Origin of the sequence: Dokdonella sp. (genome assembly GCF_019634815.1) — a bacterium.
Taxonomy (GTDB): domain Bacteria; phylum Pseudomonadota; class Gammaproteobacteria; order Xanthomonadales; family Rhodanobacteraceae; genus Dokdonella_A.
In genome coordinates this window covers 1-57,013 of the sequence record NZ_JAHCAP010000009.1, presented here as the reverse complement: position 1 = coordinate 57,013, position 57,013 = coordinate 1, and the positions used below count along the sequence as shown (strand labels likewise).

54 protein-coding genes and 3 tRNA genes (1 of these 57 cut by a window edge) are annotated in these 57,013 nt (G+C 63.8%); 14 read left to right on the top strand and 43 right to left on the bottom strand.

Annotation, left to right across the window (positions count from 1 at the left end; all coding sequences use genetic code 11):
• The 4 genes in view from KF759_RS06590 to KF759_RS06575 are tightly spaced (at most 31 nt apart) and all read left to right on the top strand, a layout consistent with a single transcriptional unit that may run on beyond the window.
• Positions 1-1,070 carry the 3' portion of a cbb3-type cytochrome c oxidase subunit I gene (locus KF759_RS06590; RefSeq protein ID WP_291223795.1) on the top strand. It extends 325 nt beyond the left edge of the window, so only the last 1,070 of its 1,395 coding nucleotides appear in the window; its start codon lies beyond the left edge, outside the window; the stop codon is at positions 1,068-1,070.
• Positions 1,067-1,363, top strand: a complete 297-nt coding sequence (locus tag KF759_RS06585; protein WP_291223793.1) for a hypothetical protein — start codon at positions 1,067-1,069, stop codon at positions 1,361-1,363. Before KF759_RS06590 ends, KF759_RS06585 begins: the two co-directional genes overlap by 4 nt.
• The gene (locus KF759_RS06580; RefSeq protein WP_291223791.1) at positions 1,360-1,701 is read left to right on the top strand and encodes a hypothetical protein; all 342 of its coding nucleotides are present in this window, start codon (positions 1,360-1,362) and stop codon (positions 1,699-1,701) included. Before KF759_RS06585 ends, KF759_RS06580 begins: the two co-directional genes overlap by 4 nt.
• Positions 1,702-1,732: 31 nt before the next feature.
• Positions 1,733-2,059, top strand: a complete 327-nt coding sequence (locus KF759_RS06575; protein ID WP_291223789.1) for a c-type cytochrome — start codon at positions 1,733-1,735, stop codon at positions 2,057-2,059.
• Positions 2,060-2,170: 111 nt separating this feature from the next.
• Here KF759_RS06575 and KF759_RS06570 read toward each other — a convergent pair whose 3' ends face one another.
• The 13 genes from KF759_RS06570 to prmB form a co-directional block, all read right to left on the bottom strand.
• Positions 2,171-2,734 (bottom strand): hypothetical protein, encoded by a 564-nt coding sequence (locus tag KF759_RS06570; protein ID WP_291223788.1) that lies wholly within the window; start codon positions 2,732-2,734, stop codon positions 2,171-2,173.
• Positions 2,735-2,766: 32 nt separating this feature from the next.
• Positions 2,767-3,384, bottom strand: coding sequence for an SCO family protein (locus KF759_RS06565; RefSeq protein ID WP_291223787.1), 618 nt, complete (start codon positions 3,382-3,384; stop codon positions 2,767-2,769).
• Positions 3,356-4,843 (bottom strand): cbb3-type cytochrome c oxidase subunit I, encoded by a 1,488-nt coding sequence (locus tag KF759_RS06560; protein ID WP_291223786.1) that lies wholly within the window; start codon positions 4,841-4,843, stop codon positions 3,356-3,358. Before KF759_RS06560 ends, KF759_RS06565 begins: the two co-directional genes overlap by 29 nt.
• 1 nt (position 4,844) lies before the next feature.
• Positions 4,845-5,414, bottom strand: coding sequence for a cytochrome oxidase (locus KF759_RS06555; protein WP_291223785.1), 570 nt, complete (start codon positions 5,412-5,414; stop codon positions 4,845-4,847).
• Between the two features lie 154 nt (positions 5,415-5,568).
• Entirely contained in the window at positions 5,569-6,432 is an 864-nt protein-coding gene (gene accD / locus KF759_RS06550) for an acetyl-CoA carboxylase, carboxyltransferase subunit beta (RefSeq protein WP_291223784.1), read from the bottom strand.
• A gap of 162 nt (positions 6,433-6,594) precedes the next feature.
• The gene (gene trpA / locus KF759_RS06545; protein WP_291223782.1) at positions 6,595-7,410 is read right to left on the bottom strand and encodes a tryptophan synthase subunit alpha; all 816 of its coding nucleotides are present in this window, start codon (positions 7,408-7,410) and stop codon (positions 6,595-6,597) included.
• On the bottom strand, positions 7,407-8,645 hold the full coding sequence (gene trpB, locus KF759_RS06540; RefSeq protein WP_291223780.1) for a tryptophan synthase subunit beta: 1,239 nt from the start codon (positions 8,643-8,645) through the stop codon (positions 7,407-7,409). Before trpB ends, trpA begins: the two co-directional genes overlap by 4 nt.
• A gap of 245 nt (positions 8,646-8,890) precedes the next feature.
• Positions 8,891-9,517: a phosphoribosylanthranilate isomerase gene (locus KF759_RS06535; RefSeq protein ID WP_291223778.1), complete on the bottom strand. Its 627-nt coding sequence runs from the start codon at positions 9,515-9,517 to the stop codon at positions 8,891-8,893.
• The gene (gene truA / locus KF759_RS06530; RefSeq protein WP_291223776.1) at positions 9,514-10,281 is read right to left on the bottom strand and encodes a tRNA pseudouridine(38-40) synthase TruA; all 768 of its coding nucleotides are present in this window, start codon (positions 10,279-10,281) and stop codon (positions 9,514-9,516) included. The genes KF759_RS06535 and truA overlap by 4 nt, the downstream gene beginning before the upstream one ends.
• A 139-nt stretch (positions 10,282-10,420) precedes the next feature.
• A complete protein-coding gene (locus KF759_RS06525; protein WP_291223774.1) occupies positions 10,421-13,039 on the bottom strand; it encodes a FimV/HubP family polar landmark protein in 2,619 nt (872 codons plus the stop codon).
• Positions 13,040-13,151: 112 nt separating this feature from the next.
• A complete protein-coding gene (locus KF759_RS06520) occupies positions 13,152-14,180 on the bottom strand; it encodes an aspartate-semialdehyde dehydrogenase (RefSeq protein WP_291223772.1) in 1,029 nt (342 codons plus the stop codon).
• A 106-nt stretch (positions 14,181-14,286) separates the two neighbouring features.
• A complete protein-coding gene (gene aroC, locus KF759_RS06515) occupies positions 14,287-15,372 on the bottom strand; it encodes a chorismate synthase (RefSeq protein ID WP_291223770.1) in 1,086 nt (361 codons plus the stop codon).
• A 57-nt stretch (positions 15,373-15,429) separates the two neighbouring features.
• The gene (gene prmB, locus KF759_RS06510; protein WP_291223768.1) at positions 15,430-16,350 is read right to left on the bottom strand and encodes a 50S ribosomal protein L3 N(5)-glutamine methyltransferase; all 921 of its coding nucleotides are present in this window, start codon (positions 16,348-16,350) and stop codon (positions 15,430-15,432) included.
• Between the two features lie 112 nt (positions 16,351-16,462).
• Here prmB and KF759_RS06505 point away from each other — a divergent pair, with 112 nt between their 5' ends.
• The 7 genes from KF759_RS06505 to KF759_RS06475 all read left to right on the top strand — a co-directional run bounded on the left by KF759_RS06505 (position 16,463) and on the right by KF759_RS06475 (position 22,064).
• A complete protein-coding gene (locus KF759_RS06505; RefSeq protein WP_291223766.1) occupies positions 16,463-17,110 on the top strand; it encodes an SCO family protein in 648 nt (215 codons plus the stop codon).
• On the top strand, positions 17,110-17,949 hold the full coding sequence (gene asd, locus KF759_RS06500) for an archaetidylserine decarboxylase (RefSeq protein ID WP_291223764.1): 840 nt from the start codon (positions 17,110-17,112) through the stop codon (positions 17,947-17,949). Before KF759_RS06505 ends, asd begins: the two co-directional genes overlap by 1 nt.
• A gap of 147 nt (positions 17,950-18,096) precedes the next feature.
• Entirely contained in the window at positions 18,097-18,537 is a 441-nt protein-coding gene (locus tag KF759_RS06495) for a hypothetical protein (RefSeq protein WP_291223762.1), read from the top strand.
• A gap of 202 nt (positions 18,538-18,739) precedes the next feature.
• Complete coding sequence (locus KF759_RS06490) at positions 18,740-19,459, top strand: peptidylprolyl isomerase (protein WP_345777426.1); 720 nt, start codon at positions 18,740-18,742, stop codon at positions 19,457-19,459.
• A 67-nt stretch (positions 19,460-19,526) separates the two neighbouring features.
• Complete coding sequence (locus tag KF759_RS06485) at positions 19,527-20,276, top strand: UDP-2,3-diacylglucosamine diphosphatase (RefSeq protein WP_291223759.1); 750 nt, start codon at positions 19,527-19,529, stop codon at positions 20,274-20,276.
• A 179-nt stretch (positions 20,277-20,455) separates the two neighbouring features.
• On the top strand, positions 20,456-21,406 hold the full coding sequence (locus tag KF759_RS06480; RefSeq protein WP_291223757.1) for a cysteine synthase family protein: 951 nt from the start codon (positions 20,456-20,458) through the stop codon (positions 21,404-21,406).
• Between the two features lie 7 nt (positions 21,407-21,413).
• Positions 21,414-22,064 (top strand): glutathione S-transferase family protein, encoded by a 651-nt coding sequence (locus KF759_RS06475; RefSeq protein ID WP_291223755.1) that lies wholly within the window; start codon positions 21,414-21,416, stop codon positions 22,062-22,064.
• Positions 22,065-22,079: 15 nt separating this feature from the next.
• Here the strand turns inward: KF759_RS06475 and KF759_RS06470 are convergent, their stop codons facing one another.
• The 15 genes from KF759_RS06470 to uvrB all read right to left on the bottom strand — a co-directional run bounded on the left by KF759_RS06470 (position 22,080) and on the right by uvrB (position 37,454).
• Positions 22,080-22,865: an amidohydrolase gene (locus KF759_RS06470; protein WP_291223753.1), complete on the bottom strand. Its 786-nt coding sequence runs from the start codon at positions 22,863-22,865 to the stop codon at positions 22,080-22,082.
• Positions 22,853-23,998, bottom strand: a complete 1,146-nt coding sequence (locus tag KF759_RS06465; protein ID WP_291223751.1) for a pyridoxal phosphate-dependent aminotransferase — start codon at positions 23,996-23,998, stop codon at positions 22,853-22,855. The genes KF759_RS06470 and KF759_RS06465 overlap by 13 nt, the downstream gene beginning before the upstream one ends.
• A 103-nt stretch (positions 23,999-24,101) precedes the next feature.
• Positions 24,102-25,973 carry a molecular chaperone HtpG gene (htpG, locus tag KF759_RS06460; RefSeq protein WP_291223749.1) on the bottom strand — a complete coding sequence of 624 codons (1,872 nt, stop codon included), beginning with the start codon at positions 25,971-25,973 and terminating at the stop codon, positions 24,102-24,104.
• 127 nt (positions 25,974-26,100) lie between these two features.
• On the bottom strand, positions 26,101-27,054 hold the full coding sequence (gene pip / locus KF759_RS06455) for a prolyl aminopeptidase (RefSeq protein WP_291223746.1): 954 nt from the start codon (positions 27,052-27,054) through the stop codon (positions 26,101-26,103).
• Between the two features lie 193 nt (positions 27,055-27,247).
• Positions 27,248-27,324, bottom strand: a tRNA-Pro gene (locus tag KF759_RS06450).
• A gap of 108 nt (positions 27,325-27,432) precedes the next feature.
• Positions 27,433-27,789, bottom strand: coding sequence for a MerR family transcriptional regulator (locus KF759_RS06445; protein ID WP_291223744.1), 357 nt, complete (start codon positions 27,787-27,789; stop codon positions 27,433-27,435).
• A complete protein-coding gene (ihfA, locus tag KF759_RS06440; RefSeq protein WP_291223742.1) occupies positions 27,770-28,069 on the bottom strand; it encodes an integration host factor subunit alpha in 300 nt (99 codons plus the stop codon). The genes KF759_RS06445 and ihfA overlap by 20 nt, the downstream gene beginning before the upstream one ends.
• Before the next feature lie 2 nt (positions 28,070-28,071).
• Entirely contained in the window at positions 28,072-30,444 is a 2,373-nt protein-coding gene (pheT, locus tag KF759_RS06435; protein WP_291223740.1) for a phenylalanine--tRNA ligase subunit beta, read from the bottom strand.
• 76 nt (positions 30,445-30,520) lie between these two features.
• Positions 30,521-31,516 carry a phenylalanine--tRNA ligase subunit alpha gene (gene pheS / locus KF759_RS06430; RefSeq protein ID WP_291223737.1) on the bottom strand — a complete coding sequence of 332 codons (996 nt, stop codon included), beginning with the start codon at positions 31,514-31,516 and terminating at the stop codon, positions 30,521-30,523.
• A gap of 137 nt (positions 31,517-31,653) precedes the next feature.
• Positions 31,654-32,025 (bottom strand): 50S ribosomal protein L20, encoded by a 372-nt coding sequence (gene rplT / locus KF759_RS06425; RefSeq protein ID WP_291223735.1) that lies wholly within the window; start codon positions 32,023-32,025, stop codon positions 31,654-31,656.
• Between the two features lie 11 nt (positions 32,026-32,036).
• Positions 32,037-32,234, bottom strand: coding sequence for a 50S ribosomal protein L35 (rpmI, locus tag KF759_RS06420; protein WP_291188642.1), 198 nt, complete (start codon positions 32,232-32,234; stop codon positions 32,037-32,039).
• Positions 32,235-32,444: 210 nt separating this feature from the next.
• A complete protein-coding gene (infC, locus tag KF759_RS06415) occupies positions 32,445-32,969 on the bottom strand; it encodes a translation initiation factor IF-3 (protein WP_345777427.1) in 525 nt (174 codons plus the stop codon).
• A gap of 43 nt (positions 32,970-33,012) precedes the next feature.
• On the bottom strand, positions 33,013-34,917 hold the full coding sequence (gene thrS, locus KF759_RS06410) for a threonine--tRNA ligase (RefSeq protein ID WP_291223733.1): 1,905 nt from the start codon (positions 34,915-34,917) through the stop codon (positions 33,013-33,015).
• A 324-nt stretch (positions 34,918-35,241) separates the two neighbouring features.
• Positions 35,242-35,316: transfer RNA gene (locus tag KF759_RS06405), tRNA-Val, on the bottom strand.
• A gap of 113 nt (positions 35,317-35,429) precedes the next feature.
• Complete coding sequence (gene uvrB / locus KF759_RS06400) at positions 35,430-37,454, bottom strand: excinuclease ABC subunit UvrB (protein WP_291223731.1); 2,025 nt, start codon at positions 37,452-37,454, stop codon at positions 35,430-35,432.
• Positions 37,455-37,620: 166 nt separating this feature from the next.
• On the opposite strand from uvrB, the gene KF759_RS06395 reads away from it, so the two are divergent.
• Positions 37,621-38,178, top strand: a complete 558-nt coding sequence (locus tag KF759_RS06395) for a GspH/FimT family pseudopilin (protein ID WP_291223729.1) — start codon at positions 37,621-37,623, stop codon at positions 38,176-38,178.
• Between the two features lie 44 nt (positions 38,179-38,222).
• Positions 38,223-38,299: transfer RNA gene (locus KF759_RS06390), tRNA-Asn, on the top strand.
• A 54-nt stretch (positions 38,300-38,353) separates the two neighbouring features.
• Here KF759_RS06390 and ppnN read toward each other — a convergent pair.
• The 9 genes from ppnN to ffh all read right to left on the bottom strand — a co-directional run bounded on the left by ppnN (position 38,354) and on the right by ffh (position 47,521).
• The gene (gene ppnN, locus KF759_RS06385; RefSeq protein ID WP_291223727.1) at positions 38,354-39,742 is read right to left on the bottom strand and encodes a nucleotide 5'-monophosphate nucleosidase PpnN; all 1,389 of its coding nucleotides are present in this window, start codon (positions 39,740-39,742) and stop codon (positions 38,354-38,356) included.
• Positions 39,743-40,037: 295 nt separating this feature from the next.
• Positions 40,038-40,406, bottom strand: a complete 369-nt coding sequence (gene rplS / locus KF759_RS06380) for a 50S ribosomal protein L19 (RefSeq protein ID WP_291223888.1) — start codon at positions 40,404-40,406, stop codon at positions 40,038-40,040.
• Between the two features lie 16 nt (positions 40,407-40,422).
• Positions 40,423-41,193, bottom strand: coding sequence for a tRNA (guanosine(37)-N1)-methyltransferase TrmD (gene trmD, locus KF759_RS06375; protein ID WP_291223725.1), 771 nt, complete (start codon positions 41,191-41,193; stop codon positions 40,423-40,425).
• A gap of 70 nt (positions 41,194-41,263) precedes the next feature.
• A complete protein-coding gene (gene rimM, locus KF759_RS06370; protein ID WP_291223723.1) occupies positions 41,264-41,776 on the bottom strand; it encodes a ribosome maturation factor RimM in 513 nt (170 codons plus the stop codon).
• A gap of 4 nt (positions 41,777-41,780) precedes the next feature.
• Positions 41,781-42,032 (bottom strand): 30S ribosomal protein S16, encoded by a 252-nt coding sequence (rpsP, locus tag KF759_RS06365; RefSeq protein WP_291223722.1) that lies wholly within the window; start codon positions 42,030-42,032, stop codon positions 41,781-41,783.
• Positions 42,033-42,207: 175 nt separating this feature from the next.
• Positions 42,208-42,747, bottom strand: coding sequence for a hypothetical protein (locus KF759_RS06360; protein ID WP_291223720.1), 540 nt, complete (start codon positions 42,745-42,747; stop codon positions 42,208-42,210).
• Positions 42,734-44,212 carry a DUF1501 domain-containing protein gene (locus KF759_RS06355; protein WP_291223718.1) on the bottom strand — a complete coding sequence of 493 codons (1,479 nt, stop codon included), beginning with the start codon at positions 44,210-44,212 and terminating at the stop codon, positions 42,734-42,736. The genes KF759_RS06360 and KF759_RS06355 overlap by 14 nt, the downstream gene beginning before the upstream one ends.
• 11 nt (positions 44,213-44,223) lie before the next feature.
• Positions 44,224-45,972, bottom strand: a complete 1,749-nt coding sequence (locus tag KF759_RS06350) for a DUF1800 domain-containing protein (RefSeq protein WP_291223716.1) — start codon at positions 45,970-45,972, stop codon at positions 44,224-44,226.
• Positions 45,973-46,135: 163 nt separating this feature from the next.
• Complete coding sequence (gene ffh, locus KF759_RS06345) at positions 46,136-47,521, bottom strand: signal recognition particle protein (protein WP_291223714.1); 1,386 nt, start codon at positions 47,519-47,521, stop codon at positions 46,136-46,138.
• 112 nt (positions 47,522-47,633) lie between these two features.
• Between ffh and ccsA the strand changes: the two genes are divergently transcribed.
• On the top strand, positions 47,634-48,431 hold the full coding sequence (gene ccsA, locus KF759_RS06340) for a cytochrome c biogenesis protein CcsA (RefSeq protein ID WP_291223712.1): 798 nt from the start codon (positions 47,634-47,636) through the stop codon (positions 48,429-48,431).
• An 18-nt stretch (positions 48,432-48,449) separates the two neighbouring features.
• On the opposite strand, the gene prpF is transcribed toward ccsA, so the two are convergent.
• From prpF to KF759_RS06310, 6 genes are all read right to left on the bottom strand, one after another.
• The gene (prpF, locus tag KF759_RS06335; protein WP_291223710.1) at positions 48,450-49,646 is read right to left on the bottom strand and encodes a 2-methylaconitate cis-trans isomerase PrpF; all 1,197 of its coding nucleotides are present in this window, start codon (positions 49,644-49,646) and stop codon (positions 48,450-48,452) included.
• 1 nt (position 49,647) lies between these two features.
• Positions 49,648-52,257 (bottom strand): Fe/S-dependent 2-methylisocitrate dehydratase AcnD, encoded by a 2,610-nt coding sequence (gene acnD / locus KF759_RS06330; protein WP_291223886.1) that lies wholly within the window; start codon positions 52,255-52,257, stop codon positions 49,648-49,650.
• A gap of 295 nt (positions 52,258-52,552) precedes the next feature.
• Complete coding sequence (locus KF759_RS06325) at positions 52,553-53,419, bottom strand: IS3 family transposase (RefSeq protein ID WP_291223709.1); 867 nt, start codon at positions 53,417-53,419, stop codon at positions 52,553-52,555.
• Entirely contained in the window at positions 53,416-53,709 is a 294-nt protein-coding gene (locus KF759_RS06320) for a transposase (protein ID WP_291223708.1), read from the bottom strand. Before KF759_RS06320 ends, KF759_RS06325 begins: the two co-directional genes overlap by 4 nt.
• A gap of 299 nt (positions 53,710-54,008) precedes the next feature.
• Positions 54,009-55,574 carry a right-handed parallel beta-helix repeat-containing protein gene (locus KF759_RS06315; protein WP_291223706.1) on the bottom strand — a complete coding sequence of 522 codons (1,566 nt, stop codon included), beginning with the start codon at positions 55,572-55,574 and terminating at the stop codon, positions 54,009-54,011.
• Positions 55,571-56,932, bottom strand: a complete 1,362-nt coding sequence (locus KF759_RS06310) for a choice-of-anchor D domain-containing protein (RefSeq protein WP_291223704.1) — start codon at positions 56,930-56,932, stop codon at positions 55,571-55,573. Before KF759_RS06310 ends, KF759_RS06315 begins: the two co-directional genes overlap by 4 nt.
• Between the last annotated feature and the right edge of the window lie 81 nt (positions 56,933-57,013).

Here is a 57,013-nt window from a genome sequence, read left to right as displayed (position 1 = left end):
ACGGATCGAGCGACGAATCCGGCATGTGGCTGGTAAACCAGGGTCGCAAGTACGTGGAAGCGCCACGCTGGGCCGCGATCGGCATCGTCGCGGTGTTCTTCACGCTCGCCTACAACATCTTTGCCAGTGTCGCCAAGGCGCGCAAGGTGACCGGCATCATGGGCGTGCTGATGACGACGATGGTTCCGCTGATCGCCGTCTACCTGATTGCGTTCCCGGCACCGACCAACATGTCGGTCGATCTGTACTGGTGGTGGTGGCTGGTCCACATGTGGGTCGAGGCAACCTGGGAACTGATCATCGGCTGCATCCTCGCGCTCGCCCTGATGAAGCTGCTGGGCACCTCGCGCAAGGTGGTCGAGATCTGGCTGTATCTGGAGGTTGCGCTCGTGCTCGGCACCGGCATCCTGGGCCTTGGCCACCACTATTTCTGGATCGGCACGCCACAGTACTGGTTGAGCATCGGCGGCATATTCTCGGCACTCGAGCCGCTGCCCCTGCTCGGCATGGTCGTGCACGCGATCTACGACGCTGGCAAGCACCAGATGAAGACGCACAACAAGCCGGCGTTCCTGTGGTTGATCGCCGAGGCCTTCGGCAATTTCATCGGCGCCGGAATCTGGGGCTTCATGATGACCCTGCCGCAGATCAATCTGTATTCGCACGGTACCCAGTGGACCGTCTCGCATGGCCACTTCGCGTTTTACGGCGCCTACATCACCGGGATCATCGCGGTCGCCTACATGGTGGCGCAGGAATCACGTGGCATCCGCGAAGTCCGGGGCAATGCCTGGAAATGGGCCTTTGCCGGCCTCAACATCGGCATGGTCGGCATGGTCGGTGCCCTGCTGGTTTCGGGCATGTCCGAGGCTTTCATCGGCCGCGCACTTGGCGGATCCACCCTCGATGGTTTCATGGCCTCGCAGTCCAACAGCTGGTTCATGCAGGGCATGATCGCGCGCACCGGCTTTGGCGTAATCATCGTCGCCAGCTACTTCATCCTGGCTTGGGATCTGGCCACCTTGGGCCGGCGCCGCGAAAAGCCGAGTCCTGCGCTGGCCACGTCATGAACCCGTCCTGGCTCCTTCCCACTGCGGCACTGCTGGGCATCTATGTGCTTTGCGCTGGCTGCTACGGCATGGTCTATGCCTTGGGAAGGCTGCGTGAAAGCCGCAGGCTGATGCACGCGGCGCATGCGTTTTACGCAGTGCAGGGACTGACCACTCTCCTGCTGGTGGCGCTGACGCCACTGGCATGGGGGTGGAAGGCGTTCCTGCTGGCCAGCTTCCTCGTCTATGCCGTCATTCCGCCGCTCACCTGGCGGCAACTCGAACGCACACACGCCCTGGAGCACGAATCATGATTCCCGGCATCCTCAATACACTGCTCTCGTTCGCACTCGTCTACCTCTCGATCCTCGATCTGCCGATGCTCAAGCAGAATCCCTGGACCATCGTGGTGGCCGGCGTCCTCATCATCGCGCTTGCGATTTGGTCGCGTGCCGGCGATCTGCTCAAATGGTTTACCACGGTCACCATCCTGCTCGGCGCGATGCTGGTCGCGTTTGGCATCTGGAACCTGACCTCTCCGTTCGCGGACCTGTTCGTGTTCTGGTTCGTGTTCTGGACTGGCATCCTGGTGGGAGTGCTGGCATTGTGGAGCGCGTTGTATCGACCGCGCCCACGGACGGCAAGCGCCTGATTCTTTTCATCCATCGCAACAGGAGTCGCAAATGAAACTTCCGGTCACGCTGTCGGCGGCGCTCTTGCTTGGTGCCATCGCCCTGCCGCTCGCCGCATCGGCAGCCGACAGCGCTGAAACCCTGATCAAGTCCAACGGCTGCACCGCCTGCCATTCGACGGACACCAAGCTGGTTGGACCTTCCTACAAGGACGTCGCCGCCAAGTACAAGGGCGACAAGGAAGCCGAAACCAAGATGATCGCCAAGGTCAAGGCCGGCGGCTCGGGCGTCTGGGGACCGGTGCCGATGCCGCCCCACCCCACGATCAGCGATGCGGACCTCAAGACGATGGTCGACTGGGTGCTCGCGCTCAAGTAAACCACTTGCCAGACCCGCAATCGCCCGCGGCGCACCAGACGCCGCGGGCGATCCACGAGACTCGCCCCGCCTGGTGATCGTGGCACCACGAGCAGCGCCCGCTACCCGCAATCAGCGCTCGCCGCCTTGCATCTGCGCATCCGGCCCGGGATCGAAACGTCCTGCGAGCAGTTTGCCCATCAGCAGCACAAACAGTGCGGCACCGATGACGAGCAACCAATAGCCGAGCCGCTGCTGGTCATTGAGCAGATAGTTGCTGCACAGCCGCTGCGGCGAAACCTGATACAGCCAGCCAAGCCGGAAACAGGTGGCGATCGTCTCGGCAAGAAACACGCCGCGCAGGACCAAGCTCGCGCGCCGCCACGACAAGGCCAGCGGCATGCCGATCAGCAAGGGGATCGTGGCGAATTTCGCCCCCGCAATCCAGGCATCATCGACGGCGGCATCGAGTGCGCGCGGCAGCATCCACACCAGCGAAGTCATCGATGCGAGCAGCAGGCCGTTGATGCCCCAGCGATCGCGGCGCGCAAACCATTCACCTGCCGACGCCGGCAGCGCCGACGCCATCCACGCGCCGACGGCCGCAAGCAATGGAAGCTGCACCAGCATCTGCGCGGTCATCGAGCTTTCGAGCCAGGCGCGTGCCGGCGGACTGACCAGCACCAGAACAGCCATCACGCAAGCAGCAATCGTGGGCAGGCGCAGCCTCATTGCGCAAGCATTTCCTGCAGCGCGGCCGCCACCACATCGGGGCGACCCGAGTCGAATATCCGCACGAGACGTCCCTGCGGGTCGACCAGTGCAATCGACGCATTGTGGATATAGCCCCCCGTGCCGTCGGCAATCACGCGAATGCCGAATACGCGGGTCGCCAGGTTCAAGCTCGCGCCATCCAAAGGTCGTGCAGCGATCCATCCGTGACCACGATCCCCGAATCGATGCTGATAGGCAGCCAGTTGCGCGGGGTCGTCATTCACGGGGTCAAAGCTGATGCTCAGCAGCCGCAATCGATCCTGCGCGATCGGCGCAGCCAGAAGATCCTGCAGTTGCGCGAATTCGCCACCGAGCACCGAACACCAGGCCTGGCAGCGCGTGTAAACGAAATCCACGAGCAGCCAGTGGCCGCGCAGATCCTGCAGCGTGAAATGCCCGCCACTGGCAGACTGCAGGGGAAAGTCGGGTACCGGCACGGCATGTTCGCGCACAGCGAGCCGCCTTGCCGATTCGGTGGTGAAAGCACGAAATCCGTCGGTCGCGGCAGCCAGGGTCGCGCCACCTGCAATCACGATCAGCAGGCTAAGCAGCAGCGTGCGCAGCGTGTCCACTGTCCGGCCCCCGCAGCAGGCCGATCGTGATCCGCGTCGCGAAATAGATCATCGCCAGCAGCACCAGAATCGCGCCAACCGCGCCCACCTGATCGGTGAAAATCCATTCGGGCAGGTGCGAAGACATGCGCCGGGCGACACTGAGGTGGCCTGCTGCAAGGAACGCCAGCGTGAAGATCAGTCCGCCGAGCAGATAGATCGGCAGGCCGAGCCGGTCTGCAGCCGAGTTCGATACCTGATTCCGCCTGCTGCCGATCACGTGATACATCAGCGCGAGCGCCATCGGCAGCACGCCCAGCAGCAGATAGAAATGGAAATGCCCCGGCACCCATTGGGTGTTGTGCATCACCCGGTTGATGCTGATGGTGCCGTCGAGGATTGCCGGCACAATGCCCGCCGCCCAGCCGAACAACGACAAGATCATCAGGCGCGAGGGCATGCTCCAGCGCATGCCCGACCGATGGATATTGGCCAACGCGCCCCATACGGTGACGAGAAACACCGGGAAGCCCGCACTGTAGGAGATGATCTGCCCGGTGATCGACACCCAGCGCGGCTGCGCATAGTCCATCAACAGGTGGTGCGGGAACACGATGATCACGAACAGCGTGCTCGCCGCCCACGACCACAGGAACGGACGCGAAATCGCGTAAGGCCTTCCGGAGTAGCGCGCAAGCAGTTCGTAAACCGCGATCACGCCCATGTAGATCGTGGCATTGATGTACATGTGACCGAACCAGTAGGTGAGGTTCTTCGCCACCAGCGGGTCGAGCTTGAATTCCGGATAGACGATGCCGACCAGGTACATCACCAGGATGACCGCTCCGGCAATGATGCCCAGCGAATTGGCGATGATCACCATCGTGCTGGCGACCACTGCCTTCGGGTGCTCGGGGTCGATGCGGCCGCCGAACAGCCATTGCAGGCCAAGGCTGCGGCCGAGGTTGCCGTATTTGCGAACCAGGCCGGCCGTTGCGTCGAGATAGAACAACAACATGCCGACGCCAATCAGCAAATAGCCGATCATGAACCACGCAGCCGAGGCATCGGGCCACATGCCCATCGAATGAGTCGGCAAGGGATAGAGAAAGGTCCACAAGCCGCCATAACGACCGACGAAGATCGCAGCGATGATGCACAACGCACCGAGCAGGAACAACACGTAGTTGGCCACAAAGGCCCACAGGTGCAAGGTCACGTACTTGCGCAGGAAAAACCACATGACCGCCGTGGTGACCATGCCCATCGTGCCGACCATGCCCGCGCCATGCATTGACAGCAAGCGATAGAAAAGATCAGGCGCCACTTCGAGCCACGTACCTTGCGCCATGCGCATGATCACGCCGAGCAGCATCATCAACACGAACAGCACGACGGCGCTGATCATGTAGAGGTTGAAGGCGACGCGTTCGCCAGCAGAAAGTCGCTCGGACTCCGGATACATCGTCAGCGCAGCCATCTCAACCTCCCGCTGCCTTGGCAACCTCGAACGAGGTCACCATCGGCGCATGCCCCAGACCGCAATATTCAAGGCACATCACCTTGTAGGTGCCCGGCTTGGTGAAGGTGTAGAGGATCTTGTTGGTGTAATCGGGCATCGCCTGGGTCTGGATCACGATGCGGCCGTCAGGATCGTAAATCGCGAATCCGTGGTTCACGTCGGCACTGGTGACGCGAAACTCGACCGGCGAGCCGGAGGCAAGCTGCAGCGTACTTCCTGACTGCTGACCTTGCATGCTCATCTGCCACGACCACTGCCGGCCCAGCACATCGACCACCTGCGAGGCTTGCAGGCTGGTGTCCTGACGCGGGATCGGAAAGCGATGCAGGGTCGCCCAACTGGCGCCCACGAAGATCAGCAGCAACAGCCCGAACAGGCCCTTGCGCAAACTCGCGATTCGCGCCTGTGTGCGGGACCCCGCCGCAGGATCCACAGCCTTGCCGGCGTTGACGATGACGTAAACAAAAACCAGGGCAACAAGCCCCATCCCCGTCATCGCGATTGCCCAAATGATGTCCTGGAAAGGCATGGCGCCTCCCTGATCAAGTCGAGCTGGATGCGTTCTTCTACTCTCGTCGCGCGCGCAGTGTCAATCTGCGCTGCCACGCAGCCGCGCGAACTCCTGCGTGATGGGAATTGTTCCGCCCGACATCACGGTGCTGAAGAACGGCCCCCTGCCCGGCCTATGCTGCCCTGGATTTCTGCATCAGGATCGCCAGCATGGCCGCGAGTGTGTCGCGCATTTCACGGCGATCGACGATGACATCGACCGCACCGTGGTCAAGCAGGAATTCGGACCGCTGGAAGCCTTCCGGCAAGGTCTCGCGCACGGTCTGCTCGATCACGCGCGGTCCGGCAAATCCGATCAAGGCCCTGGGCTCGGCCACATTGAGATCACCGAGCATGCCCAGACTCGCCGACACGCCACCCGTGGTTGGATGGGTGAGGACCGAGATGAACGGCACGCCTGCATCACGCATGCGCGCGAGGGCCGCCGAGGTCTTGGCCATCTGCATCAGGGAAAACAGCCCTTCCTGCATGCGTGCACCGCCCGTAGCCGAAAAACAGACCAGCGGCATGCGCTCGGCCAGCGCAAGTTCCGCACAGCGCGTGAACTTTTCACCAACCACCGAACCCATCGAGCCGCCCATGAACGAGAATTCGAATGCGCAGGCCACGCTCGACAGGCTTTTCAGCGTGCCGCGCATCGATACCAAGGCATCTTTCTCGCCGGTCTGCTTCTGTGCCGCGACAAGACGATCCTTGTACTTTTTCGAATCGCGGAACTTGAGCGGATCAGTGGCTTCGAGCCCGGCGAAGAGCTCCTTGCCACTGTCCGGATCGAACAACGCCTGCAGCCTCGCGCGCGCATGAATCGCATGGTGATGGCCGCATTTCGGACAGACCATCAATGCTGCTTCGAGTTCGGGTTTGTACAGTACGGCGCCGCAGCCATCGCACTTTTCCCACAGTCCCTCGGGAACCTTGCCCTTGTTCGAGGCGGTACTGCGTGAACGTGGACCGACGAGCTTCTGCAACCAATTCATGTCTGATTCGCACCTGTGGCAATTTGAGCACGCGCCTTGCACATCCATCCGGACCTGCCGGACAACGCCGGAGCCGGAATACGCGAATCGATCACCTGCGGGACCGACTCGCCAGCGAACGGTTCTGGCCGAAAGACAGGGCCGTCCAATACCTCGCGCGTCCTACCGCGACGCGCCGCGGGCCGCATCCAGCGCCGCACGAATCGGCGCGAGAAACGCTTGCGCCTCCGCGCAGAGCTCCGCCTCATCCCTGGCACTGGACAGCCGCTCGACCAGCGCACTGCCGATCACGACCGCATCGGCAAAATTTCCGATCACCTGCGCCTGGGCTGCGTCGCGGATGCCGAAGCCGACCGCAACAGGCAGTTTCGCCTGCTGCCGCGCCTGCGCCACGCCGGCCTCGACCGACTCCAGACTGATCCGGTCCGCGCCGGTGATGCCGGCAAAGGACACGTAGTATAGAAAACCCGCGGCCGCGCTGCAGACTTGCGCCATGCGCTGCGCAGTGGTCGTGGGCGCGGCAAGCAGGATCTGCTGCAAGCCCGCGCTGCGCAGCGGTGCCGACGCCGCCGCCTCCTCGATCGGACAATCGACCAGCAGCACCCCATCGACGCCGGCTTCGACCGCCAGCTCGGCGAAACGTGCCGCGCCCATGATCTCGACTGGGTTCATGTAGCCCATGAGCACGATCGGTGTAACCACGTCGTGCTGACGGAACTCATGTACCCAACCGAGGATTCTGGTGAGGCCCACACCCCGGGCCAGTGCGCGCTCGCTGGCGTGCTGGATCACCGGACCGTCTGCCATCGGATCGGAAAACGGCACGCCCAGCTCGATGAGGTCTGCGCCAGCCACAACCAGCGCATGCATCAAAGCCACGGTCGAATCCGGCAAGGGATCGCCCGCAGTGATGAACGGAATCAACCCGGTACGATCGCTGGCCGCGAGTTCGGCAAAACGCTGGTCGATGCGGCTCACAGCGTGATCCTCTCGCGCGCGGCAATCGTGTGCACATCCTTGTCGCCACGGCCTGACAGATTGCACAACACCAAACGGTCCCTGGGCAGTTCCTGCGCGAGCTTGATCGCCTGCGCCACCGCGTGGCTGGATTCGAGTGCAGCGAGGATGCCTTCGGACCGTGCAAGTCGATGGAACGCGGCAAGTGCTTCCTCGTCTGTGACGCCGACGTAGCTCGCGCGACCGGCATCCTTGAGAAATGCATGCTCCGGGCCGACGCCCGGATAGTCGAGCCCTGCCGAGACCGAATGCGTCTCGGTGATTTGCCCGTCGTCGTCGCACAGCACATAGGTGCGATTGCCGTGCAACACACCCGGCCGACCTGCCGAGAGCGATGCGGCGTGACGACCCGTGGCGATGCCATCCCCTGCCGCCTCGGCACCGACGATTCGCACCTGCGCATCGTTGAGAAAGGCATGAAACAAGCCGATCGCATTCGAGCCGCCGCCCACGCAGGCGGTGATCACGTCGGGCAAGCGTCCGTAGTGTTCGAGCATCTGCGCACGCGCCTCACGCCCGACCACTGCATTGAAATCGCGCACCATGCGCGGATACGGGCTGGGCCCGGCGACTGTGCCGATGATGTAGAAGGTGTCGGCAATGTTGGTCACCCAGTCGCGCATCGCTTCATTGAGCGCATCCTTGAGCGTTTGCGAACCCGAGGTGACCGGCACGACCTGGGCGCCAAGCAACTTCATGCGATAGACATTGATTTTCTGTCGCTCGATGTCGGTCGCCCCCATGTACACCACGCAATCGAGACCAAAGCGCGCGCACACCGTGGCCGTGGCCACGCCATGCTGACCCGCGCCGGTCTCGGCGATGATGCGGCGCTTGCCCATCGCCCGCGCGACCAGCGCCTGGCCGATCGTGTTGTTGATCTTGTGCGCACCGGTGTGGTTGAGATCCTCGCGCTTGAGCAGGATTTGAGCGCCTCCCACCTCATGGGACAGCCGCTGCGCGTGATAGATCGGCGAGGGCCGGCCGACATAGAACTTGAGATCGCGCTCGTACTCGGCGATGAACTCCGGATCCACGCGCAGTCGATCGTAGGCCGCCGTGAGCTCGGCCAGCGGCACCGCCAGGGTTTCCGCGACGAAGGAACCGCCGTAGGCGCCGAAGTGCCCGTTGGCGTCTGGGAACGCGGCAAAATCCACCGCCTCGCCCGGAATCTTGAAACTGATGGAAGGTGACATCGCAAACTCCCCGAACTTCATCGACGCGCCCGCATGTGACAGGCGGAAAAGCCCGTCTGACCGGCACGACCGCACCGTCAGCAGGCATACGACGACAGAGCAGCGAAACTATCGAACCGCAGCAGCGGGGACACGCCGCCAGCGACGCAGAGAGCGGCCGAAGGGTGCAGGCGGAATGTGGCGGGTGCGGTGATTCATCCGGTGAACTATAGCGCAGCCGGGCCACACCCTGCGCAGCGCGGACATCATGATCCCGCGGCGCGCACCGCAGCGACGAAGGCGCGCATGCGCTGGGGATCCTTGATGCCCGGTTCCGATTCGATGCCGCTGGAGACATCGACGGCATACGGTTGCGCCTGCGTGATCGCGGCAGCGACATTGCCTGCATCGAGCCCGCCGGCCAGCACGAGCGGGCGATCCAGGTTGCGTGGCACGCGCGTCCAGTCGAAGGCGGCACCGGTGCCGCCCACCGCTCCGACCGCGTGACTGTCGAGCAGGAAGCCGGCGGCGCGCGGGTGCGCGCGCGCATATGCGGGCACATCATCGACCGAGGCCATCGGAACCGCCTTGAGGTAGGGGTAATCGAGGCGCTCGGCGAACGCGGCATCCTCGCTGCCATGGAATTGCAGGAGATCCGGCCGCACCACCTGGATCACCTGCTCGACCCATTCCGGATCATCATCCATCAGCAGCGCCACCGCGCTCACGAAGGGCGGCAACAGCGCGCGCAGCACGCGCGCGCTGGACGGCTCGACGAATCGCCGGCTCTTGCGCGTGAGCACCAGCCCAATTGCATCGACACCGAGTTCGAGCGCGCACCGCACATCCTCGCCGCGGGTAATGCCGCAGAACTTGATCCGGGTACGGCTCATCCGCTCACCTGCCCCGGAAGCTTCCAGTTTGCGGGATAGCGCGGTCCGACAAAGCTCAAACCGGACGCGGGCGCAGTCGGCCCGGCACGATCGCGGTCGCGGCCCAGGAGCAGCTCGGCCATCCAATCCACCGGTCGTTCACCACGCCCGATCATCAGCAGCGATCCAACCAGATTGCGCACCATGTGATGCAGAAAGGCATTTGCCTCGACTTCGATGACGACTTCGTCACCGCTGCGGCAGACATGGATGCGATGGACATTGCGCATCGGAGTGCGGGACTGGCATTGCGAGGTGCGAAACGCGCTGAAGTCATTTTCACCGAGCACGGCCTGAGCCGCCTCGTGCATGCGTGCGGCGTCCAGAGGCAGCCGCTCCCAGGCCACGAAGCGGGCGTCGAGCGCGGCGCGGATCGGCCGATTGAGCAGCACGTAGCGATAGCGACGGGCCGTGGCGCAAAAGCGTGCATGGAAAGATTGATCGACCGCGCGCGCCCACAGCACGGCAACATCAGGCGGCAAGCGCGAGGTCGCGCCGAGCGCCCAGGATCGTTCGCTGCGCGCCGCATCACTGTCGAAGTGCACGACCTGGCAGCGTGCATGTACGCCGGCATCGGTACGCCCGGCACAGGTCACCTCGACGGGATGGTCAGCGACGAATGCCAGCGCTGCCTCGATTTCTCCCTGCACGGTTCGCCCATGCGTGAGGCGCTGCCAACCGAGGAAGCCAGTGCCTTCGTATTCGATGCCCAGGGCAATGCGCATTGCAGGCGGAATCCGGGTTCGGAATCGGCAATCGTAGGACAAGGACGCGTGTTGCGAACAAGCGCGACGAGGGCCGGAAACGAAACGGGAACCGCGAGGCGTTGCAGCCGCGCGATTCCCGCATGTAGGACTGGCCCGCTCAGCGCAGGTCAGCGATCAAGCGCTGGGCCTCGCCCCGCTGCGCGTCGTTGCCCTCGGCGAGCACTTCCTCGAGCATCGATCGCGCGCCATCGGGATCGCCCATGTCCATGTAGGCCTTGGCCAGATCCAGCTTGGTACCGACCGCATCTTCATTGGAAAAGAAGTCATCCGCAGGTACGGGCGCGGGTTCGGACACATGCGCCATTGCCGGCTGCTCGGGTTCAGGGTGGCTAGCCACGGGGATGTCCTCCAGCGGGGGAATCGCGTCGAAACCGAAGCCATGATCAGCCAGATCCCGCGGCGCCGCTGCCTCGGGGGCGTGCGCGGGTGGCATGCCGAAACCGAAATCAGGGCGTCCCGCGTCGGGAACAAAACTGTCGTCGCGCGACGCCGGTGCATCCTGGTCGACAAACGATGCATCGTCGTACGCGAAATGCTGGGCATTTCCAGCCTGGTCATCGTGCGCTGAACTTGCGTCAGGCGCAGACGACGCCCACAGCGGATGATGGGGCGCAAGTTCCTCTCCCATCGCCTGCACTTCCTGCCATTCGCTCTGCTGCGGATCGGCGACGTATTCGTGCATCCGCTCGGCGCCCTCCTCGAAGCGTTCGACGTTGCGTTCGGCGTAGTAGATGCTCAGGAGTTCGAGGTGCGCGCCGAGATTGCCTGGATCGGCAGCGATCTGGCCTTGCAGATGCGCAATCTCCGATTCCATCACGTTGCCGCTGCCGCCGTGGGCATACGAATCGCCGAAGGAATCGGCGATCGACGGCGCCGCCGCAGCCGAGGTCTTCTTCGCCGCAGGCTTGCGCTTGCGCAGGCCGAGGAAACCCAGCAGCAACACCAGCACGCCACCGCCGATTGCCGCCGGCATGACCCAGTCTGCCTCATACCAAGCGTGTTGCGTGGCCGCCTTGGGCGCCGATGCTGCGGGCTTGGCCGGCGCCGGTGTCGCGGGCTTGGGCGTTGTCGTTGCCGCGGGCTTGGCCGTCGTCGGCGCGGCAGCGGGTGTCGTTGCCGTCGCTGCGGCCGGCGCTGTCGTGGTGGACGTCGTTCCGGTATCCGCGAGCGGGCTTGTGGTGGCCTTGCCGGGCACGACATCGCCGGGTGCAGGCGCAGCCGGCATGGTCGATGCGGTGGCCGCCTTGCCATCTGCGGGCGCGGCGGGCGCAGTCGGCTTGTTGGCGTCGACAATGGCCGGCGCAGGTGGCGTGGCCGCAGACGACTTGGCATCGACAACCGGAGTCGCCGGATGGCTTTCAGCTGTCGCCTTGGGGGCGCTGTCGGCATTCGCCTTGGCGGAATCGCCCCAGATGTCCTTCTTGTCGATCGGAGCGCTCGCCGGTGCCGCTTCCGCCACGGGCTTGGCTGCGCCGGGCGTCGGCTTTGCCGCCTGCAGTTCCTTGAGCTTCTTCTGCAGGTCGGCGATTTCGGAATCCTTGAGCGAAATCAGACGATCGTTCTTGGCCTTGAGATCCTCGAGGTCCTTGACGCGTGACTTGAGGTCACTCGCCGCCTGTTCGCTGGTTGCCAGCGCCTCCTTGGTGCGCGCAAGCTCGCGGGCCGACTCGGCGCTTGCGGCATTCCTGCCACTGCCGTTGCTGCTGCCGCTGGCAGGCGAGCCAGCCACGGCGCCGCTGTCCTTTCCGGTGCCGGCCTTCGGCGGAACCAGCTCAAGCTGGTCGCGCGGGCCTGACGATGCCGCGGGCTTGGGACTTGCGGATGCGACCGGCTTGGAAGCCTTGGGCGCCGGCGCCGTCGCAGCGGTGTCGGCGGCGACGCGCGGCGTGGATGCCGTCATGCCGCGCCAATCCTCGATCTGGGCATGCACTTGGCGTGCAGCCTCGCTGGCCGCACCGATCGCCTTGATTTCGTCTTCGCTCGGCGCGCGCAGGATCACGCCGCGTTTGAGGGCGTTGATGTTGTCGCGATAGAAGGCATCCGGATTGTGCTTGAGCAGGGCCAACATCATCTGGTTGAGGTCAGCGTCGCCACCGCGCATCTTGGCGGCAACCGACGACAGTGTTTCACCCGCCTGGGTGGGACCGTAGTCACCCGCGGCCATCGCGCGCGCAGGTGCAGGCGCAGCGGCAGCCGGCCGGTGAGGCGCAGCCACTGGCGCCGCAGCGGCGGGTTTGCTGCTCGATGTGCTCGGTTTGGCTGGCTTCGGCATTGCCGGCGCAGCGGCAACGGCCTTGGGCGTCGGCGCGGCGACGGGCGCCGTCATCGGCGGATCCAGCAGAACCGTGTACTCGCGCAGCATGCGACCTTTCGGCCAGTTTGCCTCGACGAGGAAGTCGAGGTAGGTCGAGCGCACGGGCTCGGTGCTCGTCACGCGGATCACGACCTGACCCTTGGCGTCCTTGGCGACCGAAAACTCGAGCGGAACGCCCAGATGGCTGCGGCTTATGCCCAGGCGCTCAAAATCTTCCTGATCGGCAAGGCTGACGAGCAAGCCTTCGGCCTCGCCCGCGCTCCCCTGTATCACCGGGATTTCCGCCTGCAGCGGTTGATTGAGCTTGGACATGACCCGCACCGGGCCAAGCCCGAGCGCAATCGCGTTGGTTCCGGCCAGCGCAAGCGTGATCGCCAGCGACAGTTGCAACGGTCGTTTCATCTGAACGTGCTCCCCACAGCGTGGATGACCCGTTTGGTCGGGTTTCTCGAAACGGGCTTATAACACATTCGTAACTATCCGTCACAGATGCCTTTTTGCAAAGTGTACGGCGTCACAAATGGTCTCGGATCAGCAACTCCGCGATCTGCACGGCATTGAGCGCGGCCCCTTTGCGAATGTTGTCAGACACGATCCACAGGTCAAGTCCGCGCGGGTGGGAGATGTCTTCACGGATGCGGCCGACGAAAACCTCGTCCTTGCCGGCAGCGTGTGATACCGGCGTCGGATAGCCGCCGGCCTTGCGCTCGTCGACCACGATCACGCCTGGAGCGTTCTGGAGCAGGCTGCGCGCAGTTTCGGCCGTGAGCTTGTCGCGGGTCTCGATGTGCACGGCCTCGGAATGGCCGTAGAACACCGGCACGCGCACCGCCGTCGGATTGACCTGGATCGATTCGTCTTCGAGGATCTTGCGCGTCTCCCACACCATCTTCATTTCTTCCTTGGTGTAGCCATTGTCCTGGAACTCGTCGATCTGCGGAATCAGGTTGAAAGCGATCTGGGCCTGGAATTTGGAGGGTTCGGCCTCCTGAAAGTTGAGCAGCGCCGCGGTCTGCCGTCCCAGTTCATCGGCGCCCGAGCGCCCTGCCCCCGACACCGACTGATAGGTCGCCACGTTGATGCGCTCGATACCAACCGCGCGATGGATCGGTGCCAGCGCGACCAGCATCTGCATCGTCGAACAGTTCGGATTGGCAATGATGCCGTGATCGACGTAGCGCGCGATCGCATGCGGATTGACTTCGCTCACGACCAGCGGAATCTCGTCGCGGTAGCGGAATTCGGAGGTGTTGTCGATCACCACGGCGCCTGCCGCCGCTGCGCGTGGCACGTGTTCACGCGAAACACTGCCACCGGCTGAGAAAAACGCGATGTCGATGCCGTTGAAGTCGAAGTCGGCGAGGTTCTTCACCACTACTTCGCGGCCAGCGAAGCTCACCGTGCCACCGGCCGAACGCGCGCTCGCCAAGGGCACCAGCTCGCCAACCGGAAAGCCGCGCTGCTCCAGAATGGACAGCAGGGTCTCACCGACCGCCCCGGTCGCCCCGGCCATTGCCACGTTGTACTTCTTGTGCGCGTTCATCGCTTCGCTCTCTTTGTGTTTTGCGTGGGACGCGGGAGGATGAAGCAGCCCGCGCTCGCCGTGCCAATAACCAATCGGCATTGCCGCTCATGACGGCGACTGATTCTCAAACGATCCGCGGCGACACCGCACCGACATCGGCGCACTGGCCGCGGTGGCGCAGCGCGTGATCCATGAGCACGAGCGCAACCATCGCTTCGGCGATCGGGGTCGCGCGGATGCCCACGCAGGGATCGTGGCGGCCCTTGGTCACGACTTCGACCGGCTCACCCGCCAGATTCACGCTGCGCCCGGGAATGAGAATGCTCGAGGTCGGCTTGAGCGCAATGGATGCAACCACGGTCTGCCCACTGGAAATGCCGCCAAGGATTCCGCCGGCATGGTTGGAGGCGAATCCCTGTGGCGTGAGCTCGTCACGATGCTCGCTGCCCTTCTGTGCCACCGCCGCGAAACCGTCACCGATCTCCACGCCCTTGACCGCATTGATCGACATCAGCGCTGCCGCAAGATCGCCATCGAGCTTGCCGTAGATCGGCTCACCCCACCCCGGCGGCACGCCTTCTGCCACCACGTTCACGCGTGCGCCCACCGAATCACCCGACTTGCGCAAGGCATTCACATACTGCTCAAGCTCCTGGATCATCCCGGCATCGGGCCAGAAGAAGGGATTGCCCTCGACCGCATCCCAGTCGAATTCACGTGGCACCAGGCCGCCGATCTGCGCGAGATGGCCGCGCACGCGAATGCCGAAATGCAGCGCCAGCCACTTCCTGGCGATCACCGCCGCCGCGACCCGCATTGTCGTTTCGCGCGCCGATGAACGTCCCCCGCCACGCGGATCGCGGATTCCGTATTTCTGCCAGTAGGTGTAATCGGCGTGACCGGGACGGAACGTGCTGGTGATGTCCGAATAGTCCTTCGAACGCTGATCGACATTGCGGATCAGCAGCGCGATCGGGGTGCCGGTGGTGCGCCCTTCGTATACGCCTGAAAGGATCTCGACTTCATCGGTTTCATGACGCTGCGAGGTGTAGCGACTCTTGCCGGTGGCGCGCCGATCGAGATCGACGCGGAACTCGCCCGAGTCGATCGCCAGTCCGGGCGGACAACCATCGATCACGCAACCGATCGCCGGACCATGGCTTTCGCCGAAGGTCGTAACCGCAAACAACTTTCCGAAAGTATTGCTCATGGGCGCTGCTTGGCGTGGCTCAACGGCAGGTTTGTCCGGATCGACATCTCGCCTTGCTCAAGACCGGCCCTGCGCGGCCGCGCGGATCGCCGGGGCGTGCGCGAGCAGGTCGCGGCGATCCAGCAGAAAGACGCCCATCTGGCCGACATTGAATTCGATCCAGTTGAACGGCACCTGCGGCAGACACTCGATCAGCGCGCGCTCGCTTTCGCCGACCTCGACGATGAGGACGCCGCCCTCGTTCAGGTGCTCGGGCGCCTGGGCAAGGATGCGCAGCGCGAAATCCAGCCCGTCGGCGCCGGCGGCAAGGCCGAGCCGGGGCTCGTGGCTGTATTCGGGCGGCAAGGCCGCGAATTCCTGTTCGGTCACGTAGGGCGGATTGCTCACGATGAGGTCGTACCGCTCGCCGGCAAGACTGGCAAACAAGTCCGAGCGGATCACGCGCACACGCTCGCCGACGTCCTGGAACGCGACATTCTCGCGCGCGAGCGCCAGCGCCTCTTCGCTGATGTCGACCAAATCGACCAACCAGTCGGGATTGTGCGCAGACATGGCGATGCCGATGCAGCCCGAACCTGTGCACAGGTCGAGCGCGCGTGCCACCGGCCGTTCGTCGAGCCAGGGCGTGAAACCGCTCTGGATCAGTTCGGCAATCGGCGAGCGTGGCACCAGCGCACGCGCGTCGGATTTGAACTTGAGCCCGGCAAACCACGCTTCGCCGGTGAGATAGGCGACCGGCTTGTGCTCGGCGACACGGCGCTCGATCAGATCAAGCACGACCAGTCGCTCGCTCTCGACCAGATGCGCTGTGCCATAGGCCGGCGACAGGTCGTGCGGCAGGTGCAGTGCATGCAGCACCAGATGCGTGGCCTCGTCGATCGCATTGTCGTAGCTGTGGCCGAAGGTCAGGCCCGCCGCACCGAACCGGCTTGCGCCGTAGCGAATGAAATCGATGATCGTGGCAAGTTCCCGGGTCATCACGCAATCCAGCAGAAGGTGCAAGCGCGAAAGTATACGGGATGGCCACCCCGGTTCTGCCGCGAAGCCACGGCCACGCAGTCAGCTGCGTGGTGCCCCGTATAATCGGCGGATGAAAATCCCGCCCGTTCACGGCCGCATCACGGCCAACTGGACCATCCTCATTGCCGCAGCCGCCGCGGCGCTCGGCCTGTGGTTGGGCGCGCGCTGGTTTTCGACGGCGCCGATACCGCAACTTCCGCCGCTGCAATCAGGCATGCTGTTTCCACATCCGCGCAACGTGCCGGCCTTCGAGCTCACGCGCAGCGATGGCGGCAAACTCGGCGACGCCGACTGGCGCGGGCGCTGGACCTTGGTCTTCTTCGGCTATACGCACTGCCCGGACATCTGTCCGACCACGCTCGCCGTCTTCGCTCAGGCATGGAAAAAACTCGACCCGGCGCTGCGTGCGCGTCTGAACTTCGTTTTCATCTCGGTCGATCCGGCGCGCGACACGCCCGAACAACTGGCGCGCTACGTCGGTTATTTCGACAAGGCGTTCATCGCCGCAACCGGTCCGGACGAGGTGTTGACGCCGCTCACGCGCGCGCTCGGCCTGGTATATGCGCGCGGCGAGTCCACGGATGCCAACTATCCGGTCGATCACAGCGCCTCGGTGGTGATGATCGACCCGCTCGGACGCGAAGTCGGCCTGCTGCGCCCACCGTTCGAGCCAGCCAAACTGCTGGCCGATCTGCAGGCGCTGGCGCGGAGTCGCTGATGCGAGCCTCGGTCCTGCTGCAGTCCCTGTTGCCGCATCGCCTGCTGTCCCGTCTGGTGCTTTACGCCACGCGCTGCCGGTGGCGCCCATGGAAGGACTTCCTGATCCGCCGCATCGTGCGCGCCTACGCCATCGACCTGAGTCAGGCCGAGCAGCCCGATCCATCCGCCTACGCACATTTCAACGCCTTTTTCACGCGCGAACTCAAGCGGGGCGCGCGTCCCGCTCCTGTCGATCCAAAGGCCATCGCCTGTCCTGCCGACGGTCGCATCAGCCAGGCCGGACTGATCACCGGCGGCCGCATCGTCCAGGCCAAGGGCCAGGACTTCAGCGTTGCCGAACTGCTCGCTGACGAAACCGCCGCCGCGCCCTACGCGAACGGGCGATTCGTCACCGTCTATCTCTCACCGCGCGACTATCACCGCGTGCACATGCCGCTCGCGGGTGAACTCGTCGAGACCCTGCATATTCCAGGTCGGCTGTTCAGCGTGGCTCCGTTCGCCGTCGACGCCGTGCCGAGGCTGTTTGCACGAAACGAACGGCTCGTCTGCCACTTCAAGGGCGAGACCGGCCCGTTCGTCGTGGTGCTGGTCGGCGCAATGCTCGTCTCGGGCATCGAAACCGTCTGGGGTGGCGTCGAAGTCCCGCCTTATGCTTCAAGGCCGCAGCGACGCGATTGGCGCAGCATGAACCTGCATCTCGGACGCGGCGATGAAATGGGCCGGTTCAACATGGGTTCGACAGCGATCCTGCTGCTCCCGGCCGGCCTTGCCGAACTCGTTCCTTTGCAGTCGCAGCAAGCCGTAGAGATGGGCGCAGTGCTCGGGCATGTGATCTGAGTCCCGAAAAAACAGTGAAAAGGACCCGGCAGGGGGGTTCCTTATTCCCGATCGTTCCGTCACAATATGACAACGGACGGCGAAATATGACGCCAGCAATCGGCCGAAATGCACCGTCCATCGATCACCCAGGGGGGAACAACGATCATGCAATTCGTCACCCGTGTCATCGCCTTGAGCCGAGCCGTCCAACTGCGTCGCCAGTTGCGTGAAGTCAACAAGGCCTTGGAGTCGCTGTCGCCGCCGATGCGCCGCCAGCTCGCCGGCATCGCGATTCGCGAGTTCAATGCGGCAGCCGCCTGTGAATTTCCGCACCTCTACGGCACGCCACCCGAGGAGAAGTACCGCGCCTGGGGCGCCGGCACCGACATCGGCATCGAGCGGCTGCAATCGGAAAACCTGCAGGTTCGCCTGCGCGGTATCGCGCTGTGGCTCACCGTGGTCTATCACGAGACCAAGGACTCGCCGTACTCCGAACAGCAGGATCTCCATCGTCAGGCGATGCGCGCAATGCGCTCGCTCAAGGAAAGCGTGCCGGCTGACCAGATCAAGCAGTGGATGAATCAGGAAGACGCCGCTGCCGCCTGAGCGTGGCTTGACCCGTTGCCGCCCGGTCTGCGACACCATGACCGGGCACGGCCTGCAGACATCACGCCGGGGTCTGGTTCCGTCGCGCCGTCGGCCGTTGCGCCGCGAACGTGCGACACGTGCACCGGCGCGTGGTTTCACGCGATCGAAAAGAACGCCTATGATTGGACGGTTCCTGTCATCGGCTTCGTGGAGATTGCCCGTGTTCAAACGCGTCCTGCTCACCCTCCTGTTCGTCCTTCCCGGCCTTGCCCTTGCGCAAGACGCGCCCGCAGCCAAGACGCCGCAGACCAAGTCCGCCGTGACTCAGAAAAAGGCTGCGCCGCCCGCAACCGCCAAGCCCGCGGCAAAGCCCGCGGCAAAGCCCGCGGCAAAATCCGCGGCCAAGCCCGCGACCAAGCCCGCTGACGGCGCCAACCCCGCCACCAACAAGGTGCTGGTCAAGACCAGTCTCGGCAACATCACGATCGAACTGTTCCCCGACAAGGCACCCAAGTCGGTCGAGAACTTCCTCACCTACGTCAAGAGCGGCTTCTACAGCGGCACCATTTTTCATCGCGTGATCCCCGGCTTCATGATCCAGGGCGGAGGCTTCGGTGCCGATCTGCGCCAGAAAAAGACACGCGCGCCGATTCCGATCGAATCCAGGAACGGCCTGAGCAATCTGCGCGGCACCGTGGCGATGGCGCGCACGCTTGATCCCAATTCGGCAACCGCCCAGTTCTTCATCAACACCGTCGATAACCCGCGCCTCGACTATGCCAGCGACGCCAACCCCGGCTACGCCGTGTTTGGCAAAGTCACGGACGGCATGGATGTGGTCGACAAGATCCGCGCGACCCCAACCGGCCCCAAAGGCCCGTTCGCAGGTGACGTACCGACCACACCGATCGTGATCGAAAAAATCAGCTTGGTCGATTGATCGTCTGGCCAGTGCCCGCGCCGCGCCCTGCGCTGCGGGGCGCGGTGATCGCGCCGCCACCATCCGCATGGCCACACTGTTCATTTCCGACCTGCATCTGGACGCATCGCGTCCGGCGATCGTTGAGCAATTCCTTGGCTTCCTGCGCACAGCGGCGGCGCAGGCCGACGCGCTCTACATCCTCGGTGACTTCTTCGAAGCCTGGATCGGCGATGACGCCGCTGCTGACTTGGAGAACACGATCGCCGATGCGCTGGCGCACCTGCATGAACAAGGCGTGCCTGTCTACTTCCTGCATGGCAATCGTGATTTCCTGCTCGGTGAAGCCTGGGCACGCCGCGCGCGACTGACCCTGCTGCCCGATCCGAGCGTCATCGAGATTGCCGGTGAACAGGTCCTGCTCATGCATGGCGACCTGTTGTGCACCGATGATGCGAAATACCAGGCCTTTCGGGCGCACACCCGCACGCCACAGTGGCAGCGAGACTTCCTCGCCCGGCCACTCGCTGAGCGCCAGGCCTTCGCCGCGCAAGCACGCATGGAAAGCCAACGCTATACGCGCGCACTCGGTGAAACACTCACCGACGTCAACGGCAATACCGTGATCGAAACCCTGCGCCGCCTTGGCGTGCGCACGCTGATCCATGGTCATACCCATCGGCCGGCGCAGCACGATCTGGCGCCGCTCGGGCTGCTCGGCGCGCGTCGCATCGTGCTCGGTGATTGGTACGAGCAAGGCAGCGTGCTTGAAGCCGCGGCCGGAAACTGGCTCTTGAACACCCTGCCGCTTCCGGGCGGTTCGCCGACGACGCATTGACCTTGATCAGTCCCGGCCTGCGGGGCAAGCGTAGAATCCCGGGCCATCGCGACAATTCCCGCGCTGGCTTGCGCGGTTCGCGAACATCGGTGCGCTGACGCCCGGGATTCCCTTCGCCCTTCGCGGATCGAACCACTCCACGCCACGCGCAGCACCCGCACGCGCCAACAGGAGTTTCCATGTCCATCCGCTACCGCTCGGTTTCCAGCAATATCCTCGACGCAATCGGCGACACGCCCCTGCTCGAAATCGATGGTGTTTTCGCCAAGTGCGAATTCCTCAATCCATCCGGCTCGATCAAGGCGCGCATCGCCAAGTACATCGTCGAGCGTGCCGAGCAGAGCGGTCAGCTCAAACCCGGCGACACCATCGTCGAGGCCACCAGCGGCAACACCGGCAATGCCTTCGCGATGGCGGCCGCGGTCAAGGGCTACCGCATGATCGTGGTCATGCCCGAAGGCCTGTCGAGCGAGCGCGTGGCGATCTCGCGCGCATTCGGCGCCGAAGTGCTGTTCTGCGGCAGCTTCCACGTCAATGCCGCCCTCGAACGTGCGCGCGAGCTTGGTCGCCAGCCTGGATTCTTTTTCCCGGGCCAGTTCGAATCGGAATGGAACGTCGAGGAAAACCGCGAGTGGCTCGGCCCGGAAATCCTCGCGCAGCTGCCTTCCGGGTGCGTGCCCGATGCCTTCGTCCACGGCGTCGGCACAGGCGGCACCCTGATCGGCGTGGGTCAGGCTTTCCGCAAGCTCAATCCGAACGTGCGCTTGTTCGCGATGGAACCTTCCGAATCGCGCACGATTCTCTGCGGCGAGGTCGCGCTGCATCAGATCGAGGGGATTTCCGATGGCTTCGTGCCGGGCATCTTCGCCAAGCATCGCAACCTCGTCGGTGACACTTTGAGCGTGACCAGCAGCGATGCAGTGGCCGAAATGCGCAAGCTCGCGCGCACGCGCGGCCTTTTCTGCGGCCCCAGTTCGGGCGCGCACCTGCTCGCGGCACAGCGCATTCGTGCGCAGTATCCCAATCTCAAGACGGTGGTCACGATCCTCGACGACGAAGGCGAGAAGTACCTGCACGATTTCTTCATGCACCCGGCAAGCGGCAGCGACAAGCCGCTGCCCTTCCACTGAGCTCGTCATGCTGCTGCTCGATGCCCTGAGCCCTGCACCGCGCACCCTGCGCATGTTCCTGCTGGAAAAGCGGCTGAGCCTGCCGACGCGGCAGATCGACGTGTTCAGTGGCGAGAATCGTCAGGCGGCCTTCCTGAAGCACAATGTCGCAGGCCAGACGCCGGCGCTGCTGCTCGATGATGGAAGCTGCATCGCCGAAGCGATCGCGATCATGGAATACCTCGAAGAGCTGCATCCGCAGCCGCCACTGATCGGCGCGACCGCGCAGGAGCGCGCACTGACACGACAATGGCAACGTCGCGTCGAACTCAACATCACCGAGTTCATCCACAATGCCTATCACTACGCGGAAGGTCTGGCACGTTTCCGAGATCGCATTCCGGTCGCGCCGGAAGCGGCCTGCGGGCTCAAGGCGGTCGCACAGGATCGGATCGCCTGGCTCGATGCGATGCTCGACGGCCACGAATACCTCGCCGGCGAACGCTTCACGATCGCGGACATCTGGCTTTACGTGTGGCTCGACTTCGCCGAGTTGGTCGGCCAGCCAATCGACCACAGCCTGCGCAACATCGGTCCGTGGTTCGCGCGCATTGCAGCGCGCCCATCGGCAGGCGCGAGCCTGCATCCAAGCTGCAAACCCGGCGGCGTGCGCGGCTGAAGCCGCGCTGTCGCTTCAATCGAGCGTGAAGGAATCGGCGTCCATCCACGCCGGGAAACGCTCACGGTGTGCAGCCAACGCGGCCGGATCGAGACTCACCGTCACCGTCTGTTCCTGCGCGCCCAGTTCAACCATCGGCTGGCCGAGAAAATCATGCAGCACGCTGTCGCCGGCATAGTGCAGGTCATTGCCGTCGTAGCCGACACGGTTGACGCCCACACAGTAGCTCAGGTTCTCGATCGCGCGTGCCGCGAGCAAGGTGCGCCAGGCATGGCGCCGCGCGCTGGGCCAGTTCGCCACGTACAGCAGCAGGTCGTAGTCGAAAGCGCTGCCGTCGTGGCGATTGCGCGCAAAGACCGGGAAACGCAAGTCATAACAGACTTGAAGACAGATATTCCAGCCGCGCCAGCGGACCACCCGGCGCTCGCTGCCGGCCGCATAGCGCTTGTGTTCGTCGGCATAACGGAACAGATGGCGCTTGTCGTAGTGAGCGAGCACGCCATCGGGCGTGGCAAACAGCAGGCGATTGAACACCTGGTCGGCCACGCGCATTTGCACGCTGCCGCAGATCGCCGCATCGAGTTCGCGCGCCTGCGCCTTCAGCCATTCGGCCGTGGCGCCGTCCATGACCTCGGCGGCCTGGATTGCCTCGTTCGAAAATCCGCTGGTGAAGGTTTCCGGCAAGACGATGAGATCGCTGCCGGCGAGCGGCGCGATCAGCTGGCCGTAATAAGCACGATTGGCTTGCGGGTCGTGCCAGCGCGTCGCGCCCTGCACCAGCGAGACCTTCAGAGTTTGCACAGGCGCTCCGCCGCAGCTTCGAGGGTGGTCTCGCTCTTGGCGAAGCACAGTCGGATCAGGTGGGTATCGGGCGGCGTTTCATAGAACGCCGAAACCGGAATCGCGGCGACGCCGGCCTCGCGCACCAGCCACTCGCAAAAATTCAGGTCGTCGATCTGCTTGATCGCCGAGTAATCGACCAACTGGAAATAGGCACCACAAACCGGCAGCAGTTTGAACCTGCCGGGTGCCAGCAGCGCGCGGAAGGCATCGCGCCGGGCTTGGTAGAAAGCCGGCAACTCAAGGTAATGCGCCGGATCGGACTCGAGCACTTCGGCCAGCGCCCATTGCGCGGGCGAGAACGTGCAGAACGTCAGGTACTGATGCACCTTGCGGAACTCGGCGCTCAAAGCGGGCGGCGCGATGCAGTAGCCAACCTTCCAGCCGGTGCAGTGGTAGGTCTTGCCGAACGAGCTCACGACGAAGCTGCGCGCCGCAAGCTCGGCATGGCGCAATACGCTCTGGTGCGCCAGACCGTCGAAGATGATGTGCTCGTAGACCTCGTCGGACAGCACCATGACCTCGCTGTCTCGCACGATCGCGGCCAATTGCTCCAGATCGCCTGCCGCAAGCACCGCTCCGGTCGGGTTGTGCGGCGAGTTGATCATGATCAGGCGCGTGCGCGGCGTCATTGCATCCTTGACGCGCTGCCAGTCAACCGAGAAATCCGGCAATTGCAGCGGGATGTGAATCGCGCGACCACCACACAGTTCGATCGCAGGCTCGTAGCTGTCGTAGCAGGGATCGAACACGATCACTTCATCCCCCGCATGCACAACAGCCGCAATCGCCGCGAACAGCGCTTCGGTTGCACCCGACGTTACCGTGACTTCGGTGTCGGGATTGATCTTGCGCCCGTACAAGCGCTCGGTCTTGCGCGCAATCGCCTCGCGCAGCGGCGCAATGCCGGCCATCGGCGCGTACTGGTTGCGACCTTGCGCCATCGCGCGCGTGAGGGCATCGCGCAAGGCTGGCGGCCCATCAAAATCCGGAAACCCCTGGCCCAGATTCACCGCCTTGTGCTCGGCGGCGAGCTGGCTCATCACCGTGAAGATCGTGGTACCAACCTTGGGCAGCTTGGTCTGCAGTTGCATGGTGCCTCGTGCCGGATTGAGCGGGAACGGGAGCACGGATCGTATCACGCAGGCGGCATCGCCTTGCGCGCGCTCCGGTCACGCGCAAGGCCTTCCGAATCGATCATGTGCCAAAGGCAATTCGATTCACGCGCGCAACGAATGCCGCTGGATCGGCGAGCTGATCGCCGGCCGCCAGTTGCGCCTCTTCGAGCAGCAAGTGCGCGAGATCGCCGCTGCGGACGTCGTCATTTTCCGCCGCTATGCGCTGCACGAGCACATGCCGCGGATTGACTTCGAGCACCGGCTTGCTTGCCGGTACATCGTGGCCTGCTTCACGCAACAAACGCTGCATGTGCGGCGCCATGTCGTACTCGCCGAGCACGATGCAGGCGGCCGAATCGGTCAAGCGCTGGCCGACCTGCACGCCGCCGACCGCGTCACCCAGGGTCTTCCTGAGCTTGTCGAGCAAGGGCGCAGCATCGGCTTCGGCCTGTTTGCGCGAGTCTTCGTCGACGGCAGATCCCGCGAAATCGCCCTTGGCGGCGTTGCGCAGCTTCTTGCCGGAGAATTCCTGCAGGTAGCCGATCATCCATTCGTCGATGCGATCGCTGAGCAGCAGCACTTCGATGCCGCGAGCCTTGAGTGACTCGATTTGCGGACTGTTCCTTGCTGCCGAGTGCGAGTCCGCGGTGATGTACCAGATCACCTCCTGCCCTGCCTGCATTCGTCCGACATAGTCTTGCAGCGACACGCTGCGGTCGGCGCTTTCGCCATGCGTGGAGGCAAACCGCAGCAGCCGGGCAATGCGTTCGCGGTTGGCGCCATCCTCGGCGATGCCTTCCTTGAGCACGTTGCCGAATGCGGCAGTGAACTGGGCGAACTTCGCCGGCTCATCCTTGGCGAGTCTATCGAGCAGGTCGAGCACACGCTTGACGCAGGCACTGCGGATCTGCGCAACGAGACGGTTCTCCTGCAGGATCTCGCGGCTGACATTGAGCGGCAGGTCATCGGAATCGATCACGCCCCGCACGAAGCGCAGCCAGCCGGGCAGCAATTGTTCGCTCGCATCCATGATGAAGACCCGCCGGATGTAGAGCTTGAGTCCGCGCCGCTCGTCGCGACCACTGAAGGCCGCATCGAACGGCGGCTTCTCGGGAACGTAGAGGAGCGACGTGTAGTTCTGCGCGCCCTCGACGCGATTGTGCGACCAAGCCAGCGCGTCGTTGAAATCGTGCGACAGCGATTTGTAGAAGGCCTGATAGTCCTCGTCCTCGAGTTCGGCCTTCGGTCGCGTCCACAAGGCCGACGCGTGATTGATGGTCTCGGACTTGCCCGCGTCCTTGTCTTGCCCCTCTTCGCGCATGCGGATCGGGAAAGCCACATGATCGGAATAGCGCTTGACCAGGTCACGCAGCTTCCAGCCATCGAGGAATTCACGCTCATCAACCTTCAGATGCAGGGTCACGGCACTGCCGCGCGGCGCATCTGCGAGCGTTTCCAGCGTGTACGCGTTGCCGCCGGTCGATTCCCAGCGCACGCCCGCGTCGGAAGCCGACCCTGCCCTGCGCGTGCAGAGCACGACCTTGTCGGCGACGATGAAGGCCGAGTAGAAACCGACGCCGAACTGGCCGATCAGCTGCGTGTCCTTGCGCGCATCGCCGGACAGGGATTCAAGGAACTTGCGCGTACCCGAACGCGCAATGGTGCCGATGTTCTCGACCACTTCCTCACGCGTCATGCCGATGCCGTTGTCACGGATCGTGAGGGTGCCGGCTTCCTTGTCGAATTCGATTTCGATGTGCAGATCGGAATCCTCGGCGCTGAGCGCGGCATCGGACAGGGCCGCAAAGCGCAGTTTGTCGCAGGCATCGGAGGCGTTGGAGATCAGCTCACGCAGGAAGATTTCCTTGTGCGAATACAACGAGTGCGTGACCAGGTGCAAGACTTGGGAGACCTCTGCCTCGAAGGCGCGCGTCTCGACGGTGTCGTTCATCGGAATACCTCAATGCAGGATGCTGCCGCGCAGATGGGGGCGGCATGGGCCACATTCAAGCGCAAGCGCAAATCGCGGCAACCGCGCGAACAGCCCTGCGGTCACCCCATCATGGGCACGCGGCGGATCAAGCGCAAAAACGGTCGGTGGCGCAGATCAGCTCGTGGGTAATGCCCGGCTCGAAGGCCGAATGGCCGGCATCGGCGACGATCCTCAGGTCGGCTTCCGGCCAGGCGCGATGCAGGTCCCAGGCGCTGCGCAGCGGGCAGACCACGTCGTAACGTCCCTGCACGATCACGGCGTGGATCGAACGGATACGCGAAACATCACGCAACAATTGCCCATCGACCTCGAAGAAGCCGCCGTTGACGAAGTAGTGGTTCTCGATGCGCGCGAATGCAAGGGCGAATGCATCCTCGCCCGACGACGCGATGTAGGACGAATCCTGCAACAGAAAACTGGTGGCGCCTTCCCAGGTGGCCCAGGCGCGCGCGGCGGCCAATTGCACCGAAGGATCGGCACTCGTCAGGCGCCGGTGGTAGGCGCTCATCAGATCGCCATGTTCGACCTCCGGGATCGGCTTGAGGTACTCCTCCCAGACATCCGGGTAGAGCGCATCGCAGCCCTTCTGGTAGAACCATTCCAATTCCCAGCGGCGCAACATGAAGATGCCGCGCAAGACCAGTTCGCTGACCCGTTCGGGGTGCGATTGCGCATAGGCCAACGCGAGCGTCGAACCCCAGGAGCCGCCGAAGACTTGCCAGCGCTCGATGCCCAGATGTGCACGCAGCGTCTCGATGTCCTGCACCAGATGCCAGGTGGTGTTGTCGGTGAGTTCGGCATGTGGCGTCGAGCGCCCACAACCGCGCTGGTCGAACAACACGATGCGGTATTTCGCGGGATCGAAGAAGCGCCGGGAATTTGCATTGCAGCCCGCGCCCGGCCCGCCATGCAGGAACACAGCCGGCTTGCCCCGAGGATTGCCGCACTGTTCGTAGTAGACCCGATGCAGCGGCGAAACCTGCAGGTAGCCGCTGTCGAACGGATCGATTTCGGCATACAACGTGCGACGCTCACTCATGTATCAGACCCTTGCAGACAAGGTCTGAAAGCTTCGCACGTCAGTCACCGCCAGTGAAGAGCGCATTCGCCAGAGAATGCTTTTGGTCAGAAGTGCGGCCAGGGATGGCCGCTTTGGACTGCCAGGAGGCTCTGAATCCAACCGGTTGCAATGCTTCACCCGAAGCGGTGAGGAGGGATGCGAGCAAGAATAATGGTCGGGGTAGCCGGATTTGAACCGACGACCACTTGTCCCCCAGACAAGTGCGCTACCAGGCTGCGCTATACCCCGACATGAGCCCCGCAGAACGGAAATTGTAGCAGGTCATGCCCGCACGGCCACAACCGGCGATGGGCTTGCCCGATTCTCAACATGAGCGGCATTGGATGCCGGAGCCGATCAGCGCCGCAGGATCTGCAGCACCTCTTCGAGTTCCAGCCGTACCTGTCGCACGATCTGCGCCGACATGGTCGATTCCACGCGCGCCTGGGATCCTTCCAGGCGCTGGCGCGCGCCGGTGATCGTGAATCCCTGCTCGTAGAGCAACGAGCGGATCTGCCGGATCATCAGCACGTCGTGCCGCTGGTAGTAGCGTCGGTTGCCACGCCGTTTCACCGGCTTGAGGTTGGGAAATTCCTGCTCCCAATAGCGCAGCACGTGCGGTTTGACCGCGCACAGCTCGCTTACCTCACCAATGGTGAAATAGCGTTTGGCCGGAATGGCCGGCAGTTCGCTATTACTGCCCTGATCCAGCATAAGCCTCGACCCGGACCTTCAGTTTTTGCCCTGGACGGAATGTCACCACCCGACGTGCCGAGATCGGGATCTCGACACCGGTCTTGGGGTTACGTCCCGGACGTTGGTTCTTGAAACGCAGATCGAAATTGCCGAACCCCGACAACTTCACCTGCTCCCCCTTTTCGAGCGCATCACGCAGCACTTCGAAGAAGGCATCGACGAATTCCTTGGCTTCGCGTTTGTTCAATCCAACATCGGTGAACAGGCGTTCGGCCATTTCAGCCTTCGTAAGTGCCATCTCTAACCTCGCAACTTGGCGCCACACGTCGACTGCAATGCGGCCACCGCGAGGCTCGTGCAGCGGTCTGCATCCTCGTCGGTAAGCGTGCGGTAACAGTCTTGCAAAATCAAGCCGATGGCGAGACTTTTCACCTCGCCGCCGAGCTTTTCCCCTACGTACCGGTCGAACAGTACGACATCGGCGAGGGTTTCGCCAACCGCGTCACGGATTGCCGCCTCCACGGCCGCAAACGGTACCGCCGCGGACAGTTCGATGGACAGGTCACGGCGAACCGACGGAAAGCGCGACAGGGCGCGCGCCAGCGGGACCGGTCGCGGCGTAATGGCGTCCACGTCAAGCTCGAAGGCGAACACCGCCCGGTCAAAATCGAGCGCACGGCACACCTGTGGGTGGAGCGCGGCCAGATGGCCCACGACCTGACCGGCACGCTTGATCGCCGCGCATTGTCCCGGATGCCCCCAGGGCACGTTTGCTGTCACGAAGGAAAAATCTTCCCTGCTGTTGGTCAGGGCAAGCAAGGATTCGACGTCGCCCTTGAGATCGAAGAAATCGACCTCGCGCCAAGGCTGTCCCCACTGTTCGGCCGCGGCGGCACCACACACGACGCCGGCGATGCGCTCGACCTCGATGGGTGCGCCCGAACCACTGGCGAACACGCGTCCAATCTCGAACAGGCGCACCCGCTGCACCTGACGGCGTCGATTGCCGACCAAGGCCGCGGCGATGCCTGGCAACAGACTGGTGCGCATCACCGCAAGCTCGGCCGACAGTGGATTGGCCAGCGCGATCGCACCATCGGCCAATTGCCAGTCTTCAAGCTGGGCCGGTGCCACGAAGGCATAGGTGATGGCCTCATGGAAACCGCGCGCAACCAATTGCTCGCGTAGAGCCACGCGTGAGACGCGGTTCTCGGGCAAGGCCGGCGTCGCCAGAGCCCCACCCGGCGCGCGATCCGGGATGCGGTCGTAGCCGTGGATACGTGCGACTTCCTCGATCAAGTCTTCCTCGATCGCGATGTCGAAGCGGCGCCCCGGTGGCGTGACCTGCCAGCCATCGGCCGTGCGCTCGACGCGCATGTCGAGCCCAGCGAAGATCCTCTCCACCTCGGCATCGTCGAGCGTGATGCCCAGGAGACGCGCGATGCGGCTGCGGCGCAAGGGTACCGCCGTGCGCCGTGGCAGATGCGCGGCCTCGACGGCCTCGACGATCTCCCCGGCTGTCCCACCGGCCGCTTCGAGAATCAGGGACGTGGCGCGTTCCAGCGCAAGCCGCGGCAAGTCCGCATCCACACCACGCTCGAACCGATGTGCGGCATCGGTATGCATGCCCAGACGTCGCGCGCGTCCGGCCAGCGCCGCGGGCGCAAAATGCGCGGCTTCGAGAAACACATTGCGGGTGGCGCCAGTGACGCGCGTGTCGAAACCACCCATGAGGCCGGCCAGTGCAACGGGACGACCGGCATCCGTGATGACCAGCAATTCCCCATCCAGCTTGACCTCGCGCTCATCGAGCAGCATGAGCGTCTCGCCCGCACGGCCGCGGCGCACGCCAATCGGGCCTTGCAGCGTATCCGCGTCGAAGGCGTGCAGGGGTTGTCCCAACTCCAGCATCACGTAGTTGGTGACATCCACCAGCAGGCTGATCGGGCGCAGGCCACTGCGGCGCAGGCGTTCGACCAGCCACGCGGGCGAGCATGCCTGCATGTCGACATCGGCAATGAAGCGACCGCAATAGCGCGGGCAATCGGCAGCTGATTCGAGTTCGACCGCAAGCACGCGACCGTCATGAGTTGGCACCGGCTCGATCGCCAGCGGTTTGTACGGCAGGCCAAAGGCGGCTGCGACGTCGATCGCCAAGCCTTCGACCGACAGGCAATCCGCGCGATTTGGCGTCAGACCCAGGTCGATCACCGCATCGGGCAAGCCCAAGTGTGCGGCCAGTGCCTGACCGACCACGCCATCGGCTGGCAGTTCGAGCAAGCCCGAGGCATCAGCATCCAGACCCAGTTCGCGCGCCGAGCACAGCATGCCACTGGAATCGACACCGCGCAGCTTGGCCGCCTTGATCGTGAGTTCGCCCACGCGTGCGCCGATCTTCGCCAGCGGCGCCTTGAGACCGGCTCGCGCGTTGGGTGCGCCACAGACGATCTGCAGTCGCTCGCTGCCCGCGTCAACCTCGCAGACCTGCAGACGATCGGCCTGCGGATGCTTGGCGCAAGATACGATCTGGGCAACGACCACACCTTCGAGGCCTTCTCCGAGACGCTCCACACTCTCGACCTCGTGGCCGATCATGTCGAAGCGCTCGAGCAGGGTTGCTTGATCGACCTGCAGCGGGAGGCGTGAGCGCAGCCAGTTTTCGGAGAATTTCATGAGCGGATGCCAGGAATCGGTAGTCGGGAATCGGGAATCGGCGGAAGGAATCGTCTGTCCTTCCTGATGCCCGCCTTCAGGCAAATTGGCGCAGGAAGCGCACGTCGTTCTCGAAGAACGCGCGCAGATCGTTGACGCCATAACGCAGCATCGCCAGGCGTTCGGCGCCCATGCCGAAGGCAAATCCGCTGTAGCGCTCGGGGTCGATGCCGCAGTTGCGCAGCACGGCCGGGTGGACCATGCCGCAGCCGAGCACTTCGAGCCAGCGCGAGCCGCCGTCTGGCAGGTCCCAGCGGATGATCACGTCGGCGCCCGGCTCGACGAAGGGGAAAAAGGTCGGCTTGAAGCGCATCTCGAAATCGCGATCGAAGAACGCGCGCAGGAATTCGCGCAGCGTGCCCTTGAGGTCGGCCATCGTTGACGTTTCGTCGATCAGCAAACCCTCGACCTGATGGAACATCGGCGAATGGGTCTGATCCGAGTCGCTGCGGTAGACCTTGCCCGGCGCGATCACGCGGATCGGCGGCGTGCGGCCTTTGGCGGCACGGATCTGCACCGGCGATGTGTGCGTGCGCAGCAGCCGTCCATCGGCGAACCAGAAGGTGTCGTGCATCGTGCGCGCGGGATGGTCGGGCGGGAAATTGAGCGCGCCAAAGTTGTGCCAGTCGTCTTCGATCTCGGGGCCATCGGCAACGTCGTAGCCGAGCCGCGCGAAGATCGCACTGATGCGCTCGAGCGTGCGCGTGATCGGATGCAGGCCGCCACGATCGGCATCGCGTCCGGGCAAGGTGACATCGACGCGACCCGCGCTCAGGCGTGCCTGCGTTTCGGCAGCATCGAGATCCTGCTTGCGCGCCGCCAACGCCTGGCCGATCTGTTCCTTGGCCGCGTTGACCTGGGCGCCGCGTGCCTTGCGCTCCTCGGCCGGCAGCGCACCAAGCTGCTTGAGCAGCAAGGTCAGCGAGCCGGTCTTGCCCAGCACGGCCACGCGCAGCTCCTCGAGAGCCGCGCTGTCGGCCGCAGCCGCAATCTGCGCGAGTGCCGAGGCCACCAATTGTTCGATGTCGCTCATGCCTTGTTCCCGTTGCCGGCCGGCGCCGCGATGCCAGCTGCGGCGCTGCCGATATCAACAAAAAAGGGAAGGACCTGCGCCCTTCCCTTCTTGCCAGCGCAGGACGCCGAACATCGGCGTCCTGTCACTGCCATTGCTCAGGACGCGGCCTTGCCGCCGAGTGCAGCCTTGGCCTTTTCGGCCAGCGCGCCGAACGCGGCGATGTCATGGACGGCGATGTCCGCGAGCACCTTGCGGTCGAGCGTGATGCCGGCCTTGAGCAGACCGTTGATGAAGCGGCTGTAGGACAGCCCGAACTGGCGTGCGCCCGCGTTGATGCGGACGATCCACAGACTGCGGAAATTGCGCTTCTTCTGCTTGCGGCCGATATAGGCGTACTGGTGCGCCTTGGTGACGGCCTGCTTGGCGACGCGGAAAACCTTGCGCCGCGCGTTGTAGTAACCCTTGGCCTTGCCGAGGATCTTCTTGTGACGACGGTGGGCGATGACGCCGCGCTTGACTCGTGCCATTTCTTCTCTCCTTACACGTAGGGCAGCATGCGGGCGACGCGACCTGCGTCTTCCTTGCGCACGTGGTTGGTGGCACGCAGACCGCGCTTGCGCTTGGTCGCCTTCTTGGTAAGGATGTGGCTCTTGAACGCGTGACCGCACTTGAACTTGCCGGAGGCGGTCTTGCGGAACCGCTTGGCGGCGGCCCGATTGGTTTTCATCTTGGGCATGACGTTTCCTTCTTGGTTTTCGTGACTGGCGCGAGCGGCGGTCTGAACCGCGCTTTCCATCCTGCTCGTTCCGGCTTGTGTGATCCGGGCTCCCGGATCGGTTCCTGTACTTCAGCGTTCATCCCTGAACGCGAGGATCAAACAGCGGTCATCCATGACCGCACTTTTCAAAAAATCATCCAACTCTGCCGCAGCAATCTCAACCGACTGCTACTGTTTTTTCTTGGGCGCGATCATCATCACCATCAGACGCCCTTCCATGCGCGGGAACTGCTCGATCACCGCTTCCTCGGCGATCTCGGCAGTGATCTTGTCGACCATCGCCCGTCCCAACTCCTGATGTGACATCTCGCGACCGCGAAAGCGGATCGTGATCTTGACCTTGTCGCCCTCTTCCAGAAACCGGCGCAGATTGCGCATCTTGATCTGGTAGTCGCCAACGTCGGTCACCGGACGGAACTTGAGTTCCTTGATCTCGACCTGCTTCTGTTTCTTCTTGGCCGCGTGCGCCTTTTTCTGCGCTTCGAACTTGAACTTGCCGAAGTCCATGATCCGGCAGACCGGCGGGTCACCGTTGGGCTGGATTTCGACCAGATCGAGTCCGGCTTCCTGCGCCATCGACAATGCCTCGTCGCGGCTGAGAATGCCGACCTGCTCGCCTTCCGCGCCGATGACTCGGACACGCGGCACACGAATTTCGTGATTGCGGCGATTGGGCTTGCTGTCGATGGCTATAGGTCAACCCTCCAGAAATGGAAAAACACCCGAATGGCGCGATTCAGCCCGCGCCCGATTCGGACTTCAGACGCTCCACGAAGCTGGCAACCGACATCGAACCGAGGTCTTCGCCCGCGCGCGTACGCACGGCAACAGCCCCCGCATCCCTTTCCCGGTCGCCGACGACCAGCAGATACGGAACCTTGGCCAGCGTGTGTTCGCGGATTTTATAGCCGATCTTCTCGTTTCGCAAATCGGCCTCGACCCGGAAGCCTTGCGCCACAAGGGTTTGCGTCAGGCTCCGCACAAACCCGGCCTGGGCGTCGGTGATGTTCATGACCACCGCCTGCACCGGCGCCAGCCAGGGCGGAAAGGCGCCGGCATGGTGCTCGATCAGGATACCGATGAAGCGCTCCATCGAGCCTACAATGGCCCGGTGCAACATGACCGGGGTGTGGCGAGCCGAATCCTCGCCCACGTATTCGGCGCCGAGGCGGCCCGGCATCGAGAAATCGACCTGCATCGTGCCCAGCTGCCAGGCTCGCCCGATCGAGTCCTTGAGGTGGTATTCGATCTTGGGCCCGTAAAAGGCGCCCTCGCCCGGCAGCTCGGTCCAGTCCACGCCACAGGCGCGCAGCGCCTGACGCAGCGCGGCCTCGGCCTTGTCCCAGACCTCGTCCGAGCCGATTCGCGGTTCCGGCCGCAGGGCGATCTTGACGCCGACGTCGTTGAAGCCGAAGTGCGCGTACACCGCCATCGCCTGACGATGGAAGGCCACCACCTCGGACTCGATCTGGTCCTCGGTGCAGAAGATGTGGCCATCGTCCTGCACGAAGCCGCGCACGCGCATCAGGCCATGCAGGGCGCCCGAGGGTTCGTTGCGCGTGCACGATCCGAATTCACCGTAGCGGATCGGCAAGTCACGGTAGCTGCGCAGGCCGTGGTTGAACAGCAACACATGGCCGGGGCAGTTCATCGGCTTGAGCGCGTAATCGCGGTTCTCCGAGGCCGTGACGAACATGTTTTCACGGTAGTTCTGCCAATGCCCGGTCTTTTCCCACAGACTCTTGTCGAGAATCTGCGGGCAGCGCACTTCCTGGTAGCCCGAATCGACATAGATCTGGCGCATGAACTGCTCGACCACCTGCCAGATCGACCAGCCCTTGGGATGCCAGAACACCAGACCCGGCGCTTCCTCCTGCATGTGAAACAGGTCGAGCTGCTTGCCAATGCGGCGGTGGTCGCGTTTCTCGGCTTCCTCGAGCTGATGCAGGTACGCCGCGAGGTCCTTGTCGTTGAGCCAAGCGGTACCGTAGATGCGCGACAGCATCTGGTTGTTGGAATCACCGCGCCAGTAGGCGCCGGCCACCTTCATAAGCTTGAACGACTTGAGCCGCCCGGTATCGGGCACATGCGGGCCGCGGCACAGATCGGTGAACTCGCCTTGCGCGTACAGTGAAAGCGCCTCGTCGGCCGGAATCGATTCGATGATCTGCGCCTTGTATTCCTCACCCTTGCCGCGAAAGAAGCCCACCGCCTCATCACGCGGCATCAGCGAACGCGATACTGGCAGCGCCTGCGCCGCGATCTTCTTCATCTCCGCCTCAATCAACACGAGATCGTCAGGGGTGAACTGGCGTTCGAAGGCAAAGTCGTAATAGAAGCCGTTCTCGATCACCGGCCCGATCGTGACTTGTGCTTTCGGAAACAGACGCTGCACCGCCTGTGCCAGCAGGTGCGCCGTGGAATGGCGGATGACCTCAAGCGCCTCGGGACTTTTCTCGGTGATGATTGCCAGCTTCGCATCGTGCTCGATGACATGACTGGTATCGACCAGCCGCTCGTCGACCTTGCCGGCGAGTGCGGCCTTGGCCAGACCGGCGCCAATCGATGCTGCGACCTCGGCAACCGTGGGCGCGTGGTCGAACTGACGCTGGCTGCCGTCGGGAAGGGTGATGATGGTCATTTCGGTGATTCCGTCGTTCGATCGCCGCAGCGACTCGCGCGACCAGGGGCGGGCGCAAACCGCGGGCAACAAAAAAGGCGCACCGGCGCCCAATTGGAAAGCAAGCGTCCCGGTGACGAGGCTTCAGTGTCTGGATGTTCGCGTGTCCATGTCGCACGCTCGACCAGCGGTTACCCGCGGGCCACCCTGTATTGTTGCGGAAGGGATTGGCACGCTAGACCAGCGCACCACGGGTGTCAATGGTGAGCCGGGCGCTGCGGGCCGGCGCCCGGGCCCGTGAAACGCAAACGCCACCGCGAGGGTGGCGTTGCGCACATCATCAATTGGTGGGCGGTACAAGGATCGAACTTGTGACCCCTACCATGTCAAGGTAGTGCTCTACCGCTGAGCTAACCGCCCATCCTGCAACCGATCCGGCTGCAAGGGGCGCGCAAGGTAGCACAGCGCCCCCGAAGGAACAACCGCAGCAAGCATTTTCAGCGGCATTGCCCCGCAATTGGCGCCCGCCACGCTCAAGCGATCAGGCCCTGCTCGCGGATCCGGTGGATTTCGTCACGCACACGCGCGGCCTCCTCGAACTCGAGGTTCTGGGCGTGCTTGTACATCCGCGCATCAAGCTCCCGGATGCGTGCGGCAAGCTGCTCGGGATTGAGCAGCTGATAGTCGGCCGCGCTTTCGGCGACCTTGCGCAGCGCGCCGCCACGACCACGCCCGCGATCGACCTCGGCAGCCTCGCGCGCACCCTCCATCACGTCGGTGATCCGGCGTTCGACCGACCGCGGTGTGATGCCATGAACCGCGTTGTATTCGAGCTGCCTGTTGCGACGACGCTCGGTCTCGTCGATCGCAGCGCGCATCGAGCGCGTGACGGTGTCGGCGTAAAGGATCGCGGTGCCGCGCAGGTTGCGCGCGGCGCGTCCGATGGTCTGGATCAGCGAGCCGGTCGAGCGCAGGAAGCCTTCCTTGTCGGCATCCAGAATCGCAACCAGCGAAACTTCAGGCATGTCCAGCCCTTCGCGCAGCAGATTGATGCCGACCAGCACGTCGAACTTGCCCAGGCGCAGGTCGCGGATGATCTCCACGCGCTCGACGGTGTCGATGTCCGAATGCAGATATCGTACGCGCACACCATGCTCATCGAGGTACTCGGTAAGGTTTTCGGCCATGCGCTTGGTCAGCGTGGTGACCAGCACGCGATCGCCTTGGGTGATGCGCAGATTCGCCTCACCAAGCAGGTCGTCGATCTGGGTGCGCGCCGGACGCACTTCGACGTGCGGATCGACCAGCCCGGTCGGACGCACCACCAGTTCGACGACATTGCCCTTCGACTTGTCCAGTTCGTAGGCGCCGGGCGTTGCCGACACGAACACGGCGCGCGGCACGCGCTCTTCCCATTCGTGGAACTTGAGCGGGCGGTTGTCGAGCGCCGAGGGCAGCCGGAAACCGAATTCGACCAGTGTTTCCTTGCGCGAACGGTCGCCTTTGTACATCGCACCGATCTGCGGGATCGTCACATGCGATTCGTCGACCACCAGCAAGGCATCCGGTGGCAGGTAGTCGAACAGGGTCGGCGGCGGTTCGCCCACCTGGCGGCGCGTGAGATGGCGCGAGTAGTTCTCGATGCCGCTGCAGTAGCCGACCTCGGCCATCATTTCCAGATCGAAGCGGGTGCGCTGCTCCAGCCGCTGCGCCTCGACGAGCTTGTTGGCCTTGTAGAGGAAGTCGAGGCGATCCTTGAGTTCGACCTTGATCGTCTCGATCGCGTTGAGCGTGCTCTGGCGCGTGGTCGCATAGTGCGTCTTGGGATAGACGACGAAACGCGGCACCTTGCGCAGCACCGCGCCGGTCAGAGGATCGAACACGGAGAGGTTCTCGATCTCGCCATCGAACAACTCGATGCGCAATGCCTCCATTTCGGATTCGGCCGGAAACACGTCGATGACCTCGCCGCGCACGCGATAGCTGCCGCGGCGCAGCTCCATCTCGCCACGCGTGTACTGCAGTTCGGTCAGGTGGCGCAGCAGCTTGCGCTGGTCGATGCGCTCGCCGCGGGCGAGGATCAGGCGCATCTGCAGGTAATCCTCGGGATCGCCCAGGCCGTAGATCGCCGACACCGAAGCCACGATCAGCGCATCACGCCGTGACAGCAGCGCCTTGGTCGCGGCCAAACGCATCTGTTCGATGTGGTCGTTTATCGAGGAATCCTTCTCGATGTAGGTGTCGCTCGAAGGCACGTAGGCTTCGGGCTGGTAATAGTCGTAGTAGCTGACGAAGTACTCGACCGCGTTGCGCGGAAAGAACTCCTTGAACTCCCCGTAGAGCTGCGCCGCCAAAGTCTTGTTGGGTGCCATCACGATCGCGGGCTTCTGCACGCGTTCGATGAGATTGGCAATCGTGAACGTCTTGCCCGAGCCGGTCACGCCGAGCAGGGTCTGCTGGGCAACGCCCACCTCGAAGCCCCGCACCAAGGCCTCGATTGCCGCCGGCTGATCCCCCGCGGGCCGATACGGCGCCACCAGTTCAAAGCGTTCCGTCATCCGATCCTCCAACTGGGCAGCAAGTATAGGCTCCGCGGTACGCCCGGCGCGCACGATTCGCGCGGCAGCACGCGCACTTTTCCTACATCACGACACCATTTCCAGCCATCGCCGCGCCACCGCGACCGGAAGACCATGAACATCCTTCCACGGCGAGGACAAGGACATGCATTCATCCACGCGCAGACATCGCGGATTCACCTTGGTGGAACTTCTGACGACCGTGGCCATCGCGGCAGTGCTTGCCGGAATCGCGCTGCCGGGTTTTGGGCCGATGCTGGGCAAGATGCGCAGCCTGTCCACCCGCAACGAGCTGGCTGCCGTGTTCAATACCGCGCGTACCGCGGCAGTCACGCGTGCCCTGCATGTGGTGATCTGTCCGAGCGGCGACCATATCGGCTGCAGTGACGATGAGCATTGGCAGCAAGGCTGGATCGCATTCGTCGACGCCAACCATGACCACGAGGCCGATGCCGATGAGGAGCGCTTGGTGGTCGGCAACGCCGCGCCCGCCGGGACTGCGATCGTGGGCAGCAGCGCTCGCACCCGCATCGAATACCAGCCCGACGGCAGCGCTCGCGGCAGCAATGCGACCCTGACCGTCTGCAATCGCGCCAATCGCGCCAGCGACGCTCGCACCCTGGTGATCGGCCCCAGTGGCCGCATCCGCTATGGGCGCGCCACCAGCGAGAATGCCGGCCGCTGCCTGGCGGCAGCCGGCTGACGGTACTTGACGGAACTGTGGCCGACAAAGAAAATACGCGGCTCGCCCGAATAGCTCAGCTGGTTAGAGCACTTGACTGTTAATCAGGGGGTCGTTGGTTCGAGTCCAACTTCGGGCGCCAGTTGAAGAAAAAGGGCCTGCAGCGATGCAGGCCCTTTTTTTCTGTGCTCCGCCCTCAACTCGCGTCGACGCGATAACAAGGCACGTACTGGCTGCCGCCGGGCAACTTCATGCGCTGCTGGGCGACGAAGCTGGCCAGCATCGCATCGAGCGCGCGCATGATGTCGCGGTCGCCGTGAATCACGAACGCGCCACGCTTCTCGATGGCACGAATGCCCTCTTCCTTGACGTTGCCGGCGACGATTCCCGAGAACGCGCGGCGCAGGTCAGCCGCAAGTCGGTGCGGTTCCTGTTCACGATGCAGGTTGAGTCCCGCCATCGCCTCATGGGTTGGGCGGAACGGAATCTGGAACTCGCTCTCGATGTGAAGGGCCCAGTTGAAAAAGAAGGCGTCCTGATTGTCGAGCCGGTAGCCGCGCACCTTGTCGATGCCCTTGTGCACCTTGCGCGCCACCTCGCGCGGATCGTCGATGACAATCGAGTAACGCTTGGCCGCGTCATCGCCGAGCGCCAGACGCAGAAAGCGGTCGATCTGTTCGAAATACTCCGCCGATTCGCGCGGCCCGCTGAAAATCAGCGGAAACGGCAGGCTGGCATTGGCCGGATGCATGAGGATGCCGAGCAGGTAGAGGATCTCCTCGGCCGTTCCGACGCCGCCCGGGAACACGATGATTGCGTGCCCAAGGCGCACAAACGCCTCGAGCCGCTTCTCGATGTCAGGCATGATGATGAGGTTGTTGACGATCGGGTTCGGCGATTCGGCGGCGATGATGCCTGGCTCGGTGATGCCGATATAACGATTGTCATGCCGCCGCTGCTTGGCGTGCGCGATGGTCGCACCCTTCATCGGCCCCTTCATCGCCCCAGGACCGCACCCGGTGCAGATATCCAGGCCGCGCAGGCCGAGCTCGTAGCCCACCTTCTTGGTGTAGTCGTACTCTTCGCGGCTGATCGAGTGCCCGCCCCAGCAGACCACGAGATTGGGATCGACATTGGAACGCAACACGCGCGCGTTGCGCAGGATCTCGAACACCGCATGGGTGATGCCGCGCGTGTCGTCCAGCTCGAACGCACCGGCATCGATCTGGGTGGCTACATAGATGATGTCGCGCACCACCGCGAACAGGAGTTCGTTGACGCCGGTGATGATGCGGCCGTCAACGAAGGCATCGGCTGGCGCGTTGGTCAGTTCGAGCTTGACGCCGCGGTCCTGCTGCAGGATCTGGATATCGAAGTCGGGGAAGCGCTCGAGCATCGCGCGCGCATCGTCGCTCGCACTGCCCTGAGTGAGCACGGCCAGCGCACATCGGCGCAACAGCGGATGCAAGCCGCCGGCACCTGCATCGCGCAAGCGCGCGACCTCGTGGCGGGAGAGGATGTCGAGCCCTGCGGCAGGTGCGATGCGCGCACTGAAACGTGTGGCCGCTGCGGTACTCTGCTCCATGGGTATCCTTCAATCAATCTGCGAATGCGATCGCCAGCAATGCCAAAAGAGCGCCTGCGAGTCAAGCTTGCAAGCGCGGCATCGCGCTGCCAAAGAACGGTGATTGTGCACGCCGACGTGCCTGCCGGCCAAGTCCGAAGTGCGTCTTGCCAGAGGGCGCAAACCTTCAGTTCGTGCGGTGCGCACGCTGCCTTGCGGCTACTTCCGAAAAAAAGAACGGCCGTCGTTGCCGACGGCCGTTCCGACGAGGAGCACAGACGCGACTCGATGCTCCAAGACGCAGTTTCGGCAGCGCTTATGCCTTCGCGTGAGCGGAGAGGTCTTCCTTGATGCGTGCTGCCTTGCCTTCCAGGCCACGCAGGTAATACAGCTTGGCGCCACGCACCTTGCCGCGACGCTTGACGACGACCGAGTCGATCGTCGGACTGTGCGACTGAAACACGCGCTCGACGCCGAAGCCGTGCGAGATCTTGCGCACCGTGAAGGCCGAATTCAGACCGGCATTCTTGCGCGCGATGACCACGCCTTCGTAAGCCTGCACACGTTCGCGATTGCCTTCCTTGACCTTGACGTTGACGATCACGGTATCGCCGGGAGCGAACTCCGGCAGTGAACGCGTCATCTGGGCGGCTTCAAATTGCTGGATCAGGTTCATCACACTCACCAATGGGTCGATTCTTTCATTCGCCGGATGATTCATCCGACGGCTTGTGTTCGTGCTCGCGCCGGAACTCGTCCAGCAACGCGCGTTGCTTCTTGTCCAGCGCCAACCGATCGAGCAGATCGGGACGCCGCAACCAGGTTCGCCCCAGCGCCTGCTTCTGTCGCCAGCGCGCTATCGCCGCATGGTCGCCTGAAGTCAGTACCGCCGGCACCACGCCCCATTCATGCCGCTCGGGACGCGTGTAATGCGGGCAGTCGAGCAGGCCGTCGGAGAACGAATCCTGCTGCGCCGATTCCGCATCGTGCAGAACACCATCCTGAAGGCGTCCGACTGCGTCGATGAGGATCGCCGCTGCCAGTTCGCCGCCAGAGAGCACGTAGTCGCCGATGGAGATTTCCTCTTCGACCGCGTGCTCGATGAATCTCTCATCCACGCCTTCGTAGCGACCGCACAGCAGGATCAGGTGATCACGCTGCGCGAGTGCCTCGACCTTGGCCTGATCCAGCCGCGCTCCCTGCGGACTGAGGTAAATCGCCTTGCCTGCCGCCGACCCGCTGGCCTGTCGCACGTTCGCAAGCGCCTTGCGCAGCGGATCGATCATCATCACCACACCGGGACCACCGCCGTAGCAGCGATCATCGGCCGAACGGTAGTTGTCGGTGGCGAAATCGCGCGGATTCCACGTTGCGATTTCGACCAGGCCGCGCTCACGCGCCCGCCCCACCACACCCACCTTTGCACAGTTTTCAATGAAGCCTGGAAACAGCGTGATGACATCGATGCGCATGCTGTTTTCCTGCCGCCATCCGGGGCGGAAACACCGGCGCGAACTCCTGTACGCGCACTTCAATGAGACCTCAGAACTCGGGATCCCAGTCGACGCTGATGCGCCCACATTCGAGATCCACACCAGTGACGAACTGGCCGAGGATGAACGGAATCAATCGTTCGCGCTCGGCATCCTTCACCACCAGCACGTCGTTGGCTCCGGTCGCGATCAGGTGCGAAACCACACCGAGCGCCCTGCCTTCGAGAGTGACGACCTCGAGTCCTTCGAGATCGGTCCAGTAATACTCACCGGGTGTCGACTTCGGCAATGCCGATCGCGCCACCCAGATCTCGCTGCCAATCAGCGCCGCCGCAGCGTCGCGATCGTCAACGCCGGGCAGCGTCGCAACGATGCCCTTGCCCTGCGCACGACCACGGCTGCCCGCGATCGTCGCTTCGCCGGAAGCAGACCGCAACCGCCACGGCTGGTAGCGGAAGATCTGCGTCCTTGGCTCGGTATACGACTCGAGCTTGAGCTCGCCGCGTATACCGTGCACCCCGACCACCTTGCCGAGCAGGACGAGTTTCTCCGGCCCGGACACGCGATCAGGCTGCCTTCTTGCTCGCTTCCTTGTAGAGCAGCTTGACCTTGTCGGTCATCTGCGCGCCCTTTTCGACCCAGGCCTTGACCTTGGCCGAATCGAGCTCAAGCCGCACTTCCTTGCCGGCCGCGATCGGGTTGAAGTAACCCACGCGCTCGATATTGCGACCATCGCGCGCATTGCGCCCGTCGGTCACGATGATGTGGTAGAACGGACGCCCCTTGGCACCGCCACGGGAAAGGCGAATCTTGACCATTGTTTTTGCTCGATATTTTGCGGAATCTGCGACGATCACAAGGCGCCGGAACGGACGCTCGGAGGTCGGGAGCCGGACATTCTAGCCGGAATCGCCAAAAAATAAAGTCCTCCAACGACTTGACCGCTCCGGACGGACCCGGGTGTTGCCGCGGAACCGTTTTCCACATCCCGGTTCAGGGAACGAAGCCGCGGATCTCGAAGCCGTCACGGAATACAGTCGTGCTGGTCCCCGGCAAAGCGCCATTGGCGATCCAGTCGTAAATCAGCGCCTGCTGCTCGGGCAGCAGGCCACCGCCGTAGCCATTGAAGGGCATGCGCGCGCCCACGCCCGGCTCATCGCAATTGACCTTGAGGAACAGCAGGCTCTGCTCTGGCCGTCCCGGAACGACGTAGACCTGAGACGGATCTGCCGCGCTGGGCACACCGACCAGGTGCCCCCAGGAGACCCCCAAGCTCAGATCCAGCCCGCCACTGGGTTGGGGCGGCGGCGCGAAATGGCAGTCCACGCAGCCTGCGCTGCCGCCGTTGGTGGCGTAGTCGTCGAACAATCCCTGCATCGCCGCACCATAGGCAATCTCGTAATTGGGCGGAATGTCGGCAATGCGCGTGCAACTGGTCGGCTCGAAGCTTCCCGCGGGCGCCTGATCGCAAGCGCACAGCGCCAGTGCGATCACGCACAGGCGCAACACGAGGCCGGGCTCAGACAAAGCCAAGATTGCTGCTGCCGAAGTTGTCGAGATTGGGGAAGATCGCTGCCAGATCGCCGGGCGCGGTCACGCCCAGCCATTGCGCCAAGGTTGCCGCGTACTGATCGACACCGATGCCCGGAATCATTTGCCCACGCGAGAAGCTGTTCGCCGCGCCCGGCGCCTGATTGGGGAAGCCGGCGATCGGTCCGGCGCCGTCTGCATACAGGCGACCACCATTGACCGCACCACCCAGTACGAACTGCACTCCGCCCCAGGCATGGTCGGATCCGGAGCCATTGGATTGCAGGGTGCGGGCAAATTCCGAGGCGGTGAACAGGGTCACTTCGTCCTGGGCATTGACATCGCCCGGCGCGAGCGCCTGCCAGAACGCCGACAATGCATCCGCCAGCTGGCCGAGCAGGTCACCGTGATCGTTGGTGCCCGACATCAGGCCCGAATGCAAATCGAACCCGCCCAAGCGCACGTAGTAGATCTGACGCGCGGCATAGTTCTGCGCCTTCGACAGCTTGATCATCTTCGCCACCGTCTGCAGTTGCGACGCCAGCGAATTGTTGGCCGGAAACGCCTGCACCAGAGTGGTCGCATCAAGGCCGGCCTTGAGCAGGTTGAACAGATCGCGGCTGCGCGCAAAGACACGCGAGTACTCGCCGGCGAAATCACTGGCATAGGTGTCGGCGAGCAAGCCATTGAGGGCGTTGTCGCGCACGCTGCTTGCACTCACGCCGCTGCACGGCGTTGGATTGCAGACACCGCTCAAGGTCGACAGGCCGCCGCTGGACATCTGGTAGGGCGTCGTGGACAGGCCGATCTCGAAGCGGTTTGATCCGGCAATCGAGATGCAGGTGGAGAGGTCCTGATTCGGATTGGATCCATGCACGAAGTCGCCGCAGCGCCCACCCCAACCAATCGTTGAACTGCCAATGCTGTTGCCCTGGTGCCAGAGACTTTCCTGATCCGAATGCGAATACAGTTGCGGCGGACGATTTGCCGTCAGCGCATAGTCCGCCATCACGATCGGCTTGATCAGGGTGCCGACGTTGACCACGAAGGCGAGCTTGTTGGTTCGATACAGATTGGCCAGGCTGTTGACGGCCGGATGCATGAAATACTGGTTCGACGCACTGCTCGGATCATTGCCATCGATGATTTTCTGCAGTGCGATGTCGCCAGCGGTCGGTATGCCCAGCGCCAGACCACCCGGGTTGCTAGCCGCGTTGTAGACACCACCACGCGCCAATGCGTATTCGGCATGGCGTGCGCCATCGAACGGCACGAGCAGATTCCACGAATCGTTGCCGCCACCAAGATAGACGCAGACCAGGGCCTTGTAGCCGGTCAAGGCCCGCGTGTTGGCCAAGACATTGCCGATCATGCGCAATTGCGGAAACAGCGCGGAGGTGCCGCCACTGGCCGCGGCCGCCGCCAACATGCGCAGGAACTGGCGACGTGAAGTGCGGGATGTGCTCATCGTCGGTCTCCTCAACGCTGGGTGGCAAATTCGGGTGACATCAGGGTGAGATAGAGCAAGGACCACGCCTTCTCGTTCGCACTTGCCCCACTGAGATTGCTCACCATGCTGGTCAGCGTCGCCCGCATGTTCGGCGACATCGTGCCGTACAGCAGCTTGCTGTCGATCGTCGCCACCATCGCCGCGGGGTTGTTGGCGTTGGCGGTGAGCACGGAAAGATCGACCAGGGGTCGATCGACCGGCGGACTGGTCATGCCCAGATAAGCGCGCGCGCTGAAGTTGTAGTAGGCATTGGCCGTCGAATAGACCGTTGCCTCGCTGACGATCTGCAACTCGGGCGAATAGCGGTCGTTGTCGGCAAACGAGCCCGGCTGCTGGTAATCGGGCTGGTAGAAATTGAACACCGTCGGCGATTCGAGCGGGCTCTGGGCAAAGGAACCCATCAGGGTACTGCCCGCCGTCATCTGAATCTCGCCGTAAGTGTCGGGCGCTTGTGCCTGGGCATTGAACGCGCGCCACATCGCGGTCAGGCGCAGGATCGGCTCACGCAGCTTGCCGTAGCTGTCACCGCTGGCAAGCGGAGGCGCATTGCGCGCTTCCGGATCGAGCAGGATCACCTTGACCACGTCGCCGAGATTGGCCGAAGGCGCATCAAAGGTCTGTGCGACTCGCGCAATGTAGGCCGGCGACGGGTTGCTGGTGACAAAGCGCTGGATCAGCTGCCGCGAAATGAACGGCGCCACGTTCGGATGTGCCGCCAGGATGTCGAGCATGTCGTTGACATCCTGGGCGCAGGTCTGATTCGGCGGAATGGTGACACCACCGACCACGGTCTTGGGCGTCGCGGTGGTGCCGTCATCGCCGGTGATGTCGTGGCGCATGTTGTTGCTGCCGGTGCCGGTTGGCGGAAACAGCTCGGTACCGAAGCATGCCATCGGTGCATTCTTGGCAACGAAGGTGAGGCCCCCACCGTAGAAATTGGGTGGGTTGGTCGGCGCATCGCTCCAGGTAAATCCGGTGAAGACCTTTGCGGTGTGGGTGATCGTGGTTTGGTCGTAGGTCGGTATCTCGACCCCATTGGCGAGGATCGGCGAGTAGTCCATCGCGCGCAGCACCAGGCCGATCGAAAACAGCTGCATCACTTCACGCGCATAGTTTTCGTCCGGACTGGTGGTTGCGCCGGGCTTCTGATTGCGGAACGAAGACAGGAAGCGCCCCATCATCGGGTGCCAAGTCACGTCACCGAGCAGGCTGCGATACGAACCGAATGCATCGGTCGTCAGCATGTCGTAATAGCCGGTCATCGGCACGACATCGTTCCTGATGGCACTGCCCTGATCCGAAATCACGAAGATCTGGCTCAGCGCCCAGGCCATGCGCTGCCGCAACTGGTCCGGCGCATAGGTGGCCTGCCAGAACCAGCGGTTGATGCGCTGCCGCTGGCTGACGCTTTGTGATGCGGCAGCGCGTGCATTGGCAACCTGCTCCACGGCCGCCATGCCCAAGGTCGGCGCCTTGCCCAATTGCTCTTCGATCCAGGCGTCGTAGCCGAGTGCGGTCAGCCGCGCAATGTCGGCCGAAGTCGGCCCGAAAGTCGCCTGGGTGAGGAAGCGCGCAGCTTCGTCCGCGTTGGCCGGCGCATCGGCCGGAATATCGAACCCGTAGGCGAACAGGCGGTCATGGCTCGCGGCATGCGCAGCACCGATGGGCAAGATGGATACTGCGGCCGCCATGCCGCAGGCTTGGGCGAATCGCTTCATGGTTGGTCCCCGACACGCGCCAATCCCAAGCGGATTGGTCGATTCATTCAAACCGATCCCGTCTCCACTGAACGTGACGCCTGCCCCAAAGACAAGCGCACTTCCGACGGTCGGTTCAAACGCGCAGACCCGCGGTCGGTTGACCGCCGTGGGACCGGAAGATTCAGCGCCCGGGAAAACCACCCGGAGGCATGCCGCCCCCCATACCCTTCATCGCCGCACCCATTTGCCGCATCAGCCCCTTGATGCCGCCGCTGCCGAGCTTGGACATCATCTTTTCCATCTGCTGGTACTGCTTGAGCAGCCGATTGACGTCGGCGGGTTGCGTGCCCGAGCCGCGTGCGATGCGCGCACGGCGCGATCCGTTGAGCAAGTCGGGGTGGCGACGTTCCTTCTTCGTCATCGAGCCGATGATCGCCACCATGCGCTTGAGCTCGCCGTCGTTGGCCTTGGATTTGACGTGCTCGGGCAGATTCGACACGCCGGGCAACTTGTCGAGCAAGGAGGCCATGCCGCCCATGTTCATCATTTGCTGCAGCTGGTCGCGCATGTCGTTGAGATCGAAGCGCTTGCCCTTGATGACCTTCTCGGCGAGCTTGCGCTGCTTTTCCTGATCCACGCTCTGCTCGACCTGTTCGACCAGTGAGAGCACGTCACCCATGCCCAGAATGCGCGTGGCGATGCGATCGGGATGGAAGGGCTCCAGCCCGTCGGGCTTCTCGCTCACGCCGATGAACTTGATCGGCCGGCCGGTCACGTAGCGTACCGACAGCGCCGCGCCGCCACGCGCATCGCCATCGGTCTTGGTCAGGATCACGCCGGTCAGCGGCAGCGCATCGGCAAATGCCTTGGCGGTGTTGGCCGCATCCTGGCCGGTCATCGAATCGACCACGAACAGGGTTTCGACCGGATCGAGCGCGCCGTGCAGCGCCTTGATTTCCTCCATCATCGCCGCGTCCACGTGCAGGCGACCCGCGGTATCGACGATCAGCACATCGGCAAACGCGCGCGCGGCGGCATCGCGCGCGGCACGCGCAATCGCCAGCGGATCCTGTTCGCCGGTGGAGGGATGAAACAGCACCTCGACCTGTTCGGCTAGGGTACGCAACTGCTCGATCGCCGCGGGCCGATACACATCGCAGCTCACCACCATGACCTTCTTCTTGCGCCGCTCGCGCAGATGACGCGCGAGCTTGGCCACCGTGGTGGTTTTGCCTGCACCCTGCAAGCCAGCCATCAACACGACCGCAGGCGGCGCAGCGGCGAGATTGAGGTCGGTATTGGCGCTGCCCATCACTGCGGTGAGCTCGTCGCGCACGACCTTGACCAGGGCCTGGCCCGGGGTGAGGCTGCGCAGGACTTCCTGACCGAGTGCCTTCACCTGCACGCGCTGGATGAGCGCTTGCACTACCGGCAAGGCAACGTCGGCTTCGAGCAGGGCGATGCGCACTTCACGCAGCGCCTCGCGGATGTTCGATTCCGTGAGTCGCCCCTTGCCGCGCAGGCGCTGGACGGTGGCTGACAATCTTTGGCTCAGGGACTCGAACATGGTGGGCAATGCTGGCTTGGAAAGGCGCGTAGTGTAGCCGCAAGCGCGCATGAGGGCCGGGCGGACCAGACTGCGACTCGTACGGCCGGCGCGCGCATGCGAAACTTGCGCCATGCACGCGCCCCTCGTCGCTCCGTTCGCCATCGCGCTCTACCTGCTCGCCGCCGGCTTTCTCGCCAGCTCGCTGCGTCAGGACGAGGCCACGCCAACCCGCGTGCCGATGACGTTTGCAGCCATTGCGGTGCTGATTCATGCCGCACTGGTGCTCGAAGCACATCGCGGCGCGCTCGATCTGCACTTCTTTGCCGCGCTGTCGCTGGTTGCCTGCGTGGTCTCGGCGCTGACCCTGGTGGTCAACCTGTCGCGCCCGATCGCGGCGCTGGGCGTGATCGTGTTCCCGCTGACCGCGGTTCTGTTCGCGATCGATGTCTATCTCGCTCCGCCGACCTTCCCGCAGGTGCTCGACTGGCAAATCAAGCTGCATGCGACCTTTGCCCTGCTCGCCTACAGCGTGCTGTCGATCGCGGTGGTGCTGGCGCTGCTGCTCGCACTGCAGGAGCGCGCCTTGCGCAACCGTCATTTCGGCGCCGTGCTGCGTGCGCTGCCGCCGCTCACCCTCACCGAGACCCTGCTGTTCCGATTGATTGCCACCGGCTTTGCGCTGCTATCGCTGACCCTGCTCAGCGGCATCCTGTTCGTCGAGAATCTGTTCGCCCAGCACCTGATCCACAAGACCGTGCTGTCGATCATTGCCTGGGTGGTGTTCGGCGTGCTGCTGCTGGGCCGGCGCCTGCGCGGCTGGCGCGGGCGCCGCGCGGTCAATCTTGCACTGGCCGGCTATGTCTTGCTGCTGCTGTCCTTCTTCGGCACCAAGTTCGTGCTCGAGCTCGTGTTGCACCGGGTCGGCTGAAGACCATTCGAGCCACGCTCAAACCTTGTCGAACACATTTGCCGGCACGCGCACCGCGCCTTCCATGAGCACACGCGCCGAGCGGCTCATCACCGCCCGCGTCACCTGCCACTGTCCTTCGACCTGCGCCACCGACGCGCCCACGCGCAGCGTGCCCGATGGATGTCCGAAGCGCACCGCATCGCGCGCACCGCCACCGGCAGCGAGATTCACCAGCGTGCCCGGCACCGCAGCGGCAGTTGCGATCGCGACCGAGGCCGTGCCCATCATCGCGTGGTGCAGTTTGCCCATCGACATCGCACGCACGTTGAGGTCGATGTCGCCGGAAGCGACGGCCTTGCCGGCAGACGAGACATAGGCTCTCGCCGGTGCAACAAACGCCACCTTGGGCGTGTGCTGGCGGGTCGCGGCTTGCTCCGCTTTCTCGATCAAGCCCATGCGCAGCGCGCCGGCGACGCGGATCGCTTCCAGGCGTGCCAGCGCGGCCTTGTCCTCGTTGATCGCCGGCTGCAATTCCGTGCCGTCGTAGCCCAGATCGGCGGCGTTGACGAACACGGTGGGAATGCCGGCTGTGATCATCGTGGCCTTGAACGTGCCGAGACCGGGCACGTCGAGGTCATCGACTGGATTTCCGGTCGGAAACATCGAACCGCCATCGCCCTCGTCATCGGACGGGTCGATGAATTCGAGAACGATCTCGGCCGCCGGGAAGGTCACGCCATCGACTTCGAATTCGCCGGTTTCCTGCACTTGTCCGTCGGTGATCGGCACATGCGCGAGGATGGTCTTGCCGATATTTGCCTGCCAGATCCGCACCGTCACCGTGCCGTTGTCGGGAATGCGATCGGCAGGGATGAAGCCATTGGCGATGGCGAACGGGCCCACGGCGGTGGAGAGGTTGCCGCAGTTGCCCGACCAGTCGACGAAAGCCGAGTCGATGCTGACCTGGCCGTACAAATAGTCCACATCGTGGTCGGGCACCGAGGCCGGCGCGATGATCACGCACTTGGACGTGCTGGAGGTCGCTCCACCCATGCCGTCGGTCTGTTTGCCGTAGGGGTCGGGCGAGCCGATCACCCGCAACAGCAAGGCGTCGCGGGCCGCGCCGGGCATGCGCGCGGCCTCAGGCAAGTCCTGCAATCGAAAGAACACGCCCTTGGACGTGCCACCACGCATGTAGGTGGCGGGGATTTTGCGTTGCGGGGGGAATCTCATGTCAGTTCCCTTGGCTTGTCGCCAAAAACTCCTGCGAAAACCGCGGCAGGATGCCGCCGGCGGTGTAGGTGGTCACGTCGTCGTCGGAATCCAGGCGGCAGATGACGGGAACGTCGACCTGCTCGCCATTCTTGCGTTCGATCACCAGCGTCAAGGTGCCGCCCGGCGTCGGCGTGCCGCGCACGCTGAAGGTTTCCGTGCCTTCGATGGCCAGCGTCTTGCGCGTGGTGCCGGGCTGGAATTGCAGCGGCAGCACGCCCATGCCGACCAGGTTCTGGCGATGGATGCGTTCGAAGCCCTCGGCCGCGATCGCCTCCACACCGGCCAGGCGCACGCCCTTGGCGGCCCAGTCGCGCGAGCTGCCTTGGCCGTAATCGGCGCCGGCGATGATGATCAGTGGCTGCTTGCGCTGCATGTAGGTTTCGATCGCCTCCCACATGCGCATGACCTTGCCCTCCGGCTCCACGCGCGCCAGCGAACCCTGTTTCACCTGCCCATCGACGATCGCCATTTCGTTGATGAGTTTCGGGTTGGCGAAGGTCGCGCGCTGCGCGGTGAGGTGATCACCGCGATGGGTGGCGTAGGAATTGAAGTCTTCCTCGGGCAGTCCCATGCGCGCGAGGTACTCGCCCGCCGCGCTGCTCGGCAGAATCGCGTTCGACGGCGACAGATGATCGGTGGTGATGTTGTCACCCAGCACGGCGAGCGGGCGCAGGTGGGTCAGCGTGCGTGCGCCGGCCAGCGCGCCTTCCCAATACGGCGGGTTGCGGATGTAGGTGCTCATCGGCCGCCAGTCGTACAGCGGCTTGGCGTGGCCTTTGGCGCGCGCCGCAAACATCGGCTCGTACACCTTGCGGAACTGCTCGGGTTTGACGCTGGCAGCGACCACGGCGTCGATCTCGGCATCGGACGGCCAGAGGTCTTTCAGGCACACCGGCTGGCCGTCGTGGTCGAGGCCGAGCACGTCTTTTTCGATATCGAAACGCACCGTGCCGGCGATGGCGTAGGCGATCACCAAGGGTGGCGAGGCGAGGAAGGCTTGCTTGGCGTAGGGATGGATGCGGCCATCGAAATTGCGGTTGCCGGACAGCACCGCGGTGACATACAGGTCGCGTTCGATCACTTCCTTCTGGATCACCGGGTCGAGCGCGCCGCTCATGCCGTTGCAGGTGGTGCATGCAAAACCGACGATGCCGAAGCCGAGTTGCTCGAGTTCGGGCATCAGCCCGGCTTCTTCCAGATACAGCTGCACCGCCTTCGAGCCGGGTGCAAGCGAGGTCTTGACCCACGGCTTGCGGGTCAGTCCGCGCGCGTTGGCATTGCGCGCCAGCAGGCCGGCGGCAATCACATTGCGCGGGTTGCTGGTATTGGTGCAGCTGGTAATCGCCGCGATGATCACCGCCCCGTCGGGAATCAAGCCCTGCGCTTCTTCGCGGCGCGCGACGTCGAGCTTGGCCGCGTCCGCAATTCCGCGTTCGTGCAATGCGCTCACCGGCAGGCGACGATGCGGGTTGCTCGGGCCGGCGAGGTTGCGCACGACCGTCGAGAGATCGAAATGCAGCGTGCGCTCGAACTGCGCATCGCGCAGGTCATCGGCCCAGAACCCGCAGTGCCTGGCATAGGTCTCCACCAGCGCCACTTGCGCGGCGTCGCGCCCGGTCAGGCGCAGGTAGTCCAGGGTGTTGCCGTCGATCGCGAACATCGCCGCGGTGGCGCCGTATTCCGGCGCCATGTTCGAAATCGTCGCGCGGTCACCAATCGTGAGCGCCGCCGCGCCTTCGCCACGAAACTCCAGATAGGCGCCGACCACCTTCGCCGCACGCAGGAATTCGGTCAGCGCCAGCACCACGTCGGTGGCGGTAATGCCGGGGCCAGGCTTACCGGCCAGCTCCACCGCGATGATGTCGGGCAGGCGCATCCACGAGGGATTGCCGAGCATCACGCTTTCGGCTTCGAGCCCACCCACGCCGACCGCAATCACGCCGAGTGCATCCACATGCGGCGTGTGCGAATCGGTGCCGACGCAGGTATCCGGGAAAGCCACGCCATCGCGGACGTAGATCACCGGCGACATTCTTTCCAGGTTGATCTGGTGCATGATGCCGTTGCCGGCCGGGATCACGTCGACATTGTTGAAGGCCAGCCGGCACCATTCGATGAAGTCGAAGCGGTCGGCGTTGCGCCGATCCTCGATCGCGCGGTTCTTCGCGAATGCGTCCTTGTCGAAACCCGGCGCCTCCACCGCGAGCGAGTGGTCGACGATGAGCTGCACCGGCACCACCGGATTGACCTGGGCCGGATCGCCGCCCTGCGCGGCGATGGCTTCACGCAAGCCCGCCAGATCGACCAGCGCGGTCTGGCCGAGGATGTCGTGGCAGACCACGCGCGCGGGAAACCACGGGAAATCCAGATCGCGCTTGCGCTCGATCAGCTGGCCCAGATAGGCGTCGACCCGCGCGGGCTCGGCGCAGCGCACGATGTTCTCGGCATGCACGCGCGCGGTGTACGGCAGCCCCGCCCAGGCCCCGGGCCTGAGCGCCTCGACCGCGGCACGTGCGTCAAAATAATCCAGCGAAGTGCCGGGCAAGGATTTGCGGAATCTGGAATTGATGGCAGGCATGGCGTCAATCGGCGATGGACGGGGAGCCCGCGCGTGGAACGCGCGCGGACCATCCGCCCATTGTGCCAGAGCATGCGTCGATCGCCGTCGGAATCGCAGCACGCACACGCGGCGCGGAGCCAACTGCCGCATCCGAGCCGAGCATGCTCGGCTCCACAAAACCCATCACCCCGTAGAGCGGAGCTTGCTCCGCCCCGTGCCTGTTCCGCTGCCGTGCGCTTCGAGCCGAGCAAGCTCGGCACTACATGAACCTGTCCCGTGCGAACGGACGCCATAAAGCATCTGGTCAGGCAGCCTGCTTCAGCTTTTTCGCGTAGTCGTTGGGCGAGACATAGCCCAGTGACGAATGCAGGCGGGTGCAATTGTAGAAGCCGTGGATGTAGCTGGCGATGGCTGCGTATGCGGCGGCTTTCGATTGGTATACGCCGGTTGCTTCCTCGTTCTTGAGTGTGGCGAAGAAGCTTTCGGCAACCGCGTTGTCCCAGCAGTTGCCTTTACGGCTCATGCTCGGCACGAAACCGTGCGCGGTCAACAGCTTGCCAAAGTCGCCGCTGGCATATTGGCTGCCGCGGTCGGAATGGAACAGCACGCCCGCACCGACCGGCGAGGCGGACAAGGCATTCTGGAACGCTTGCTGCACCAGATCGTCTGGCATGCGCTCGGACAAGCTGTAGCCAAGTACCTGCCGGGTGCGCAGATCGATGACCGTGGCCAGATACAACCAGCCTTCGCGGGTTTGGATGTAGGTGATATCGCCCACCCAGGCTGGCGTTGGGCTGTGCACGGCAAACTGCCGATTCAGTCGATTCTCGGCCACCGGCCGAGCGTGTTTGCTGTGGGTCGTACGCGGCCTGTAGCGGCCCTTGATCTTGCCCTGCAAGCCTTCCTCGCGCATCAGCCGCGCCACTCGTTTGTGGCCCACGGCGTGGGCACAGGCACGCAGTGCCCGCACCATGCGCGGCCGGCCATAGGTGCCACGACTGCCGGCATGGATCGTACGCAGGTCGGCACGCACGTCCGCATCGGCATCGGCAGCATCGTGGCGCAGACGGTGCAGGTAATCATGGAAGCCGGAGGTCGACACGTTGAGCACGCGGCACAGAACGACCAGCGGATAGTGAGTCCGTTCCCGAGCGACGAAGGCGTACCTCACTTGGACTCCTTGGCAAAGAACGCCGTCGCTTTTTTTAGGATTTCACGCTCCATCTTGAGCATGGCGTTCTCCGCACGCAGCCGCGCCAGCTCGCTCTCCACATCGCTCACAGGCTTGCGTGAGGGCGAGCTCAGCGCCTGTCCAGCACGCGATGCACCAAGCCAGTTCTCGAGCGTCTTGCACGACATGTCCAGCTGTCGAGCCGCTTTGGACGGGCCAACCGATTGCGCCAAGGCAAGCGCCTGGGCCTTGAAGTCGTCAGTGAAGCGACGACGGGAAATACGTTGCATGGGAACCTCCAAGTTGCAATCAAAGTATCGCTTCTTGGCGTCCGTTTTGGCGGGGCAGGTTCAACAAGACCCACCACCCGTAGAGCGGAGCTTGCTCCGCTCCCGTGCCTGCTCCGCTGCCGTGCGCTTCGAGCCGAGCGAGCTCGGCTCTACAAGACCCCGTTGCGTCGTAGAGCGGGGCTTGCTCCGCTGCCGTGTTCCGCTGCCGTGTTCCGCTGCCGTGTTCCGCTGCCGTAGCGCACCGTCGCCAAGGGCGTTCGGCGGTATTCCCGACAGGCGGGAGAATCTTTCACATGCTCTCAGTGCTCGCAGGCGCCGATATCGATCGCGTTGCCGCGGATGCGCGGATTGCCGTCGAAGTCGAGCAGGCCCGCCAAGCCATTGCCGGGGTCGGCGCCGGCATCAATGGCAGGCGAGCCGGCCGCAACGCATGGTCGTGGCATGGCAAGGTCGATCATCAGAGGGTTCGCCCACGGCGAATGGGCATCCTGCGTCGATCCGCTGCGCCAGGCCGCAAGGCTGTCATATTCGACGCCAAGCCACACCCAGCTCGAAGCACTCGCGCCAGCGTCGGACCAGTAGAGATTGTGGTCGAGCACGGCGGGGGCACTTGTATCGCCGGTGTAGGCGCTCACCAGCACGCCGCCCGAGCCTGCGAACACCAGATTGTTGGCGAACAGGTTGTCATTGGAGTGGTACTGGATCTGGAACTCGCCCGAGCCGGTGCCTTGCTGGTCGTTGCGCAGCAAGGTGTTGCCGAGAATCTTCACGCGCTCGCTGCCGCCGACGTTGGCAGCATAGCCGCCGATCGAAATGCCGGCGGAATTGCCGAAGTAGACGAGGTTGTTGCGCACAATCACGTCACTGCTGGTACGGCCAGCGTGCTCGCTCGCCACCTCGATGCCCAGGTCGACATGGTGCACGCGATTGTGCTCGATGAGGATGCGCGTACCGCCGTCGACATAGATGCCGTCGGCAGCGTATTCGTTGCCGTAGGCCGGATTGCCATACGAAGAGATGTTGTAGACCGTGTTGCCGGCGATCACGCCGTCACGTGCCTGATCGAATGCCGGGTCGGGCGCCACGCCCTCGAAGCCGATCGCGCCGATGCCGATGTTGTTGGTGTCATGCACGAGGTTGTTGCTGATCGTCCACTGCTCGACGTTGCCATCCAGCGAGAACGATTCGCTGCAGCCGAGCACGAGATCGTGGATGTCGTTGCCGTCGATCACGAGCTGGTTGATCGACGCCGGCGCGCGCGTGCCATCGACCTTGAGTCCGAAGGCATTGGCGGCGCAACCATTGCCGCTATTGCGGATGGCGTGGATATGGTTGCGCAGCAGGCGGATCTGCGTCCCGGCGCCAGTCAGGTACAGGCCGATCGGTACCTTGCTGGTCGATGTCGTGGTGTAGTTGCGCAGTTCCAGGCCTTGCACGACCACATGGCTGACATCGATCAGCGTGACGAGGCCGTTCTGGCCGTTCGGGATCGGCAAGCCCGCGCCATCGATGACGGCGACATCACCCGGCACCGCCTGCAGCACGATCGGGCCGGCTGCAGGCGAACCTGACTTCGTGATCGTTACCAGCTCGTTGTAGACGCCCTCGCGCACGCAGATGGCTTCCCCTGCCACGACCATGTCGACCGCATGCTGGATCGTCTTCCACGGCGCCGCGGCGCTGCCGTCGGCGAAATCATTTCCGCCGGGCGCGACGTACCAGGCATGCAGCGGCGGCCGCTCGAAGCCGCTGCCGAAAATCGTGTCACCGGGACGCTCGCAGCCGGCGGCAATCACGGGCGCCAGCAAACCGAGCACGGCGCCCAGCCACGACTTGTCTGACATCTCCATCCAGCGTGCCGTCATGGCACCTCGAAACCGTCGCCGAACAGCATGCCCTTCCCCTTCAAAGTGAGCAAAACGCTTCCGGGCGGCGTGTTGCCGACCAGTTCGTACGTGCGTGCCGATGCTCCATGATCGTAGGGCTGGAATCTCGCGACCAGGTCACAAGCACCTCCGGGAACGAGGATGATGGGCAACGGTGGGCAGCTGAGCGTGTCCACGACAAAGGGTGAGGCGGGCAAGCTCGGATTGGTCACTTGGAAACCATGGACGATCCAATCCGCAGTACCGAAGTTGCCGATCGTGATGGGTATGTCCAGTGACGTGTCGCCGACATCGACCTCACCCAGATCGATGCTGGCGGGAGTGATCGTCGGCTGCGGTGCCGGGCCGGAAATGCCCATGCCCTGCAGCGCCAAGGTGTCGGGTGAGGATGGCGCGTTGCTCACGATGTCGACAACATCCGCGGCCGGACCAAGCGCGGTTGGGCCGATGCTGTAATGGACTGCGCACTGCGCGCCAGGCGCAAGGCTGAAGGGCGGCGGCGGGCAAAGGCCGCTCCCGGGGGGTGGCGCCCAGAATGGCAGCACCGGCGCGGAGATTGACGTCACATCGAGCGTTGCGGTGCCGACGCTGCGCAGCATCACGAGCAAGGGGCCGAAGTTCGTCCCCACGACCACGTTGCCGAAGTCGAGCGGATTCGGGGCGATGTCGAGCTGAGCCGTGTTGGGCGGCGGAGCATTGAGCCGGATCATCCAGGTTGCATCGGCACTGCCGCCGAAGATCGCCGAACTCACGCTGGCGACCGGCCCCTGCGCCATGTCCAGGTCGTTGGGATCGACCGGCGTGCCGTTGTCGCTGGAAGCGACGAAGCTGTGCAACGCAGCTGGCCACGGCAGCGCGTCATCCGTACCGTCAGTATCGAGGCTGCCGACCAAAACCTGACCGTTGTAGTTGATGATCGCGCCAGCGAAGAATTTCCGCCCCACCTGCAGGGTCACCGGCGGCGAGAAGGCGATCGTGGTGTAGGCATTGGTGCCGCTGCCCTGCACGGTGCCGATGGCCGATGCAATCACCCAGGCGTCGGAAGGATTGCCATCCTGACTGATGTCATCCCACAAATACACCGTCACCGGCTGCCCGTTGGCAATGTTGGGCTGGGCGAGGCCCGCGCCGAATGCGAGGCGCACTGCCGTGATCGTCTCGTGGTTGGGCTGCACGACGAAACGGTTGAGCCAGGCGAAGGAATTGGCGCTCGGGCTTTGCACACCGATGCCCGATTCCTTGATGCCATCATCGAGTCGGTATTCATCGACCGCACCCGCCGCCTCGGGACAGAGCGCGAGCGAAGCGCTGAACAAGGTCTTGCCGAATGCGCACATGTCGCACCTCCGGTTCCTTTCTGCCCCTGCGAGCGGCACGCTACGCCCGCACCGGCGAGGCCGCAAGCACATGCAGGAAGT

What these genes read in the sequence shown, in the direction of transcription:
- KF759_RS06355 (WP_291223718.1), bottom strand. Translation starts at nt 44,212, where the DNA reads ATGAGCACATCCCGCACTTCACGTCGCCAGTTCCTGCGCATGTTGGCG.
- KF759_RS06555 (WP_291223785.1), bottom strand. Translation starts at nt 5,414, where the DNA reads ATGCCTTTCCAGGACATCATTTGGGCAATCGCGATGACGGGGATGGGG.
- KF759_RS06495 (WP_291223762.1), top strand. Translation starts at nt 18,097, where the DNA reads ATGCAATTCGTCACCCGTGTCATCGCCTTGAGCCGAGCCGTCCAACTG.
- KF759_RS06585 (WP_291223793.1), top strand. Translation starts at nt 1,067, where the DNA reads ATGAACCCGTCCTGGCTCCTTCCCACTGCGGCACTGCTGGGCATCTAT.
- pheT (WP_291223740.1), bottom strand. Translation starts at nt 30,444, where the DNA reads ATGAAATTCTCCGAAAACTGGCTGCGCTCACGCCTCCCGCTGCAGGTC.
- ccsA (WP_291223712.1), top strand. Translation starts at nt 47,634, where the DNA reads ATGCACGCGCCCCTCGTCGCTCCGTTCGCCATCGCGCTCTACCTGCTC.
- trpB (WP_291223780.1), bottom strand. Translation starts at nt 8,645, where the DNA reads ATGTCACCTTCCATCAGTTTCAAGATTCCGGGCGAGGCGGTGGATTTT.
- ffh (WP_291223714.1), bottom strand. Translation starts at nt 47,521, where the DNA reads ATGTTCGAGTCCCTGAGCCAAAGATTGTCAGCCACCGTCCAGCGCCTG.
- KF759_RS06320 (WP_291223708.1), bottom strand. Translation starts at nt 53,709, where the DNA reads ATGCAACGTATTTCCCGTCGTCGCTTCACTGACGACTTCAAGGCCCAG.
- rpsP (WP_291223722.1), bottom strand. Translation starts at nt 42,032, where the DNA reads ATGGTCAAGATTCGCCTTTCCCGTGGCGGTGCCAAGGGGCGTCCGTTC.
- KF759_RS06480 (WP_291223757.1), top strand. Translation starts at nt 20,456, where the DNA reads ATGTCCATCCGCTACCGCTCGGTTTCCAGCAATATCCTCGACGCAATC.
- KF759_RS06505 (WP_291223766.1), top strand. Translation starts at nt 16,463, where the DNA reads ATGAAAATCCCGCCCGTTCACGGCCGCATCACGGCCAACTGGACCATC.
- KF759_RS06525 (WP_291223774.1), bottom strand. Translation starts at nt 13,039, where the DNA reads ATGAAACGACCGTTGCAACTGTCGCTGGCGATCACGCTTGCGCTGGCC.
- KF759_RS06580 (WP_291223791.1), top strand. Translation starts at nt 1,360, where the DNA reads ATGATTCCCGGCATCCTCAATACACTGCTCTCGTTCGCACTCGTCTAC.
- uvrB (WP_291223731.1), bottom strand. Translation starts at nt 37,454, where the DNA reads ATGACGGAACGCTTTGAACTGGTGGCGCCGTATCGGCCCGCGGGGGAT.
- KF759_RS06445 (WP_291223744.1), bottom strand. Translation starts at nt 27,789, where the DNA reads ATGCTGGATCAGGGCAGTAATAGCGAACTGCCGGCCATTCCGGCCAAA.
- KF759_RS06395 (WP_291223729.1), top strand. Translation starts at nt 37,621, where the DNA reads ATGCATTCATCCACGCGCAGACATCGCGGATTCACCTTGGTGGAACTT.
- KF759_RS06315 (WP_291223706.1), bottom strand. Translation starts at nt 55,574, where the DNA reads ATGACGGCACGCTGGATGGAGATGTCAGACAAGTCGTGGCTGGGCGCC.
- asd (WP_291223764.1), top strand. Translation starts at nt 17,110, where the DNA reads ATGCGAGCCTCGGTCCTGCTGCAGTCCCTGTTGCCGCATCGCCTGCTG.
- KF759_RS06475 (WP_291223755.1), top strand. Translation starts at nt 21,414, where the DNA reads ATGCTGCTGCTCGATGCCCTGAGCCCTGCACCGCGCACCCTGCGCATG.
- prpF (WP_291223710.1), bottom strand. Translation starts at nt 49,646, where the DNA reads ATGAGATTCCCCCCGCAACGCAAAATCCCCGCCACCTACATGCGTGGT.
- thrS (WP_291223733.1), bottom strand. Translation starts at nt 34,917, where the DNA reads ATGACCATCATCACCCTTCCCGACGGCAGCCAGCGTCAGTTCGACCAC.
- ppnN (WP_291223727.1), bottom strand. Translation starts at nt 39,742, where the DNA reads ATGGAGCAGAGTACCGCAGCGGCCACACGTTTCAGTGCGCGCATCGCA.
- htpG (WP_291223749.1), bottom strand. Translation starts at nt 25,973, where the DNA reads ATGAACGACACCGTCGAGACGCGCGCCTTCGAGGCAGAGGTCTCCCAA.
- KF759_RS06465 (WP_291223751.1), bottom strand. Translation starts at nt 23,998, where the DNA reads ATGCAACTGCAGACCAAGCTGCCCAAGGTTGGTACCACGATCTTCACG.
- KF759_RS06560 (WP_291223786.1), bottom strand. Translation starts at nt 4,843, where the DNA reads ATGGCTGCGCTGACGATGTATCCGGAGTCCGAGCGACTTTCTGCTGGC.
- KF759_RS06575 (WP_291223789.1), top strand. Translation starts at nt 1,733, where the DNA reads ATGAAACTTCCGGTCACGCTGTCGGCGGCGCTCTTGCTTGGTGCCATC.
- KF759_RS06350 (WP_291223716.1), bottom strand. Translation starts at nt 45,972, where the DNA reads ATGAAGCGATTCGCCCAAGCCTGCGGCATGGCGGCCGCAGTATCCATC.
- KF759_RS06570 (WP_291223788.1), bottom strand. Translation starts at nt 2,734, where the DNA reads ATGGCTGTTCTGGTGCTGGTCAGTCCGCCGGCACGCGCCTGGCTCGAA.
- truA (WP_291223776.1), bottom strand. Translation starts at nt 10,281, where the DNA reads ATGCGCATTGCCCTGGGCATCGAATACGAAGGCACTGGCTTCCTCGGT.
- aroC (WP_291223770.1), bottom strand. Translation starts at nt 15,372, where the DNA reads ATGAGCAATACTTTCGGAAAGTTGTTTGCGGTTACGACCTTCGGCGAA.
- pip (WP_291223746.1), bottom strand. Translation starts at nt 27,054, where the DNA reads ATGAGTGAGCGTCGCACGTTGTATGCCGAAATCGATCCGTTCGACAGC.
- KF759_RS06485 (WP_291223759.1), top strand. Translation starts at nt 19,527, where the DNA reads ATGGCCACACTGTTCATTTCCGACCTGCATCTGGACGCATCGCGTCCG.
- pheS (WP_291223737.1), bottom strand. Translation starts at nt 31,516, where the DNA reads ATGAGCGACATCGAACAATTGGTGGCCTCGGCACTCGCGCAGATTGCG.
- KF759_RS06535 (WP_291223778.1), bottom strand. Translation starts at nt 9,517, where the DNA reads ATGAGCCGTACCCGGATCAAGTTCTGCGGCATTACCCGCGGCGAGGAT.
- prmB (WP_291223768.1), bottom strand. Translation starts at nt 16,350, where the DNA reads ATGACCCGGGAACTTGCCACGATCATCGATTTCATTCGCTACGGCGCA.
- rpmI (WP_291188642.1), bottom strand. Translation starts at nt 32,234, where the DNA reads ATGCCCAAGATGAAAACCAATCGGGCCGCCGCCAAGCGGTTCCGCAAG.
- rplT (WP_291223735.1), bottom strand. Translation starts at nt 32,025, where the DNA reads ATGGCACGAGTCAAGCGCGGCGTCATCGCCCACCGTCGTCACAAGAAG.
- trmD (WP_291223725.1), bottom strand. Translation starts at nt 41,193, where the DNA reads ATGCGCATCGATGTCATCACGCTGTTTCCAGGCTTCATTGAAAACTGT.
- ihfA (WP_291223742.1), bottom strand. Translation starts at nt 28,069, where the DNA reads ATGGCACTTACGAAGGCTGAAATGGCCGAACGCCTGTTCACCGATGTT.
- KF759_RS06310 (WP_291223704.1), bottom strand. Translation starts at nt 56,932, where the DNA reads ATGTGCGCATTCGGCAAGACCTTGTTCAGCGCTTCGCTCGCGCTCTGT.
- KF759_RS06520 (WP_291223772.1), bottom strand. Translation starts at nt 14,180, where the DNA reads ATGAACGCGCACAAGAAGTACAACGTGGCAATGGCCGGGGCGACCGGG.
- accD (WP_291223784.1), bottom strand. Translation starts at nt 6,432, where the DNA reads ATGAATTGGTTGCAGAAGCTCGTCGGTCCACGTTCACGCAGTACCGCC.